The sequence below is a fragment of the Olivibacter sp. SDN3 genome, from assembly GCF_014334135.1.
GTDB lineage: Bacteria > Bacteroidota > Bacteroidia > Sphingobacteriales > Sphingobacteriaceae > Olivibacter.
In genome coordinates this window covers 5,822,538-5,880,208 of sequence record NZ_CP060497.1, presented here as the reverse complement: position 1 = coordinate 5,880,208, position 57,671 = coordinate 5,822,538, and the positions used below count along the sequence as shown (strand labels likewise).

The following is a 57,671-nucleotide window of genomic DNA, read 5'->3' as shown; positions in this document are numbered from 1 at the left end:
ATCAGCTTTTAATGAGTTGTCTGTTAAGTTATTAGCTTCTTTTATCGCGTCAACAGTTACACCAAACCGCTTAGAAATAGCGAAAAGTGTTTCTTTCGAGCCAACTTTATATTCGATATAATCCGAAGCTTGCGATGTCATTGTGGCGCCACCTCCAACTGGAGGTCTGTCATTATCACTTGGGATGTCGGCTTCATGTGATGGCGCGCCTGCAAAATCTAAATTTGTTGGTACTTTGATTACATCCCCCACTTTTAGCGCCTTGTTAGCATTAAAGGCAATCAGATCTTTTGCATTTAGGTTATACTTTCTGCTCAAAGAATAGTAAGTTTCCTTTGGCTCAAGTTTATGTAAGATGATTTTTTTCCCATCCTGGTTTTCTACACCTATCGAATCTCTTACTACTGGATAAGCAAAAGCTATCACGCTCGTCCCCATCATACAGGTGAGCGTGAGGCCTAATTTTTTCAATAATTTCTTATTCTTCATATGCACTGCAATTATACAAAATACGAAGCAATTTCCCGTTTATTATTCCGTATAAAAAACAATTGTTCGCCAACCATAAAGAACAGCTCTGGCAATAAATAAGACAGGTTATCGATCATGATCTCGTTGAACAAAATTTGGCCATGCACGATGACAGCAAATCTAACGCGATAACCCTTTTCTTTTTGTTCGTGGAACGCCCAGAACTCCCGAGTACCCTTTTCTAACAGGAAATATGGCCCAACTACTTTTGTGGTCGTTAGCGGCAATGAAGGCGTGCGGGGCGTTGGTAAAGCATAATGGATGTTTCTTGGCAGTGAGTTCAGCTGGTTGCGTTCAGCTTTTGCTGCAACGATTGCCCCAGAATGCTCGTCGACAACCGACATATGTTTGCCAACGCCTGCAAGCTGCTTAACAACAATGCCTGAAGCAGCGAGCTCCTGGAATTGATAATTAAAAACTTCCCATACGACATCCTTCTTATGAATGTCAATGGCTACCAAACCCTGGGTTACCGCTTGATCGGGGCTCGGGTAATGTTGCAGCAACAAGTGCTGAGCAGTTACGGCTGCCAATGTCCACCACCGGTTACCATACGTGACTTCATCAAACAACAAGCGACCACTTGGATAATGGATTACAGCGAAATGAGGTTGTCCGGAGCTGTCCCGCCATTCTATAGCCAATAATTCAGCTATTTCATGGATATCCATTTTCCAAATGGCACCTGCAAAAATATGATCGAATGCTTTTTCCATTATACCTGCAAATTGCGTACAGAATTATGTATTTTTCATCTATAGAAAGCTCTCAAAGGCAGATGAGAGATCGATAAACTCTTTTTTATGCCGTCTTGGTATATTGCATAAAAAGGTATTTTATCTAAGTTTTTAGTTATCTTTATAAAAAATGCCACAAATCTGCACGTAAAAAAAATGATGATTATCCTGCAAAGTAAGTGGATTAATATTAAAGAACAAATAAAACATATGACCTTAGCTAGCCGCACATATTATCGATATGCCTTATGCACATTGGTGTTGTTTATTGCTATGTTGACGATTGCATCTGCAAATCGACAGGCAAGTAAAGTTTACCAGTTTCATATCAGTGAAGATATTGGTCCTGCCGCTTGGCGGAAAACAGATCGGGCTTTTACTGAAGCGAAAAGTGCAGGTGTTGACTTGGTGCTGATAGAGCTTAACACTTATGGAGGTATGATGAATTATGCGGATTCTATTCGTACCAAAATCCTGAATTCTTCTATAAAAACAGTTGCTTTTGTTAATCATAACGCGGCTTCTGCAGGAGCGTTGATTGCGCTGGCATGCGACCGCATATATATGGTGAAAGGAGCAAGCATGGGCGCCGCTAGCGTGGTCAATCAACAGGGAGAAATTATGCCTGAAAAATACCAGTCGTATATGAGAGGGTTAATGCGCGCTACTGCCGAAGCAAAGGGACGTGATCCTAAGATTGCGGAGGCTTTTGTTGATCCAGATGTTGTACTTCCGGAATTGAAAGAACCAGGCAAGGTGTTAACCTTGACGACCAGTGAAGCTATAAAAGTAGGAATGGCTACAGCTGAAGTGTCTAGTACAGCGGAAATTCTTGCACAGGAAGATCTAAATGCTCCCGTAGTGCAACGTTATCAAACAACCTGGGTAGATAAGGTGATTGATTTCTTAATTAATCCTGCGGTAAGCGGTGTGCTGATACTGATGATCATTGGCGGAATATACTTTGAGATGCAAACTCCAGGCATTGGTTTTGCACTGGTTGTTGCCATTATTGCGGCATTGTTATTTTTCGCCCCGCTGTATATTCAGGGCTTGGCAGATCATTGGGAGATTGCCCTGTTCGTTGTTGGGGTGATTTTACTCTTATTAGAAGTTTTTGTAATCCCAGGCTTCGGAGTTGCCGGTATTTTAGGGATCATTGCGCTCGTCTGTGGTCTAGCGTTCAGTATGGTGCCTAACGAACGATTTAATTTCTCTCCCGTTGAGCCCAATCAAGTAATGGCCTCCTTCATCATTGTGCTGGCTTCTACCATCGGATCTATTGTGTTGTGTGTGATTTTTGGCAAAGGCATCTTGAAATCCCGGGCGTTTCAACGGCTTGTATTGGCCGACGAACAACAGTCGGGTATGGGGTACGTATCGTCTGTCAAAAATGTCGATTTGATCAATAAAGAAGGTGTTGCAAAAACAGCATTACGGCCATCGGGCAAAATTGAAATTGATGGAAAATGGTACGATGCCATAGCGTTAGATGGCTACATCGAAAAAGACGCAATAATCTATGTTGAAAAGCATGAGAATTATAATCTTTTTGTAAGAAAAAAGAAAGAAGAGAAAGTTTATTAAACAATAATTGTTCGGTAATGTTATGTTTGTGCACGGTAGTTCAGCTATGTGTGCCATATAGGCGATTACCGCATACTATAACATTTTAATTATTGATATATATGAATCCGAAATCAATTAGTTTGGAAGAAAAAAAATTACGGCCTGTAGTAGATCACTTAAATGATTTATTGGCCAATTACCATGTGCATTATCAGAAGTTAAGAGGATGCCATTGGAATGTGAGAGGGGCTCATTTCTTTACTTTACATGCTAAATTTGAAGAACTTTATAATAATGCAATTACGACAATAGATGAATTGGCTGAACGTATCTTAACGCTCGGAAAATCACCATTGAGTAGATATCAGGACTATTTAGAAACTGCTGAGATAAAAGAAATAGATACCATTGACATGTCGGATATTGACCTGGTAAAAGCTGTTGTTGATGATTTGGAGACCTTGATCGGTTTACAGCGCGATCTTTTGGAAATCACCGATGAAGCCAATGACGAAGGATCGAATGATATGATCAATGCGTTCATGCAATTTAATGAAAAGCAAAATTGGATGTTACGTGCATTTTTGAATAAAAAATAACTGTTTCTAACGTGTCAACTGACACTTACTATAAAGCCCATTCACAATTAGTGGATGGGCTCTTTTTTTGGATTACTCACAAAGGAATATGAGAAAGGCCTAGAGATCATCAGTTTTGCTTTCCGCTCAAAGAAAATCTTCTAGATATACTAAATCCCCATCTATATTGACCTTTACCCCAAGAGGTAGTCGTTTCGGCTATAAACTGTGATTCCTGAATGGCTGTTGCATTAGTGAAGTTCAGATGAAAAACATGTCCACCCGTTTCAATTTCCAGTCCGACACCGAGTGCATTATAAAATTTTTGTTGGTTGATGGTTTCTATATATTCTTTTTTTGGTCCATCGCGAAATGGCAGTATATAATCAGCAACGAAAGCCATTCGCTTACTGACTTTTAATCTTCCTCCAAAACCTAAAGCAAACAAGCTGTTTTGATCGCCGTAGCGTGTGAAATTACGATGTAAATAAGTGGGCATGAGGGCAAAGGAAAGATTAGCATCAAACTTCCTGGCTATAACAAGTTGGCTGACGTAGCTAAGTCGGTCGGTAAAACCACCATAGGCAGTTGATGCCGTTGGATCATCAGCGGCTTTTACTCCCGTAATGGTGCCGCTACCAAAAAATGCCATGCTCAGCGGGATGCTGTTATCTGTTGTTTGTTCCAGAAACCGGTATTTGAAATTTGCTTCATAAAGTTGTGTTGCTGCTGTAGCCCCTTTTGCCCTGGCAATTCCAATATTAAAATTATCTGTAATGCCATAGTCGAAGCCAATGCGGATATCGGTTGCCTGATCAAGCCCGAAGAAATTACCTATCCCGCCATTCCCTCCGGCAATGTCTCCAAAACGGTGATCCACCCGAAAATCTAAGTCATGCTTATGGATCGTTTCTGTAGACTGTATATTAATTAATCGTGTAGATTTAAATGTAGCAGGAACTTTTTCATTTTTTTCTGTACCTAAATTTATAAGCTGTTCCAGATCAGTCTGTGCCTGCACTGGAGAAGGAGCAATCGCGAATGAAAGGGCAACACCCAGGTATAATGTTTTCATAATACATTGAGTTATCAGATCGGTTTATTTTTATAGTTGGCTGAAATGTTTACTTTCATTACTTCGGCAATATTTTTTACGAGTATTGAAGGAATTTTAATCTTATGATCAGCGGTGCGCACATCAAATGAACAGGTGGCTGTTATCAATCCATTGTTTACGGTCATTTTGGCTCTTGTACGATAGTTTTTTGCAACACCATGAATAGTCAGTATTCCAGAAACATTTAAATAATGGACGCCATTTTCTGCTAACTTTTCCGCATCTTCAATTTTTCCTCTAAACTCAGAAAGGGGATATTTTTCACTCTCCATATAATTTTCATTGAAGTGTTCTTGCATGAGTTTTTTCTCAAATTGAAAGGATGTATTTTTTACCTTAAAAATGATATCCCCATTGCTTACATTTATGACTGAAGCACCTGTTTTGCTAGTTCCTTCTATATCTTCCAATGGAGTGCTGCTAAAAAAAGATAGGAGGACATCCTGACATGTTAACACCTGCTGTGCTCTGCAGTTCAAGCAGTAAGTTATCAGTATCATGATGAGTAAAGTGTTTTTTTTCATATTAAGGGCGCTTAATCTTCAGGAGTGTTTCGGTCAAACCATGCTTGTAAAAGCGACCTTTCATTTGTCGTGAGTGTTCCACCTATTGGCATTGTACGGGTAACTAGTACAACATTGTTAATCCGTGAAGCATTATCTCTCACAGATGTGTAGCCAGAGAATGTCCAGCGTCCACTGGCGCCTCCTCCAGAAGCGTGGCAAGAACCACACTTACTTTCAAAAAGCGCTCCTACAAAATTGTTATAGCTTACATTTTCTACAGTTACCTCGTTGCCTTCTGGAGGTTCAGGTTCTGGTGAAGCCGCTTGATCTTTTGAGCAACTATATAGAAGGCCCCATAATAGAAAGATATTGAAATAAACGAATAAATACTTGTTCATGATATTATTTAGTTTTTGTTAAGAATTCTAAAATCATATGCTTGGTATTGGAATCATACAGGCAATACGAATGGATTTTAGAAATGGTTGCTTTCGCTTGTCAAAAAAACTATTTCGTTAAGGTGGGTCCTGTATCCCCGGAAATTTTTTTTCTTTGAGGCAACCTTTTGCATATTACCACCGTAATGAATTTTGAAAGGAGGGCTTGGTGGCACCTAAGGAAGATCAGAATGAAATCATATCGAAACTGATACAGGGATGTATCCGGGGTGATAGAGGCTCTCAAAAAGAGCTCTATAGACGTTTCTATACGCTTGGTATGGGAATTTGCCTTCGCTATGCCAATAGCAAGCCGGATGCATCCAGTATCATGAATGAAGGTTTTCTAAAAGTGTTTATGCACATAAAGACGTACGACTTTAACAGGCCATTTACTGCTTGGATTAGCCGTATCATGACAAATACTGCTATCGACTACTACCGAACCAATCTTAGATTCAGCAACAATGAAGACCTTCACGATCATCAATACCTGCCGATCTCCATTGATGCCATTCACGATAAGCTGAATTATCAAGATCTGTTGTTGATGATACAATCGCTCAGTCCATCCTGCAGAACTGTTTTTAATTTATATGCTATAGAAGGGTATTCACATGAAGAGATTGCCGGGATGTTAAATATTTCAATTGGAACCTCTAAATCTAATCTTTATAAGGCCCGTGCGAAGTTGATGGAAAAGCTAAAGGCTGCGGAAGCTGAGGCGAAGCATGGTAATACGATTACAGGTTCTATTTCAAAAGATGTGGATTTTAATGATTAAGTGCGATGGAAAAGAAAACGATTGATGAACTTTTTAAAAACGGACTGACAAAAAACGAGCTGTCTTACCAGGAGGCAGATTGGGTAGCTATGGAGCAAAAACTGGCAGCCCATAAAGTAAAGAAACTGCAAAAAATCTGGTTGCTTTCTTTAGGTACAGCTGCTGCCATCCTATTGGGAATCTTCTTAACAGTTTGGCGGCCAGAAACAGAAGGAGAGCAACTTAAACCTATAAATAGTTGGAAAAGACCCGCTGATGCACCTTCGAGACAACCCCAGATTGATCTTGAAAGCATGAAAAAGGATGTGGAAAAAAATGTAATCACGCAGCAAGCACGAGTGGTACCCGATCAACGCGAAACCCAAACGATTCGCATTGACAAAGATGGCCTACTGGCTCAGGTAAAAACCGTAACCCCGTCAACGGACAGCAAGGAAACCTATTTAGTGCTTCCGCATGCTCCTGTCAATATCAAACAGACCCACCTGTCGTCTAATGTATCTGCTGTATTGCCTTCTGAAAGAAAAGATAAGCATGGTTACCTTTCCATTATGGCGGCGCCCGATCTGACGGGCATACGAGGAGCCGGTAGTAATGAATTAAGTCCGAATATCGGCGTTCTATATACCTTGCCCTTAAATAACAGGTGGAGTATTTCCGGCGGCTTGGCGTATGCCAAAAAGAATTACAATGCCCCATATCGTTTTTATCGGCCAAAAACTCAAGGGAACTGGACGGTTCCCCCTACTAATGTTGAAGCCGTATGTGACGTGTTAGACATTCCAATTGAATTGAATTATCAGGTTTATAGAAGGGGAGCGACCCAATTGAAGTTAAGTGCCGGTGCTTCCAGTTATTTTATGCTAAGGGAGCAATATCAGTTCTTTTATGATGAGAATAATGGAACTGGCTATAATAATAATTTGCCCAGCTCATATAAGCTTAGGGGGCAAAACAATCATCTTTTTGGTATAGCGAACATAGCGATATCTCTAGAGCACAATGTTAGTGATAATATGAGCCTGGCAATCAGACCTTTTGTCAAATTACCGCTTACAGGAGTTGGATACGGGCAAGCTAAATTAGAGTCGAAGGGATTGGCCGTGTTTTTTAACTTTAAACTTGGAGAAAAAAATAAATAAATGTTTTGGTGAGTAATTTTATTTATTTTAGCAGCCGTAAATGCGTACCTCGTTGAAAGTAAAATTTATGGTGTTGCTTTTAATAGTGGTTGTTGTTATGCAACCATTGGGTAGGCTATGGCTATTCGTTTCTTTCAAGATCAACCAGGGATACATAGCAAAAGAACTTTGTGAAAATCGGAACAGACCTGAACTCGAATGTAATGGTCAATGCGTGTTCATGAAAAAAATAAAGCAGCTGGACAAGCAGGAGCATGAACACGCTCCGGTACAAGTTAAGCAGTTGGTAGAAATTGTATACGTTGGCAATCAGTTCTATTGGGATCCTTCTATTTTTCTTCCGCTCTTAAAAACTGGTAAATACCTTATTACCAACAGTATTCATATCTCTTCTAAACAGTTGTTAGCCGTTTTTAAGCCACCACAGGCCGAATAGCACTTTTAAAAATCAACAAATCTTTAATTCTTAGGAAGCAGATACTATTGCACTAGCTAGTTTTTAGCTTCTCTTTTTGTGTTTAATATTTTATAATACCAATAAAAAATGAATATTAGGTATATAAGCACGGTTTTGCTATTAACGGCATTACCTGTTTGTTTGCTATTTGCCCAAACAATTGATACGAGTGCCACAACGAACTTAGATGAAGTAACCATCAATGCACTTCACAAAAAATATAATATTGACAGTGTAACAGACCTAACAAGAGCTGCTACTAAATTGCTGGAAACGCCGCAATCTATTCAGGTAATAAGTCAACAGGCTATACGCGATAGGCAGGCATTCACACTGAATGAAATAGCCCCTTTGATGACTGGGGTAAAGACGAACAATGGCATGGGGTCTTTCAGTATGCGAGGTTTTACTTCGTATTATCCATTTGATGCGAGCTTCCTTACATTTAACGGTATTAGAGGTAATCTATACCTTTGGAGTCAGCAGCCACTTTTGTATAATATAGAGCAGGTCGAAGTGTTACGAGGTCCTGCTTCTGCGCTATTCAGTGAGGGAGCGCCGGGAGGGATCATAAATTTTACCACAAAAAAGCCTAAGGCCGAAGAGCAATTTGAGTTTACTGCATCTTATGGGAGTTGGAATATGATGCGTCTTGCTGCCGATGCTACCGGATCGCTAACAGCGAATAAAAAGTTGCTGTATAGAACAATTATCGGTTATGATCGGAGTAATAGCTTTAGAGATTATCAGGAAGTAAGCAATTTACTGGTTGCTCCATCATTGGCTTATCATTTTGACAAGAGAAGTGCGTTGTTGTTGGAAGTGAATTATGCTTATGCAAAAACTGTACAGCAATACGACCGAGGTACGTATGTATATACCCGTCCCGATGGTACTTTTGATTTTAACTATTACCCCAATAACCTAACTGTCCAGAGCCCTTCCGATTATGGAAAAACACATAATACATCTGTCGCATTAAACTTCGATCACCAAATAAATGAAGATTTAAAATTGACTTTCGTGCAACGTTATGTACGTAGCCGATTTGACTATGCCGATCATATTACGAGTGGTTTGATAACTAATGATACTATCCAGCGAGGATACCAGGATTGGTTGTACGATCAGTATAACTGGCAGACCACCGCTTATCTTAACTATGCTATAAAAACAGGAAGTATACAACATCAGGTACTAACAGGTATCGATTATAATAACTATGGCTGGTTAAAGAACGACTATAGGTTTTCACAAGCACGTCCGATCCATATATTGTATCCTGATTATCGTCAAGATCCACCACCTGGCGATCCGTCCACCGACTACTATGACGATAATAAACAAGTGATCAATCTCATAGGAGCATATGCACAAGATCAGATAAGTTATAGACATATCAAATTACTTCTTTCCCTGCGTTATGACTCTTATAAGCTGCTGCGTACCCCTTTATCTGATCGGGATAGTGAACAAGGGAACGAATCGGATGCAAGCGCATGGATTCCCAGAATTGGTCTGGTATATACGTTGCAAAACAATATCGCCTTTTATGGGAGTTACACCAAATCGTTTAACCCGCAAACATCTAACTCGGTGCGTGACGGAGGCCCCTTCCCCCCACGAACGGCCACCCAATACGAAACAGGTGTCAAAGGGAGCTGGTTTAATGATCATTTATCGGCTATGGTGGCTGCTTATACAATCTACTATAACAATATCCTGGCGCCGTCGCCTACACCAGATAATCCCAACAAACAGGTTGCGATAGATGGTACGAGCAGTAAAGGTTTAGAAGCTACACTACAGGGGAGAATAAAGAATTTCAGTATGGTTTTAGGGTATGCGCTAAACAATCATGTATTGCGTACCGATAATAGCTTGGGTACAGCGGGCAGTCGGTTTAACAATGCTCCGAAACACATAGGCAATCTATGGTTTAAGTATGAACTAAACCAGGGAAAATTAACGGGATTAGGCTTTGGTATTGGTGGACGTTACATGAGCAATCAGGTAGGTTTTCTGGCGGCACAGGATTTTTTGATACCGGCATCTACAGTGTTAGATGCATCACTTAGTTATGCGCGTAAACGCTGGAATTTACAGTTCAATATGTATAATATGACGAATGCAAGGTACTTTAATGGAGGAAACTCACGTACGGTGACTGCATCATTGGGTGATCCATTACATGTAAGGGTAGGACTAGGTTATTTAATCCGGTAAATGATGATCAAAAAGAATAAATTTTTACGCCGCCTGTTTCAAGTACATAGTTTCACCGGATTGTTAACCGGTATATTTTTACTCTTGTTGGGCTTGAGTGGTTCTGCACTCGTATTTATGCAGGAAATTGATCATTATACCAATCGTGAATTATTTGCTGTTGAAGTTCGCGATACGCAAATAGGTGTTGATCGTATTTACAAGATCATAACGGAGAGATACCCTCGGTTAAGTGGAATTGGGTGGCTTAACCCCGAAGCTTCAGCAAACGAGGCACACGACTTTCGACTATATCTCAACGATGGTAATCTATATACCTACGATTTAGGTGTCATCACGATCGACCCATATACAGGGGAAATATTAAGAGAGGGGAGGTATGACCAATGGCAGGCAGGCATGATGCAATGGATTTTTCAGTTTCACTTTTCCTTTCATTTTGGTATGCCAGGTACGGCACTTACAGCGATTTTTGGAATCACCATGTTGATCTCCATGCTCACGGGTTTAGCGATCTATCGAAAACATATATGGAAAGTGTTAACCTTTCGTTCAGGTATAAAATGGAAGAATAAGCGGATGGCATTTTCCGGAGTACATCGGGTGCTTGGGGTTTGGTCGTTGATTTTCAACCTGATCATATTTTTTACAGGATTCTGGATGAATCTATTTGCTTTTGATAAGCAGGTATGGGAGAGCAAAAAGAGCGTAAATACCCTTAATATGCAGGTAGAGCAATCGTTCGATACCCTCTATGCGCGCGCCTTGGAAATTATGCCTAACTTAACGAAAAAATATGTGTATTTCCCTACACAGCCCGGGAGGAGTTTCAGTATTCGCGGAAGTTTACCGGGAAATTCATGCTTATATGGCAACAGTAATGCTGTGCATATCGATGTACAAAGTGGCAATACCGAGAAAGTGGTACTTGCAGAGCATATGTCTGCGAAAGATAAACTAAGGGCTATGGTTTTACCTTTACACGCCGGAACGTATGGAGGATTAGTCTTACGGTGGTTTTATGTAGTTTTAGGTCTTACTCCCGGTGTACTCTGTATAACAGGTTTTTTGCTATGGATCAGGAGAAAAAAGATCATGTGAAGCTGTATATGCTAGCTCACAACTGTTTATTTTGATATTATAAAGAAAACTATTTTTGTTTATGGCACTTATCAAGGATATTTATACACTTAATTTTTTTAAGGAATTGGCAGTGAACCTTCAGCAGGTATTACCGGCATTTGATAAAACTACTTTTATAGATAACATATATGCCAATGGCTTTGAGGAAAAGGAGTGGAAAGGACGTATGCAACATGTTACGGAAGTGCTACATCAATTCATGCCTGTCTCTTATGCAGAGGCTGTTATTCTTTTAGAAAAACTTATTTTACAATTGAAGACAGCTGGTTTTGGAGAAGATAAACTGGAGTTTATGTTCCTGCCGGATTATATTGCGACTTATGGTTTGGACGATTTTCCTGCCTCGGTTTATGCCCTTGAAAGAACTACCCAGTTTGTTAGCGCTGAATTTGCCGTAAGGCCATTCCTGATAAAATACGGTGTGCCTATGATGGACCAAATGCAGGAATGGTCTGTACACCCCAATCATAAAGTTCGGCGTTTTGCCAGCGAGGGCACAAGACCACGCCTCCCTTGGGCTACGGCAGTACCACTGTTAAAGCAGCAGCCGCAGTTAACGTTGCCGATATTGGAGAATTTAAAGCACGATCCTTCTTTGTGGGTGCGGAAAAGTGTGGCTAACCATTTAAATGATATCGCCAAAACTCATCCGGCTATTGTATTAGATATTGCACGGAAATGGAAAGGTATTAGCAAAGAGACAGATGCATTGGTTAAACATGGTTGTCGTACTTTACTTAAACAAGGGAATCCGGAGGTTTTACAACTACATGGGTTTGACAGTACACAGGTATTGTTGGATAATTTTGTTGTGAATACACCACATGTAAAAGGAGGGGAAAGCCTGTCGTTTACTTTTTCCATAAAAAATAATGCAGACAAAGCCCAGGTCATTCGTTTGGAGTATGCGGTATATTATAGGCGACTAAGAGGCGATTTTTCCAAGAAAGTCTTTAAAATAAGCGAAAAGGTATACGCGCCTAATGAGAAAGTATCCGTTCAACGTAAACAATCTTTTAAACCCATTACTACACGTAAATTTTATGTGGGTGAACATAAGGTGGCCGTTATTGTGAATGGAGAAGAAAAAGCTGCTGGAGTTTTTGAGCTGTTATTACCTAACCAATAAGTATTCTACAAAAGCGGCTAGGAGGTAATCCCAGCCTTCCGGGGAGTTCATCATTTGCTGGTAAGACTCCCCTTTTTCTCCATGATTTTCAAAAGCGCGGTGTTCCAGTAAGATGACGGTATAATTCTTTTCCTGTGTGAAAGATAGTTCAACTTGGCTGGCACGTTCAGGATTGGGTTCAGGAGTCCGTTCAGGACTGATCTGCCAATAGAAAACTACTTTGTTATCGCTGATTTCAGTAATGCGACCCCAGTCGCATTGAAAGCCGTATGGACCGATCTCTGTAAAGAAACCGTTCACCGTAGGGTTTACCCTTAAGGCAACCAATTCTTCCTTAGACCAGGTGTATTCCTTAGGCCACCAATTACCCAGCTCATGAAGGAAAACTTCAAAAGATTTTTCAGCTGTCGCGTCTACGATAATCTTTCTTCGGATACTTTTCATTTGCACTTACGCTTTTGGGTGTGTGTTGCGGTAACTTCTTGCTAAACAATTAATTTGTACAATGGTTTGCGATTGAGCTTTGCGCTCATATCGTTTAAAAAAGATTAAATGAATCAAAAGAAACTTTTTGCAACTTACTTAACCTTGACTCCGATTGTCTTCATGATAAAGAATATGGAATTGGTCGCTCCGTAAATAAACTTCGACTTCATGTTGACCAACATGAAGTCGGACCTAGTCAGCTATATCATTAAGTTAGTTGGGATTAAGGCTAAGGTTGTCAGCAATTTGTTAAAGCCAGTTAAGTCCGTCATAAAGAAGATTGGGATGAAGACTATGTTATAAAACTTGAAGTCGATGATAACTGGAAATGACGTCTTGTCCGTTGTCTTTACTCCAGACCTTATTGACTTGAAGTTGATTCCTGTTGGAATGATGACAAAGTTGATCGGAATAACCCTGAAGTCAATTGGCAATGTTGCTATCCCAACTTACTTTACACCAAAGTTATGTGGAAATACGTTCAAGAAGGTTGTCTTTATGTTGAATTTAACTGACTTAGATTTCAATATAGTTGACATGAACATCAAGTCAATTAACACTGCTTCAATGATAACTGACCTGATCGCTAAGCTATTTGTATCTGCCTTTAAGTAATAGAGCAAAATGGCGGTTTTATGCATAATTTCCACCTCCATCACCCGTAGTTCAAGGAAGATCGCGATAAAAAAACAGCGTTTGATCATGTTCTATCAAACGCTGTTTTATTGAAAATTTAATTGTTAATTTTAAAATTTAGCACCAATGGTTAAGAAAACATTGTTCCTTGAATTTCTTACATCGGCAATAGGAGCAGCTAGGTTTATTTCTTCTGTGAATGTATAAGGAGCAGCGCTATAGTCTTGTCTCCAATGTTGGTAAGTAGCATCTACATAGTAATTGCCAAAGCGGAAACCTAAACCTCCAGAAAATGATTGTGCTTTATAATCTGCATTTTGGTAAGGGTTTCCCTGACGATTGTAACCGGCCCTTAATAAAAACTCGGGGACAATCATAAGCTCTCCACCCACTTTATAGTTGAAAGCCCCTTGATAATTGGCGGCTACATTTTCGTTAAATTGCATTTCCAACAGATTGTCGGTGTTTGACAATCGGATACTTTTATGATCTACAAATTCAACGTCTGCAGTTATTAACCCTCTGTCGAATACGGCAGAAATACCGCCATTTAAACGATACGGTGTACGTAAATTATATTCCGAATATACATCAACTTGTGAATCTTCATATGAAGAAATTTCACCACCGTTGGCATTAAAGTTCGCAATACCGTAAAAATCGTCATAACTGTCAGACATGCGATACCAGGTAGGGGTAGTCGCAGACAACCCAATTCTGATGATATCTGATGCCCGGTAAATCGCTCCCAATTTCAGGTTTACTCCGGTTCCTCTCGTTCTTGACCATATTTGCTGATCATAACTGAAAGCCGAATTTAGTAACTCATTATAACCATCCTCTTCCAGGAAACGGGAAGGTTGTTCGCCCGGTCCGGGATCCTGAAGATTATCTTCTCCAGCGATAAATCCGTCTTCGTAGAAATGCGTATTGGCGTTATAACTAATGCTTGATAATCCCAGTGAAGCACCAAGGTAGAAGCGATTGCTGTAATTCGCTCCAACAGAGAAATTGACTTCCGATTGGGTGCCGGAGTAAGCGTTCATTACCCCTTGATCATTATCCAAACTGGTCATCGCATAATAAGGGTTGTTTTGTCCTACTTGATCGTACAAACCCATATCCCAACCGATGTCGCCGAGAAAAGATCCTTCATAAGCTTGATCTACAAAGAAATCCGCTATGCTGGTGTTTGGGTTTATACCGGCATAATTTAGTTTAGAATGAAAACTGTTAGTTTTAGTATAGCCGATACCGACATTGAAATTTAACCATCCACGATCTAGATCGCTGCTGCCTCTTGCGCGCATATTGGGCAGGTTAAACACAATTCCGAATTGGTTAATGCCTACGCGGTCGGCCGTGGAGGTCGTTGGGTTGCCAAAATAAGTAGCTTTGTTACGGTCGCCGAAATAATCGAGAGAAAGGCTGATATCAGAACTGTTAAAAAAACCTAAACCTGCGGGATTACCTGAAATATTGCTTAAGTCTCCCCCCAAAGAAGTCTGTGCATTCCCCATTGCCCGGAAGCGTGCAGTAGCACCTTGCTCATTTTGCGAAAATAAGAGCGATTCTTCCAGATTCTGCGCCTGGGACGTACAAAACCCTCCCAAAAGAAGACACAATATTGCAATTCTTTTGCTTTTCATATTAAATATAGCTTGCTTCGTTAATAATGATTTTATAATTAAATAAGCCGACTAATGCTATTAACTTGATCTTTCATTTTATAACAATAGTCGGCCTTTGAAAATGTACTGTATTGGTATTTGCCTTACTATAATTATCGGCCTCTACCGCCACCACCACGGGCTCCTCCGCCGACGGATCCACCGCCGCCGCCGCGGCTAACGCCACCGCCGCCAAAGCCTCCTGATGACCTACCTGGTGATACGGAGGTTGGTCTTGAAGAAGGTGGTGGTGCGCTCGGTCTTGCAGTCGGACGAGACTGACCACCTGAAGGTCTGACAGAACCTGAAGGCCTACTTTGAGGTCTCGCCGTACCGGATGAGGGTCTATTTGCACCTCCCGGACGTACTGAGGTCGGTCTGTTAGATCCCGAAGGCCTAGCAGTACCTCCTGGTCTGGCGGATGGTCTAGCTGTTCCTCCTGGCCTAGCTGTTGATGGCCTGGTACCTGTAGCTGGTCTCGCGGTTTCCCGAGTTCCGCTAGCAGATCTGGTTGCGCGCGGCGCATTACCGGTAGCTCTTGCGCCAACACCTCTGTTATTAACTGCTGGTCTACCTCCCGTATTGGCTGTACTTGATCTCCCTCCGGTCATCCTAGCACCAACACCTGTATTTCTCCTAATAATGGATCCCCTTGAATTAAATGCATTTGTGGCATATGGTCTGGGAGCATAATTTCTTCTGGAGACACCGCCTCCCCAGCCCCAACCAGGACCCCAGCCCCAGCCGCCGCCCCACATACCGCCGCCCCAGCCCCAGCCGCCGCCGAAGTAGGAATAAGGACCCCACCAGGGAGAACCCCAGCCGCCCCAGCCGCCGGCCCAGTATGGGTTACCCCACATGCCGCCCCAGCCAAAGCCCATGCCCATGCCGAAGCCCATGCCCCAGCCACCTCTCCAACCGAGGCCCATGCCCCAACCAGGTCCCATGCCCATGCCAAAGCCCATGCCCATCCATGGGTCAAAAAACGGGTCGTAATAGGTCATTCCCGGGGTAGCATATTGGAATCTGTTGATGCGGTTGGCATACTCATAATCATCATATTCATCAGCATATGCATCGCCATAGCTATCGGCATATTCGTCGTCATAATAGCTGGTATTCTGATCGTCGTAATATTCGTCTGCATAGGCGCTGCTATCCGAATCGGCATACTCATCGTAACCATATTCGTCATAATCCTCAGCAGGTTCAGCATATTCATCGTAATAATCCGGACTGCGGTAAGCTACTTCCTGTGCTTTGCTCTTTCCTCCATATACATCATCCTGAAAAGTATTCTGGGCATATTGACTGGTAGCACAAGCACCTAATGATAGTGCTCCTACCAACATCGCACCCTGTATTATTTTTGGCTTACTTTTCATAGCTCTTTCCTTTCACTATAATTTGTGGTTTTATATCCTATAGACATCTTTTAACTCCAATGGTTTAATAGGTAAACGGTCGTAAAAATGCAATTGCTACAAAAATAACTTTATAATCCTTACATTCGCAAAATCGACGTAACTTTGAGGTTATTTTAACATTTTTAACAATTTTTAACGTTTACTTAAACTATTAGCTTTAAGTATTAAAATACAAATATTATTCCAAACATACAATAATGAGTAAAGGTATTACCAGCAGAAAAGAAGATTATTCCCAATGGTACAATGAATTGGTCAATAAAGCTGATCTTGCCGAGCATTCGGCCGTACGTGGATGTATGGTTATTAAGCCTTATGGCTACGCTATATGGGAAAAAATGCAGGCAGCATTAGACCAGATGTTTAAAGATACAGGGCACAGCAATGCTTATTTTCCACTTTTCATACCAAAGTCATTTTTTTCTAAAGAGGCTTCTCACGTGGAAGGTTTCGCCACAGAGTGTGCGGTGGTTACACACTACCGACTTAAGAATGATGGTACCGGACAAATTGTGGTAGACGAAGAGGCTAAATTAGAAGAAGAACTCATCGTAAGACCTACTTCTGAAACCATTATTTGGAATACCTATAAAGGCTGGATACAATCCTATCGTGATCTGCCTATTCTGGTCAACCAATGGGCCAACGTTGTACGCTGGGAGATGCGCACGCGCTTATTTTTACGTACCGCAGAGTTTTTATGGCAGGAAGGGCATACCGCACACGCTACGGAAAAAGAGGCTGTAGAGGAAACGGAAAGGATGTTGGCGGTCTATGCTACTTTTGCTGAAGATTGGATGGCACTTCCAGTAATAAGAGGACGAAAAACGGAGAACGAACGCTTCGCAGGAGCACTAGATACCTATTGTATCGAAGCGCTGATGCAAGATGGCAAAGCATTGCAAGCAGGAACATCGCATTTCTTAGGGCAGAACTTCGCAAAAGCCTTTGACGTTAAGTTCACCTCCAAAGAAGGTAAATTGGATCATGTATGGGCTACTTCATGGGGTGTATCCACTCGCCTGATGGGAGCGCTGATTATGGCACATTCTGATGATGCTGGACTGGTATTGCCCCCCAAATTAGCACCTATACAAGTGGTGATTGTGCCTATTTATAAAACGGAAGAAGAAAGTAATAAAATTGAGGAATTGGCCGATCAGTTAATCGCAGCATTGAAGCCAAAAGGAATTTCCGTAAAATACGACGACCGCGATACCCAACGGCCGGGATTCAAGTTTGCGGAATGGGAATTAAAAGGCGTACCGGTACGGGTGGCTGTGGGCGCACGTGATTTACAAAATGGAACGGTGGAGATTGCCCGACGCGATAAGCAAACCAAGGAAACGGTATCACAGGAAGGTTTGTCTGATAAGATAGAAAAGCTTTTAGCAGACATCCAGCAAAATATCTATCAGAAAGCCCTTCAGTATAGGGACGAACATACCGTGGAAGTGAACTCCTACGACGAATTTAAGCGGGTGCTTGAAGAGGATGGAGGGTTTATCGCCGCACATTGGGATGGCACAGCCGAAACAGAAAAGCGGGTAAAAGAAGAGACTAAGGCAACCATACGTTGTATCCCGCTTAACAATAAACAGGAGGAAGGAACGTGTATATTTACAGGAAAACCCTCCAAGCAACGGGTGCTATTTGCAAAGGCATATTAAATAATTTAATAAAAAAGGCGGTATTCAGGTAACGCAATAACTGAAGCCCGTGGCGTGCCGTCTAATAATCTTATAAAAAAAATGAAGTTCGGAACAAAAGCGATACACGCAGGTCAACATCCTGATCCAACTACGGGAGCAATTATGACTCCCATTTACCAGACGTCAACTTATTGGCAAAAGACTCCGGGAGAACATAAAGGCTATGAGTATTCGAGGGGGACTAATCCAACACGGAAGGCCTTGGAAGATTGTATTGCTGCCTTGGAGAATGCGCAGTTTGGATTGGCCTTTTCAAGTGGTATGGCGGCTACAGATACTGTATTGCGACTGTTAAGGCCGGGTGATGAAGTGATTACAGGAAATGATCTTTACGGAGGCTCTTATCGGATTTTTACGAAGGTGTTTGCGGATTTTGGTATCAAATTTCACTTTGTCGACCTCACCGACCCGGCAAGTATTCAGCATCATTTATCTGATCGTACAAAACTGATATGGATTGAAACACCAACAAACCCGACTATGCAGATTATTGATATCGAAGCGGTCGGGAAAATTGCCAAAGAAGCCGGGGTACTATATGTGGTAGATAATACTTTTGCATCACCTTATTTACAAAATCCCATTGACCTCGGTGCCGATATCGTGATGCATTCGGTAACCAAATATATTGCCGGTCATAGTGATGTGGTTATGGGAGCGCTGGTTACCAATAGTGAAGAATTATACAAGCAGTTGTTTTTTTATTATAATGCTTGCGGAGGAACCCCGGGGCCTCAGGATAGCTTTCTTGCCCTACGGGGTATTAAGACTTTGCATTTGCGTATGAAAGCACACTGCGAAAATGGTCGTCAAATTGCGGCTTTTCTTAAAAATCATCCGCGGATAGAAAAAATTTACTGGCCGGGTTTCGAAGATCATCCCAATCATGAAGTGGCGAAAAAACAGATGCTCGACTTTGGTGGCATGATTTCTATCGTACTCAAAGATGCCACCTTGGAAGATACCTTTAAGCTAGCATCTTCATTCAACGTGTTTTCATTGGCCGAGTCTTTAGGTGGGGTTGAGTCCCTGATTAATCATCCCGCAACCATGACGCATGGTTCTATTCCTAAAGAAGTACGTGAAAAGGTGGGGGTAGTAGATAACCTGATTCGAATCAGTGTAGGTGTGGAAGATATTGACGATCTCTTGGAAGATTTGAAGCAAGCATTAGGGTAAGTTGAATGTATGGATTTAAAAGGCTTTCTCGACCGGAAGGTGACGCTATATAACCAGCCTGAATTTATAGCAAATGATCCCATTGGTATACCGCATTTGTTTACATCAAAGCAGGACATCGAAATCATGGGTTTCTTTGCCGCGATATTGGCTTGGGGACAGCGGAAAACCATCATTAATAAATGCAGGGAACTGATCGGCAGAATGGATGGGAGTCCCTATGATTTTATTTGCAATCATCGGGATCAAGACCTGAAACACTTGCTCGGTTTTAAGCACCGAACCTTTAATGACACAGATCTGTTGTATTTTGTTAGTTTTTTTAGGAACCATTATCAGAAATTTGAATCGCTGGAACAGGCTTTTGTTCCTGATGAACGTAACGTTGAGTTCAGAAGCGACTATTTTATAACTGCGTTTACTCCAAATGAGGGTATGGATTTAAGTAGCGAGGTTTGTTATCAACATAAACTGGCGTATAAGCCCGTACCTATTGAAGCAGCGCTTAACTACTTCAGAGCTTATTTTTTTGGATTGCCCGATTATCCACAGCGAACACGCAAACACATTAGCTCTCCTGCTCAAAAATCAACTTGTAAGCGACTGAATATGTTTTTGAGATGGATGGTGCGGAAGGATAGGCAAGGGGTAGATTTTGGGATATGGAAAAATATCGCCATGGCAGACCTTATCTGCCCTTGTGATGTACACGTCGATCGAGTGGCCCGGCAACTCGGTCTGATTACACGCAAGCAAACCGATTGGCAAACAGCAGTCGAACTTACGGAAAACCTTCGCCAGCTTGATCCTCACGATCCGGTGAAGTATGATTTTGCATTGTTTGGTTTGGGTGTGGAGGGGGAGCTATAACTTGTCTAAAGCTTTACTGCTCTGAGCATCTCCCGCTTTCCAGGGGCTCCGGGAGCCTTTTCAACAGCAAACCCCAAGGATTTCATTATACGTTTTAAATTGCCTGTAATGGCGTAGGTCACAAATACGCCACCAGGTTTTAAAAACTTGCAAATGTGACTTAAGGTCTCATAACTCCACATCTCTGGTTGGTGTATAGCCGCAAAGGCATCAAAATACAGCAGATCGTATAGCTGCGTAGTGTGAAAGCCCAAAACAGGTTGATGCGCAATCGCTAAATTTACTCGTGCAGATAGGGATTGCTTACCCAGTAACGCTTGTTGGTAGTGTGTTGAAAAGGACTTCCAAATGGCTGGTTCGACTGCCGATTGATAACCTGTTTTCTCAATGATGGCATGATCTAACGGGTAAGCCTCTATACCGGTATAGTGCAATGTGATATGGTTTGCCGTACAATAGTCTGCGGTAAGCAAAAAATTTAAACCGGTACCAAAACCAACCTCTAAAATAGTTACAGTTGCATCGATGGGAACTGTGCGTTTCTCTAAGTAATAGGCTAGTCCGGATTGTAAAAATACATGCCTGCTCTCTTGTACCGCCCCATGTTTGGAGTGGTAATGTTCTCCAACAGTGGGGTGAAATATTGTTTTTGATCCGTCTCCGGTAATTACGAAGTCCACGTTGCTGTTTGAAAATGTTTATTGTTCGTTGTTGGGTTTAAATTCACTTACGGCCGTGCTGAGATCGTATACTGGCACCTGTACCGAAGGCGCTACAATGCTCGACCCAATGGCAGATCGGTATCCTCCAGCACAATGGACAACAATGGGTTTATCTTCGGGTATCACGGGAAGAGACTCTCGAAGTCTCGGTAAGGGGATGTGGATAGCATGGCTGAACAGTTTACCTTCAGCAAGCTCCCCGTCATTTCGGATGTCGATGATGGTATACTGTTGAGGGTTTGATTTAAAAGCTTCTAAATCAAAATCAGTGGTTTTTTTATTACCGATTGGCGAAATAAAAAAGCCTTTGCATTGATTTTCATAGCCTATTTTGGCTAATTTTTTGATGAGCTCCGTGGCTCTTTCAGCTTGGTCTGTTAGCAGATAAAATGATTCGCCAGGTGATACGATACTGCCCACCCAAGTTTCGAATTTATCGCCATCGGGTATATTTATCGCCATCGGATGATGCGCGTTTTTAAATTGCTCTGCAGGTCGGCCGTCGATAATTAACACCTGAGGCTCAAGCGCATTGGTGTCTGTGATCGCTATTACCTGTTCTACACTTTCATCAAATGCTTCAGCACCCGCACGATTCAACGCTACATCATAAGGGAAATATTTGGGCACAAAGGGTTGATCGGCCGTAATTAAGGCTACAAAAGCTTCTTCTTCCATTTTCTGTAGGGCGTAATTTTCTGATCGCTCTCTACCTATCGTACTCTGGAGATCTGACCCCATGTTTTTACCGCAAAGTGAACCGGGGCCGTGAGCCGGATAAACCACCACGTCCGCTGGCAGGCGCATCAATTTATTGCGTAATGAATGGAACATCGCTCGGGCGAGCTCTGCGGCTTCAGCCTGCAGATTACCTACGTTTTCCCGAAGATCAGGTCGGCCCACGTCGCCTACAAATAACGTGTCGCCGGTAAATACAGCCGATTCTTTCCCTTGTTCGTCAAGCAACAGCACACAGATACTATCGGGGGAATGGCCGGGTGTATTAATAGCCTGCAGGGTAATATTTCCTACTGTAATCACATCGCCCTCATCGAAGGCCCTGTGCGGGTACTCGGCACCCGTTAATTCACTGGTATATATCGTTGCTCCAGTCTTTTGGTGTATTTCCAAGTGAGAGCTAACAAAGTCGGCATGGGGATGGGTCTCTATCACCCCTACAATTTTGGCATGATTTTCTCTAGCAAAGGCAAAGTATGGTTCTGGGTCCCTTGCCGGATCAACTAATACAACGTCGTTATTGCTTAAAATAGCGTAAGACGAATGGGCAAGTCCGGTATCATAAAATTGTTCAATATGCATAAGTCGAAAAATATGCGCAAAGGTACAAAATAAACGGGGAAGACAATGAGCAGCGTTTTGATGAACAGTATAATTGTTAAATGAGGTTACTTATTAATATTATTGGTCTTACTTTTTTAATCACCGTTTTTACCTCCAGATTACAAGAACGTATTTTCGGAAATGCAATCAGCAAAGGTAAGATAAGCCACTCAGCAATAGATGAAGCATCGGGTATTGCTTGTGGGATAACTAACCAAGGCTATTTCTGGGTGCATAATGATAGCGGAGATGATGCACGTGTCTTTCTGTTGGACAGAACAGCTCATCATCGGGCTACTTATTATTTAGCGGGAGTGGAAGCGCGCGACTGGGAAGATATGACTACGATGCAAAGTGAAGGCAAAAATTATCTTTTGGTAGGTGATATCGGTGATAACTTGGGTAGGCACGCCACCATAAAGGTGCATCGTTTTGAAGAACCAACATATCGGCCCGGACAAGTTGTGGATACCATTCCGCAAAAAAAGATAACAACTTACACCTTAACCTATGAGGATGGCCCCCGTGATGCCGAGTCGATGTTTTTTGACCCCATAGACGAGAAGCTGTATATCATCAGTAAAAGGGATTTGCAGGCTGGAGTTTATGAAACCGAGCTTCCAGCGGAAAACACAGCAGACACTTTGTTGCTAAAAAGGAAGGCATCTATCCCCTATACGTTTATTACAAGTGCCGATATCGCGGCAGATGGGAGTGAAGTGCTGGTGAAAAATCTGCTGAATGTATACTATTGGAAACGCCAACCGGGAGAGTCTATCGTGGGTATGTTCAAACGGGAGGGATTGATGCAACCCTATACTGCCGAACCACAGGGTGAGGCCATCACTTTTGCAAGGGATGGTAAGGGTTATTATACCACTAGCGAGCGCCCTTTCGGCCTGCCTGCCCATATTTACTTTTATCCTCGATTAACAAAACCTAAGAGAAGTTAATTATTTGTTAATCTAAATTTTACTTACTCTTCTTATAAAGGAAACATAAACTTAATGGTGTTTTCGTCTTTTGGTAAAAAATTGATAATGAGTATTTTATAGTATTTTTTTTGGACTGTGTTGCCTTTGTGTTAACGGTCTGTTTACTGCCGTTTCCTTTTTGTAACGTGCTTATTTTTTGGAGGCATTACATAATACTCAACTTCGTGGCGATAAATTATTATCCCGTATTTAACAACTTAAACAAAAGATGAAGACATTATTTACTTCCGTATTCTTATTTCTAATGACCGTCATCTGTCATGCACAAAGTAGCGGCGTAATTTCTGGCAAGATCCTAGAAAAAGGGAGCAAAGCATCCCTCCCGGGAGCAACCGTTCGATTGAACATGGGCAATCGATATACTATTTCCGACCAGACAGGCAATTATGAGTTTCTCAACGTTCCCGCTGGTAACTATGAGATAGAAGTGATTTACATGGGCTACCAACCGGAAACGCAACAGGTTACCGTGCGCGCAGGGGAAAATACCGCAATGGATTTTACTTTGGACGACGCTTCCGTAACGATGGACGAAGTGGTGATCATGGGTGATCGGCTAAGGGGGCAGGCGAGGGCACTTAACCAACAGAAAAACAAGGCTAATATTACCAATATTATATCTTCTGATCAAGTAGGCCGTTTTCCTGATGCGAACATAGGTGATGCGCTGCGGCGCGTACCGGGTATCACCATGCAGAACGACCAGGGAGAAGCGCGTAACATTATTGTAAGAGGCCTGTCGCCCGAGTTGAATTCCGTTACCTTGAATGGCGATCGTATCCCTTCGGCAGAAGGCGATAACAGACGCGTGCAGATGGATTTGATCCCTTCGGATATGATTTCTAGCATTGAAGTCAATAAAACCTTAACGCCCGATATGGATGCCGATGCTATTGGTGGTTCGGTTAATCTGATTACACGTGCATCACCTAATGGACAACGTATTTCCGCAACCTTGGGTGGAGGGTATAATCCTTTGCATCAAACGCCCATATATACTGGTGCCTTTGTTTATGGAAACCGCTTCGCGAACAATAAGTTTGGAATGGTGATCAGTGGTTCTTATAATAATAACCAATTAGGATCTGAAGGTTTGGAAGGCGAATGGTCGAAAGACGATCAGGGCAATGCGTGGCTTTCAAGAGAGGATGTTAGGCGATATAACGTGCAAAGGGTACGAAGAAGTATCGCTGGCGCTTTCGATTACAAAATTGACGACAACCATAGCTTATACGCTAATGCGATGTACAATTGGCGGGATGATTGGGAAAACAGGTTCCGGGTACGTACAGATGTTGAATTAGCCGACGAAGATGCGGGTGTGGCCGGAGGTTTTGTGCTGGATAAAATTTCGAGAGAAACCAAGGGAGGACTTGGGAATGGCCGGGTGAAAAATGCGCGATTGGAAGATCAACGGGTGCAGAACTACTCCGTAGGTGGTGATCATTTGCTCGGTACTTCATTGGATATGGACTGGGGCTTGAGCTATTCCAAAGCGAGTGAATCGCGTCCGAATGAGCGTTATATAGCTTACGAAGGTGAAGGAGAGGTTTCTGTAGAGCAAGTGCCTACTACTAATGACCGGCCGATAGATTTGGTTTTTTCCAGACCGGATGTAGGCCTAAGCACGTTGGATGCAATTAGTGAAAATAACGATTATACCGATGAAAGTGAATTCGGTGCGAAGTTAAATTTCCGTATCCCTTTGTCGGTCATTGACGGACAAAAAGGTCGCCTACGCTTTGGTGGGCGTTTACGCCTGAAAGATAAGAAACGGAATAATGAATTTTACGAATACACACCATTGAATGCTTCATTGGAAACGTTAGGAGAAGTACCTACGATGAATTGGATCGGAAGGTTCGAACCCGGGAATCAATATGCTCCCGGGCTGTTTGCTAGTAGATACCTGCTTGGAGGGCTTCAACTGCAAGACGCTTCGCAGTTTGAAAAAGAACTCGATCCATCCGAGTTTCTGGCTATTAACTACCGCGCCAAAGAGCGCATTACCGCAGGGTATCTGCGATGGGATCAAGACTTCAACAACGAATGGTCAATGATCGTAGGAGGGCGTTTAGAGCATACTAAGGTAGACTACACCGGAAATGTGGTGGAAGATGAAGAGGAGCTTGCCGGTACACGTTCATTGGAAAATGATTACACGAATATTTTACCAAGTCTGGCATTTAAATATGTACCACGGGAAGATCTTGTTTTTCGGGCAGCAATAACCACATCGTTGGCTCGTCCAAATTATTACTCCCTGGCACCTTATGTGCAGTCTGTTGCCGATGGTGACGACAGCGAGGTAATGGCAGGAAACCCCAATCTGAAAGCTACTTATGCTTGGAATTTTGATTTAATGGCGGAAAAATATTTCAAATCGGTAGGTATTCTTTCGGGAGGTGTATACTATAAAAATCTGTCAAATTTTATTTATACCTATAGTAATAGGAATTATACAGCAGAAAATTTTGCGCAGGACTTTCCCGGTGCAATCAATTTAATTCCGGAAGGCGAAACCTGGCGTTTTATCCAGGATCGTAACGGAGAACAGGTTAATGTGTATGGTTTCGAAGTGGCCATCCAACGGCAGCTGGATTTTCTCCCGGGCAAGTTTTTAAAAAGTTTTGGGATTTATGCCAATTATACCTTCACCAAATCAGTTGCCGAAGGTATATCAGATGATGAAGGGAATCCACGAAATGACATTACTTTACCTCAAACAGCACCTCATATGTTTAATGGCTCTCTATCGTGGGAAAATCAGCGTTTTTCTGCAAGGATTTCAGCTAACTATACAGCGGCTTATATTGATGAGATAGGTTCGGAAGCTTTCTTCGATTTTTACTACGACAAGCAATTTTTCTTAGACGCGAATGCTTCATACAGATTTGGCAAATATACCCGTGTATTTATCGAAGCAAATAACCTAACCAATCAGTCGCTCAGGTATTATCAGGGCGTGAGTAGCCGACCAATGCAGAATGAATTTTATCGACCACGTTATAACTTGGGGGTTAAATTTGATTTATAGCATGGTGATAAGGTGTTATGAAAAAGCGCTGTGTTAATTAACAATAACTTAACCTTTGCTTGTTATTTTTGCTTATATGATTAAGGTTGTATTAAGCTGTTGTACCCTGATGCTTTGGATAGTTGGAAACCTTCGGGCCCAACATTTTAATGCGGCAGACGATATTAGGGACCGGTTGGAACGATATACGTTCCAACCGTCTGACTCGTTATTTTTGGAAGAAAATGAACGGTACAAGCGCGCTATCCTTCATGAAGATCCGCTAAATCAGGGTATGGCATTACAACGGATGGGACAGATCTGTTATCAGTTGGGGTTATTTGCGCAGTCGCTTAATTATCACCTGCAGGCCAACGACGTCTTTCAATCAGAAAATAACGAACGCCTTAAGGCCGACAACTTAAACGATCTGGGCTTGGGCCTGCTCATAAATAATCAGGAGGAGACTGCTAAGCAGGCCTATCTGGAGGCTTTGGATAGCTATCGAAAGCAGAAAGATCAGAAAGGAATAGCCAATACCTACGCCAATTTCGGGCATCTCTATGAGAAAGTATTTGACTACGATAGTGCTTATTATTATCAGCAGGAAGCAATGAAGGTTTTTGAAGCGATTGGTGATTTAGATGGTGTTGCTTTTGTTCACGAAAACCTGGGGAGTATTTACGAAGATAAAGAAGAATATGATCAGGCGTATGTTCACTTTTCCAAGGCATTATCCAGATTTCAGCACAACGGCAACACAGCAATGCTGATAGATGCATATAATAACATAGGTGATATTCATAGAAAAAGCGGAAGATATCAGGAAGCGCTTCTTTATACACGCAAAGCAGCAAAACTATCCAGGGAAATCAGCGCATACAGTAGGTTGAGCAGCGCTTATCGGGATTTGGGGAAAACCTTTTATTTTTTGAAGCATTCGGATAGTACCTTTCATTACCTGGAACAAAGCAGAGCTCTTTTCTTAAATATTTACACCGAGGATAGCAAAAATCAAGCAGCACTATTAAAGGTGTTGTACGATCTCGATCGAAAAGATGCCCGGATAGCTGAAATGGGAAGAGAGAAAAGGATAGCTACCATCTTGTATATAGCATCGGGTGTGGTGGCTTTATTATTGGTTGCTCTTGCTTTCGTCGTTATCAGAAACCAGCGCCAGCGTATACGTAGTGAGCGTAAAATCAGGGAAAAAGAAAAGACCTTATCGAAAACAAAGCAGCAGTTGATGGAGACAGACCTGATGAATAAAAAATTGAAAGAGGAGCAGATGAAGAAGACACTTGAAAGCAAAGCTCGGGAAATTACGTCACATACACTTCAAGCCATTGAGAAAAATCAGTTATTAGAGGAGGTAAAATGGTCCATCACAGCAATGATTAAGAGTGATGGAAGAAGCTATAAGAAGGAGCTGCGTAGGCTACTCAATAAGATTCATCAGAATTTCAATAAGGATGTTCACTGGGAGGACTTCAGAAGGGTATTTGAAGAGATCAATCAAGATTTTTTTCAGCAATTGCAAAAGATAAATCCAGATCTGTCCTCCACTGAGATTCGATTGGTATCACTCATAAAGCTAAATATGAGTACCCCAGATATCGCTGCGCTTTTAGGAATCTCTACAGATAGCCTGCGGGTTTCACGGTATCGATTAAGGAAGAAACTACGTCTAGAACAGGGAAAAAGCTTAACGGCATTCCTTCAAGGAATATCATGATGCCGTGTTCGGTAAACAGTGCCAAAATGTTGCCTTTTCTATCGGAGATGTTAACGAATTGTAACGTTAATAATTTGCTTTGCGAGGGCTTAGCTATCAATTTTGTAAAAAATTATAACAGTTAAATAAATGAATTTTATTAATAGTACATTTCTGGTGCTTAGTAGTATTGGGTTGTTAGCATGTAATATGGGCAGTCAAAATAGCACTGCTGATAGGGGGGCTATTGAGGGTAGGGTAGATACCCTGCTACCGACGGTGGTTACCGAGCCGGTCAACCACGACAGTGACGATCCGGCAATTTGGATTGACCCTGAGGATGCAGCTCAAAGTTTGGTTTTAGGGACTGATAAGGATAGTGATGGGGCGTTATATGCCTTTGATCTCAAAGGCAAGATCATTAGAAAGGTAGAAGGATTGAAACGTCCGAATAATGTAGATGTTGCTTATGGCTTTATGCTAAATGGAGCGCGTATTGATATTGCCGTACTTACCGAGCGGGAGACAAATCGCTTGCGGATATTTCGCCTGCCCGATCTGGTAGCGGTTGATGACGGTGGAATAGAAACGTTTTCTGGGGAAGAGGAGCGGGCACCCATGGGAATAGCCTTATATACAAGACCGTCAGATCATGCTATATTTGCAATTGTCGGCAGAAAGTCTGGCCCCGGGACGGAATATTTATGGCAGTATAAGCTGCATGACAATGAAAGCGGAGCCGTTGAAGGTAAGCTGGTTCGTAAGTTTGGTAATTATAGTGGAAAAAAGGAGATTGAGGCTATTGCCGTGGATAATGAGTTGGGTTTTGTTTATTATTCGGACGAGCAGACAGGGGTGAGAAAATATATAGCAGATCCTGATGCAGATAATGATGAAGAATTATCCATCTTTGCCGCGACTGGTTTCGCTGACGATCATGAAGGAATTGCAATCTATAAAACTGGGGCAAAAACAGGTTATATATTGGTGTCTAACCAAGGGGCTCAAACGTTTATGGTATATCCACGAGATGGAGGGGAACAAGGAAGCTATCCGCTGTTGGCTGAAATTGCTGTAAAAGCGATGGAAACCGATGGCGCCGATGCCGTCTCTACTCCGTTAGGACCACAGTTTCCAAAAGGGATTTTTGTAGCAATGAGTACTGACAAGACCTTTCATTTTTACGACTGGCGTATGATCGCTGCGCATTTGGAAGATATCGGTAGATAGGAGAATACGGTTAAAAATAAAAAAGAGATTGTATCAAAAGTAAAAAGATACAATCTCTTTTTTCGATTATAGCACGATCTTACCAAACTCTTATTCGTTCGTTTTCAGGTTTGTAAAGTTTATCGCCAGGTTTTATATCAAAGGCGTTATACCAGGCGTCCATGTTTACCAAAGGGCCAATGGTGCGTGCTTCGGCTGGAGCATGTGGGTCAACAGTAATGAGTTGAGCAGCTGTTTCTGGAGTTACATTCATCCGCCAAACCTGTGCCCATGATAAAAAGAAACGCTGATCAGGCGTTAAGCCGTCTATTTTTTCATCTGACTGTCCCTGAGGTGTTTTTTTGAAGGCAGCATATGCCATCGCTAATCCTCCTAAATCCGCTAAATTCTCGCCAAGTGTCAATCGGCCCTTTACATGCAACGTATCTAATACGGTGTATGCATTGTATTGTTCAACCACCTGGTCTGCACGTTCCTTGAAATTATCTGCATCTTCCTTAGTCCACCAGTCTCTTAAATTCCCATCGGCCGCGTATTGCCTTCCCTGATCGTCAAACCCGTGTGTTACCTCATGACCGATTACCGCACCGATTCCGCCATAATTGACGGCATCATCGGCTGAAAAATCAAAGAAAGGGAACTGTAATATCCCTGCTGGAAATGCGATTTCATTGTTAACCGGATTATAGTAAGCATTAACGGTTGGAGGTGTCATGCCCCAGCGCGTTTTATCAACTGGTTTACCAAGTTGATTGACCATATCATTGTAATTCCATTGCTTAGCTCTCCGGATATTACCAAAAAGATCGTCTGCTTTAATTTCCAATTCATCGTAGGTTTTCCATTTCTCGGTATAGCCTATTTTTGCGGTAAAGGCATGCAATTTTTCCAACGCACGTTCTTTAGTTTCATCACTCATCCAATCAAGCGTCTGAATACGTTCTTCAAAAGTTTCAGAAAGATTTTTTACGAGTTCTTCCATGCGCTCTTTAGCTTCTGGCTTGAAATATTTAGCTACATATAATTGTCCCAATAAATCTCCAATATTACGGTCAATAATCTCGTAGTTGCGTTGCCAGCGAGGTGTCATCTCTTTTTGACCACTAAGTGCTTGATTGAAAGTAAAGTTGGCGTCGACAAAGGGTGTGCTGAGTACAGATGATGCATTTTTTAATATGTTCCATTGAAGATAAGTCTTCCACTCGCTAACTTCTTTTTGAGCCAGTAATTGGGAAGCATCTTTAAAAAAATCAGGATTGTTGACCAGAACACTGTCTTCACCGGTTATTTTCAATGCGCTGAATGTCTCCTTCCAATTAAATTGAGGCGCTTCTTTTTCCAGCGCAGTTAAGGTTAATTTGTTATATGTTTTGTGCGGATCGCGCATTTCTTCCCGACTCCACTGCGCTTTGGCCAAAGATTCCTCGATACCCCATATTTGCTCGAATTTAGCCACGGCTTCCGTATCTGAAAAGCCTGCTAATGTAAACAACGTTTGAGCGTAGCTTTCATAAGCTTGTTTGATGTCACGGTTACGGGTATTATTTACCAAATAGTAGTCGCGATCAGGCAATGTCAATCCACCCTGCGCAAATTGTGCGATATTGGCGGAAGTGTTTTTGTCATCCTGATATACGTAGAACCCATATAAGGGGTTACCAATACCTTCTGTACGTTGAAAGGCGATTTCTTTAACTATCCCGGCAATATCTTCTATACTGCTCACGCGGGTGAGGTCGTCTTTGATCGGTTCGCTACCAAGCTCGTCAATATGTGTACTATCCATTGCGCTGCGAAAGAAATCACCTACACGTTGATCTGCGCTACCAACTTCAGCGTTCTCTTTCGCCGATGCTTCCTCCAGTATGCTTTTTACAGCTTTTGCATTAAAATCGCGTAACTGATTAAAACTCCCCCAGCGGGTCTCTTTTGCAGGAACCGGATTGTTTTTGAGCCACACGCCATTTGCATAGTGGAAAAAATCGTCGCCAGGCTTATAAGAGGTATCCATATTTGCCGGATCGATCAATTTCTCAGGCGTATTGCTCAATGTGGTGTCTTGTTGCGATTGCGAACAGCCTTGAAATATTACAAATGCTAGCCCGCAATACAATAATGGAGAATAATACTTCATATGATTTTTGTTAGTGTTATACAATCGAATGATATTTTGGTTGATGCGCCTAAAATCAATGTTTTTCCTGATAAATGCAAAAAAAATCGACCCCTCAAAAGACAAGGTATAATTTGCATTTTATAAACCTATAATCAGTGCGAAGGTAAAACATTTAAGAGTTATTTTGGACGTATTGCTGTAACAATGTTTACACACTGCTGAAGTGTTTTTGTGAAAATAAATAAATAAATGTTTGTAAATATTAACAGTGTTAAGTATGTTTGCTGTGTAAATATATTGTATAATAGTAATGGGAATAAAAGAACGTAAAGAACGGCATAAGGAAGACTTAAAGCAGCGGATTTTAGATGCGGCAAAAGTGTTGTTCTTGAAGCATGGTTATGAAGCGACTTCTATAAGAAAGATAGCATCGGAGATCGAGTTCAGTCCAACCACTATTTACCTCTATTATAAAGATAAAAAAGACATTATGTATGCGTTGCAAAAGGAGGGGTTTAAACTGTTGAGAACACGATTTACGGCGCTATCGAATGTAGATGATCCTTTTGAACGTTTAAAGGCCATGGGGCGTACCTATATGCAGTTTGCTTTGGAAAACAACGAGTTTTATGAGCTGATGTTCGTTATGAAGGAGCCATTAACATATTTTGATGACGTTTGCGGAGCAGATGAAGAATGGGATGACGGAATCGACGCATTTAACGTATTGGTACGAACTATTGAAGGTTGCAAAGAACGGGGCTTTTTTAAGCAGCAGCAGGTAAATGTTTTTTCCATGTTGGTTTGGTCAACCATGCATGGCCTCTGCACCTTAAGTTTGCATGGTCATATGGATCATGTGATAAGACATCATTTGGTTGACATAGTTGATGTCGAGCAAGTGACGGAGAAAACTTTTGAAGGTTTTGTTCATCTTTTAGAGCAGTTAAAGTAATTTTTTTGATAAACAAATAACACTGTTAATAATGAAAACACTGTTTATTTTAATGTGGTTTGTGCTGCTGGGAATACCGGGTAATACAGTAGCGCAAACCAATGTCTTAGATGTTTATATAGCAGAAGGCATGAAAAACAATCTGGTGTTAAAACAGAAGAATATTTCGTTGGATAAAGCGTTATTGGCATTGCAAGCGGCTAAAAGCATGTATCAGCCAAGTGTTGCTTTTCAAGCGAACTATAGTACGGCAACAGGTGGACGTAATATCGCGCTGCCTTTGGGTGATCTTCTTAATCCGGTGTATGCCACGCTCAATCAGTTGACAGGTTCGTCGCAGTTCCCTATGCTGGAAAACCAGTCGATAAACTTCCTGCCTACAAATTATTATGACGCACGGATTCGTACCACCGTCCCCATCATTAACACGGATATTATTTACAATAAGCGGATCAATGAGCAACAGGTGACTTTGCAGGAATTTGAGGTGCAGACCTATGAACGGGAATTGGTAAAGGATATCAAGTCTGCTTATTTTAATTATTTGAATGCCCAGCAAGCGGTATCGATCTATCAATCGGCACTATCCTTGGCAAAAGAGTCGAGAAGGGTGAATGAGCGACTATTGGCAAATGGGCAAGGCCTACACGCTTATGTTTTACGATCGGAAAGTGAAATCGAACAGGTGGAGGCACAGGTTACCCAGGCTGAGCAGCAAAGGGAGAATGCCCGGTTATATTTTAACGCATTATTGAACCGTGATGGAGAATCATCGATTGATACGTTGAAAGATGTAGCGCATTCTTTATTGATGGCTTCGAGTATGCTCAGGGAGGGGGGCGGCATTACGGGTAGAGAAGAGTTGAAATCATTGCAGGAAGTAATCGATATCAATGAAAACATGGTGAAAATGAACCGGAAATTTACCATCCCGAAAATGAATGGCTTTTTGGATGTGGGTTCGCAAGCAGAAGAGCTTCGGTTCAATAATCAGTCGCGATATCTCATGCTGGGCCTACAGTTTGATTTGCCTATATATAGCGGTAACCGCAACCGTACGAAGGTAAAGCAATCTATGCTTGAGCTGGAAGAAGCGGTGTTGAATAAAGCACATATAACACGGCAGCTCACCGTGAGTTCGGGTGTGGCCAGAAATAACCTGGAAGCGGCATGGAGTACTTACCGCTCCTCTTTAAAACAATTGGAAGCTGCGGCGTCTTATCAAAGGCTGATCGACAAAGGTTACCAAGCTGGCACGAATACCTATATCGAAACTATTGATGCGCGCAATCAACTCACAAGTGCCCGTTTATCTACTGAAGTTAACAAGTACAATGTGCTGCTTGCTGCCGCTGAATTGGAGCGGGAATATGCGACATATCCTCTTAAAGAAACAGAAAATGAATAAGTTAAGTTACCTAGCTTTGCTATTGCTATCGATGATATGGTCATGTGGTAGCTCAGAAAAAAGATCGAGTAATACGGTCGGGGAAGATACTATTCCTGTACAATTGCTTTCGCTTGCCCAGGGAGTATCTGGTCAGAATATAAAAACTTCCGGCGTATTTACCACCGACAAAGAAACGGTTTTATCCTTTAAAAATGGCGGCGTTATCCGGAGCGTGTATGTAAAGGAAGGAGACGCTATAAAAAGTGGTCAGTTGTTGGCGTCGCTGGATCCAACAGAGATTGCTGCTGGTTTAGCGCAGGCGAAGTTGTCAGAAGAAAAAGCGTTACGGGATTACCAACGGGCAACACGGCTTTACCGTGATAGTGTGGCCACACTTGAACAATTGCAAAATGCCGAAACCGCACTTCAGATTGCAAAAGAACAGATGCGATCGGCAAACTTCAACCAGAATCAGACGGAAATCAGGGCCGCGGCTTCTGGTTTTGTGTTAAATCGTTTGGCTAATGATGGTCAGGTTGTTGGACCAGGAACGCCTGTATTGCAGGTTAATACAACGAACGGCAACGATTGGCAGCTAAAAGTTGGACTCAGCGACCAGCAGTGGTCGCTCGTGAAGCTGGGCGATTCTGCTTTGATCGCTTCCGAGATTTTGGGAGAAGAGATCCCTGCCTACATTCATAAGAAGTCGGAAGGTATTGACCCTGCCTCAGGTACCTTTACAGTCATGCTAAAGCTTGCTGGCGATAAGGCACATAAGATAGGATCAGGAATGTTTGCCCACGCCACGATCAAACCTAGAAATGAACGGAAGGTATGGCATATTCCTTACGATGCTGTATTGGATGGTGATGCCGGGGCTGCCTATGTTTTCATAACTGAAGATGGGAAAACTGCTAAAAAAGTACAAGTGAAAGTGGATGAAGTGCAGCAAGAGATGGTGTTGGTATCCGCAGGATTGGAGCAAGCTGAAGCAGTTATCGTTTCAGGGAGTGCATATTTAACAGATGGATCGCCAATTCGCGTGGTAGAATAAATTCACTGAAGTTACAGCATAAGTAAACAGTTAAAGAGGTTAATGATATGAATATCTCATCATACGCAATAAAGAATTATCAATTCACCTTGATTATGGTGGTTATGGTAATCGTTGTTGGTGTCAGTACCATGCTCAGCATGCCAAGAGCAGAAGACCCGGAAATGCGTACCCCGATGTTCCCGGTGGTAGTGGTGTATCCGGGAACTAGTCCTAAGGATATGGAAGAGCTGGTGGTTAAGCCGCTGGAAACAACAATATATGGTCTGGATAACATCAAGCGTATCAAGACTAATATCTTGAATGGTTTAGCCGTGTTAACTGTTGAATATCAGTTTGAGAGTGATTACGACGATAAATATCAAGAACTTGTGCGTGAAATCAGCGCGCTAAGGCCACAGTTACCACAGGATATTTATTCAATTGATATACAGAAAGTAGAACCTAGCGGTGTCAACGTATTACAGCTGGCTCTTATCTCACAAAACGCGTCCCGTAAGGCACTAAAAAAGGCAGCAGAAAATTTACAGGATGAACTGGAAAAGATTCCTTCGTTGAAAGAGGTCAAGATAAGCGGTTTGCCCGAGCAGTTGGTTCGCGTGGACGTGAAGCAAGACCGTTTGTCGCAAATGCATATTCCCATGAGTACGGTCATGGACGCGATACAGAGTGAGGCCAGTAATATTCCTGGGGGAAGTGTGCTAGCCGGAGGAAAGTCATTCAGTGTTAAAACTAGTGGAAATTACCAAAGCATCGAGCAGATAAAAAATACGATTGTTTTTAGTAGTGCCGGTAAAAATGTACTCTTGCGGGACGTGGCGGATGTGTATACTGATTTTGCTCCCGACGATCATATCACCCGCCTGAACGGATATCGTAGTCTGCTGATTAATGCCGCACAAAAAACAGGCGAGAATATCAGTAAAACGCAAGAAGCATATCTGCCTGCCATCGATAAATTTAAGCAAGGCTTACCGAAAAATATTGATTTGATATTACATTTTGACCAGGCAGAAAATGTTAATCACCGGTTAAGTGGTTTAGGTATTGATTTTCTGATTGCCGTATCGCTGGTGTTGATTACCTTGCTCCCGTTAGGCAATCGAGCTTCTATTGTGGTTATGATCGCTATTCCTTTATCGCTTTCCATTGGGTTGATTTTATTAAATGCCTTTGGCTATAGTTTAAACCAGTTGAGTATAGTGGGTTTCGTTGTAGCCCTTGGACTCCTCGTTGATGATAGCATAGTGGTAGTAGAAAATATCGAACGGTGGTTAAGGGAAGGGCACACCAGGTTAGAAGCAGCCATTAAAGGTACGCAGCAAATAGCTATGGCTGTTGTGGGGTGTACAGCAACCTTATGTATCGCGTTTATGCCTTTGATGTTCATGCCGGAAGCTTCGGGCGATTTTATTCGGAGCTTACCCGTGGCCGTTATCAGTACAGTGGTGGCATCTATGCTGATAGCATTAACGGTGGTTCCGTTTCTATCCAGCAGGATATTAAAGGCTCATGAGCACCCGGAAGGGAATGTGGTATTGCGTACTTTTCAACGTGTAATTCATAGTACATATGCCGTGTTACTCGATAAAGCGCTAAAGAAACCTTGGTTAACCATACTGATTGCCGTAATTATTTTCGGAGGATCATTGGGCTTACTGCCGGTAATAGGGTTTAGTTTATTTCCTGCATCAGAGAAACCTCAATTCCTAATTGATATATCGGCGCCCCAGCAGGCAAATATTTTTTACACCGATAGTGTAACCCGAAACATTGAAGCCGAGCTATCGGCGATCCCGGAAGTGAAGTATTATACCACCAATGTCGGCAAAGGTAATCCTCGGATTTATTATAACGTTCCGCAGCAGAATCAACGCAGTGATTTCGCGGAAATTTTTGTGCAGTTGCACCCTGATATTAGATCCGATCGGAAATCGGAAATTATAGAAGATCTGCGTAGGCGTTGGACGCCTTATCTCGGAGCTAAAGTGGAAGTGAAAGATTTTGAGCAAGGCGTACCCATTATCTCTCCTGTAGAAATACGTTTGTTTGGTGAAAACCTAGATACTTTACGTTCTTTGGCCGCAACAGCAGAGACACTGTTGAAAGAAACTGCAGGTACCATTTATGTAAATAACCCGGTGAAGAATTACAAGACAGATATCCGCTTAACTATCGATAAAGAAAAAGCGTTGAGTTTAGGGGTGCCGAGTGTAGCGATTGACCGTACAGTGCGGATGGCTATTGCCGGTGTTGATCTTGCAACGTATACCAACCCCGAGTTGGATGATGACGATTATCGAATCCGTTTAAGTGTTCCGAGGAAAGCACATGCTGATTTAGCTGTTTTCGATAATCTATATGTAAATAATGTGGAAGGAATGGCTGTTCCTCTTAAGCAATTGGCTGCGCTCGACTTTGAATCATCTCCAGTGAGTATTAACCATATCAATAAAATCCGGACCGTTTCGGTGAATGCATTTGTGCAAAAAGGGTATTTAAATGATCGGGTGATTAACGATGTGATCACAAAAATGGATGCCAACGAATTACCCGAAGGATATCATTATGAGATGGGAGGGGAAGTAGAAAGCAGACAGGAGTCTTTTGGTGGTTTCGCAACAGTGATTATCATTACTGTATTCCTGTTTATTGCCGTGCTGGTACTGGAGTTTAAAACGTTTAAAAGTACCTTGATTGTTCTTTCAGTTATCCCTTTAGGTATTGTTGGTGCGGTATTGGCTTTGCTGGTAACGGGTAATTCCCTTTCTTTTGTAGCAACTATTGGCATCATAGCTCTAGCAGGAATAGAAGTGAAAAATACGATATTGCTGGTTGATTTTACAAACCAATTACGCCGAGAAGGAATGGAGCTGAACGAAGCGATTGAGAAAGCAGGAGAGATTCGATTTTTACCTATCATTTTAACAACACTCACGGCGATAGGTGGACTAACTCCGATTGCATGGTCAAGCAATCCGCTCATTTCACCTTTGGCTATCGTAATGATAGGAGGCCTGATCAGCTCGACATTATTATCACGTATCGTTACACCCGTGGTCTATAAATTGATGCCTCCAAAAATTGAATCTGAGGTAGCCCAAGCGGATGCCTAATTTAAGCAGGAGCGTGCAGTTGTATGGGTATTGGTTATTCTGTATCTTGCCGGAATAACCATTTCCTGAAGTTTATGACGCATGAAGTTTCTTTCTGGCAAAGTATAATAGCACTGCTCACCGGCATTTTGTTGATTATATTGCTTACTGTCCGTTATCGAATGCATGCTTTTTTTGCGCTGTTAGCGGCATGTTTATGGGTGGGCACCATTATTCAGTTGCCGTTAACGGAGAGTCTTCGGGTTGCTAAGGAGGGTTTCGGACATATTATTGGATCGTTGGCATTAATTATCGTATTAGGTACCACTTTGGGGGTATTATTGGAATATACCCGCAGTACGACGGTCATTGCCAATTTTATTCTTTCGAAGGTGGGCGCTGATAGATCTGCGTTAGCAATGAATATCAGTGGCTATATAGTGGGCATGCCCATATTTTGCGATTCAGGTTTTATCGTGTTAAACGGATTGAATAAAGAACTGGCTGCCCGTTCCGGCACGTCTTTATTGATAATGGCTTCCTCATTGGCTACAGGACTTTATGCGGTACACTGTTTGATGCCCCCACATCCTGGTATGGCAGCGGCTACCGAGACATTGGAGGCAGATTTTGGTGCAGTAATACTGTATGGACTGTTGGTGGCGGTCCCTGCTTCATACTGCGGCTACTTATGGTCAAAATATGCCGGCCGGAAAATAGCGCTGCACAAAAATAACCTTAGCTCAACTGATGAACGTTCTATGCCACATCACCCCTCGTTAGTCGCAGCAATAATGCCTATACTGGTACCCATCGCCTTAATTGCCTTACGATCATTTTTTATGGGTTCCTTTGTTGTTGGAAGCATCGCCGAACAAGTGCTTCTCACGATAGGAATGCCGGAAGTTGCTTTAATCATCGGTATCATACTGGTATTTATGGGTAACCATCGAATGGCTGGACAAACAGTTACAAAGTTATTACACGACGGAGTGGAGAAAGCGGCCGGAATATTGGTTATAATAGGTGCAGGTGGTGCTTTTGGGGCTATCTTGGCTGAAGCCGACCTAGGCCGGCACTTTGCTGAAAATATCCCGATAGCTAGCCTAGGCTTATTCTTTCCGTTTCTGATAGCAACTGTGCTAAAAACGGCTCAAGGCTCATCTACAGTAGCCGTTATTACCGCTGCATCTATTGTTACACCTTTACTAACAGGTTTAGGCCTGGAAAGTGAATCGGGAAGGGTTATCTGTGTACTTGCGCTGGGCGCTGGTTCCATGATGATTTCGCATGCCAACGATGCATATTTCTGGGTAATTGCCAAATTTTCTGGTTTACCTATGCAGGCGATGTTGAAGGTATATAGTGTTGCGACCTGTTTTATGGGCGTAGTTGCGATCATTTGTATTTATCTGTTAGCAATCGTTCTTTTATAAGCATAATAAGCCAATACCTGTACTGATATTTACTCGATGACGAAATGATATACATATGAATACGGAAACTAAATCGATATTATTGGCTCCCAATGCTTTTAAGCACAGTTTGGACGCGTTAGCGGCAGCAAAGGCTATTGGTGAGGGCTTGCGGGCAGGTGGATACAGGGGAGAGCTTGTATATTTTCCAATAGGTGATGGAGGTGATGGTACCATTGATTTACTGTTGCATCAATTGACTGGAAAACGGGTATTAAAAACGGTTGCGGGACCCTTGGGAGAACCGGTTGAAGCGAGCTACGGCTTAATTCGCCAGAAGGAGGTAGCTCTTATCGAGATGGCAAATGCTTCGGGAATAAAACTACTAAAAGATGAAGAACGTGATCCTTTGCGAGCGTCTTCTTACGGAACCGGCGAATTAATCATCGACGCTTTGGATCAGGGAGTCAAGGAGCTGATTATTGGGATGGGTGGGTCTGCTACGGTAGACGGTGGTTGCGGAATATTGGCTGCCTTGGGTGCGCGTTTCTATGATGAACAAGGAGCCGCTTTAGACGTATATCCGGCAAATCTGCAATCGCTCGCAAGAGTTGATTTAAGCGACCTGGATAAACGCTTGCAAAAGGTGAAAATTACCATTCTTTGCGATGTGGAGAATAGGTTGTTGGGAGCTAAAGGTGCTGCAGCCGTATTTGGTCCGCAGAAAGGAGCAAACAAGCAGGAGGTAAGAGCTTTGGAAGGCTTTTTAAGCCGTCTAAGTGTACACGTTGAAAAAGCAACCGGCAGAAATATGGCTGCTGTAGATGCTGGAGGGGTAGCAGGAGGAGCGGCAGGAGGCCTGTACGGCGCACTGGGCGCTCAGCTGGTAAACGGTATAACGCATTTTATGCAACTGACAGGTTTGGAAGAAGCATTGACGAAGGCTGATCTGCTGATAACCGGGGAAGGAAGTTTAGATAGCCAGACATTGGGAGGCAAAGGGCCATTTGGTGTAGCAATGAAAGCTAAAGAAAAGGGAAAGCCTGTAATTGCTCTAGCGGGGAAGGTGCCTGTACGCTATAACGTTGATATGCAGGCTGCTTTCGATGTGCTATTGCCTATAGGTCATGAACCTATGCTTTTAGCAGATGCTTTAAAGCTTACCCGGCAGAATTTAATAAGGACGGGAACAGTTATTGCTAAATTATTAAGTATCAAAGTATAAAGATGATAAAATAGCGTTGTGTTCCTGCCAATATAATCTATAATTCCAAGGTGAAGATAAAAAATTGTTGAAGATTAAAAAAATATCGTATATTTGCACTCCATTTACCGAGAATTGGTTTCTGTAAATGGGAAAGATACCATGATCGGGGTGTAGCGTAGCCCGGTATCGCGCCACATTTGGGATGTGGAGGTCGTAGGTTCGAATCCTGCCACCCCGACAGCATAGGCAACAAAAGCCTACAAAAAGCCTCTAAATATCACATTTAGGGGCTTTTTTCATTTTTGTCATATCAAGATAATACAAGGCATATCAAGGTTTTTGTGCCCTATTCCGTGCCCTGTTCTTTTCTCGTATTATTGTGCTTGAAATAGATGTAATCAATTGTAATTCAGTTGTTTAAATTTATTTTAATGCCTTTTGATATGTTTTGTTATGCCCTAACTTTTTAAGGGCGGCAAAACATATCAGAATGGCATAGAAAGGGGCAAATGATATGACAAGCCATCACACATTCAATTTTCAGTTCTTTCTTAAGAAAGACAAAGCCAGCAAAGGTACTGCACCGCTCTACGCACGTATATGGGTGGACGGAGTACCTGCTGACCTTTCCCTTAAATATAGGGTCAATATTTCATCATGGAACCATGATAAACAGAAAATTGAAAGCAAGACAAACGAAGATGAACGTGCCAGTGGTAAGCTAAGGTCCTATAGGAAAGATATTGACAATGCGTACGATGAACTTGTCAGGGACAAACAGCCAGTTTCTTCGGAATCGATCAAAGCAAAGGTCTTAGGTGTCAATGTTGAGATCAGTACATTGAAAGCGCTGCTCAAATACCACAACACGGTAATTGGTAAGGTGCTCACAGAAGGAACAATGAAGAACTACCGGACTACCGAGCGCTTCATCCATGAATTTATCTCGCTAAAGAAAAGAGTGGACATCCACCTTTCCCAGATCGGAAACCAGTTCATCACTGATTTTAAAATTTTCCTACTAACACGTAAGCCCGATAAAGGGCAACGCCCCTGCTCCAATAATACTGCCATGAAGCACATGGAAAGGCTTAAAAAGATGGTAGGCATTGCCCTGAAAAACAAGTGGATCAAGAACGATCCCTTTGAGCATTTTGAGCGAAAGATGGTGAGAAAAGACAGGGAACCGCTTGATAGTAATGAACTGGAAAGATTCAGAAAGGTCAAGCTCTTCAAATTCGGCCAAATCGTAGTTCAGGATATGTTCCTTTTCAGTTGTTACACCGGATTGGGATACAGTGAAATATGTAATTTCAGTCACGGGCATATCATTCGGGATGAAAACGGTGACCAATGGCTGGAAATGACAAGAAAGAAAACCTTTAACACCACCGAGCAGAAATTTTTTGTACTGCTTTTACCCGAAGCGTTGGAATTGATTGAAAAGTACAGAAATCATCCCGCATCACTTGGAAAAGGAACAATATTTCCCTACTACACAAACCAAACAACCAACAGGTATTTAAAGGTAATTGCTGCCCTTGCCGGTATCAGCAAAAAGGTCACTTTCCATGTGGCGCGTCATACCTTTGCCACCACTGTTACTTTGGAGAACGGGGTAAGTATTGAAAGCGTTTCGGCTATGCTTGGACATGCCAGTATTCGCACGACGCAGATATATGCAAAGGTGAAGAAAAAGAAAGTTGCAAATGATATGAAGTCTCTTATGGCGAAAAGGAACGAATCATTATTACACGCCATTTGATTGGTTATGAATTATTTTTTAGGTAGTACCCAAAAGGTTGTCAGTTTCTCAGTAAATTGATAGTGAACTTTGTCATGAAGATAAAAACAAAAGACATGGCAACTATTGAATTTATTACAAAAGAGGACTTAGAGAAGTTCAAGAAAGAGCTTTTTGCAGAGTTAAAAAGACCAGCTTTCGGAATACATAAAAAGCAGGAACAAAAGGAATGGCTTAAAAGTTATGAAGTGCGTAATCTTTTGGGTATATCTGCTGGTACATTACAGACACTAAGAAGAAATGGTACTCTGAGATACTCCAAAATTGGGGGATTGATGTATTATAAGTATGAGGATATACTCGATTTGATGAATACACAATAACACAGAAAAGATATCTAATTAGCAAAACACCCCTATATATTTTGATTCTTGGTTCAAGCTCCACAAGGAGCACCTTACTGGGCAAAATGTTTTTTACAGCATTTTGCCCTTTTTTATTTCCTTGCAATTCCTTGTTAATCAGATAAATACAATTGAACACTGGACTTACAATAGCGGTTCGAGCTTTTAAATTTTCAAACGTAAACTTTTCTGGAAACATCGAACCAATTATCTTTCGCTTTCCGTAACTATCTGATTTAAAGAAAATTGAATCTACTTTCGTTAGAATGAAGATTGCTTTGTCAATTACGGACTCTAGCTCCTTTTTGCTGTACTTATTTCTTGAGAGTTTCTCCAATTCTGATTCATACAGCATTATATTGCTTTCACAATCATCCTTTATTTCTTTATAATCCTTTCCATCAATATCACCGTTAAGAAGGAGTTCCCTAGCCTTGTTTAGTCTTTCTTTAAAACTGGCAATGCTCTTGAGAAATTCGCTCTTATTCGCCTGATATTCCACTGTATCATTGGAATAGGTATCAATTATTACATATTTGAACAGTTCTGCCATATTCTCATTTAGCGTATATTCTGACAGAACCTGTAGAAACTCGTTGTTTACCTCAACTGCTTTGTATCTGCATCCACATGTTGAAGAACAATGATAATAGTAATAATAGGCATTCCTTCCTTTAGAAGCACTACCACAAAGCGTTCTAGTGCACTTGGAGCAATTTAAATAGCCCCTCAATGGCAATTGACTAGGCGAAAGTATTTTGGTGTTTGTCACCCTATGTTTTCCATTTAATATGGCCTGAACTTTATAAAACAAATGTGGCGAGATCAAAGGCTCGTGTTGTCCATTAACCAACTGTTCTTCTTCATCTTTAAATTTAGGTACTGGTATTTTGCCGCAATAAACCGGATTTCTTATCAATAGAAGGAAATTATTCTTTCCACATTTTAGCCCCATTTTGTGAGCTTTCTTGAACACCTGTTCAGTTGAATATTTCGCCTTGGCAATTTCTTCAAACGCCCATCGCATGATAGAAGCCTGTTGTTCTTCAATTGCTATAAATTTTTTGCCACTTTCCGAAATCCTATTGACATAACCAACTGGTGCCTTCGCTGGCCATCTCCCCTCTTTCCTTGCTCTTCTCATCCCGTAAAACACATTCAGTCCCCTTCTGTCGTTTTCTATTTCAGGAGCTGTAAGATAGATCGCTAACATCATCTTGTTTTCGGGAACAGACATATCCAAGGGTTGTTCGATTGCCTGTGGTTCAACTCCCAGCCCTTTTAATATATTGATCATTTGATATGCGTCGGGTGCACTTCTGCTGAACCTGTCCCATTTGGTAAACAGCACAAAATCTGATTTACGTTTATTCTTTTTCAGGAAAACTAATAGTTTTTCCCATTCAGGTCTATTAAAAGTTTTGGCCGAATGATCCTCATGAACTATCTTTCTTACTGTTATGTCGTTAGCTTGACAATATTTTTGTAGCCTTTCTTCTTGGTCACGTTGGGAGTAACCTTTATCGGCCTGTTCGTCTGTGCTAACACGAATATAAAGATCGGCAGTTTTCATTTTTTAAAGTTCTGATTCACAATTAATTTAGCCAAAAAATACATAACATCCAAAATTTCTTCCACTTTTTTTTCATTCAGATGCACCCCGTTTTTAGCTAAAATTGCTGCCGCCTTTTTTGGGTTGATTGAACGATTTGTCTCTTGCTGTCTCTCCATTGTATTATCATTTTAAACGCAATGATGTTTAAAAGAGAATACTTATATTGACAACACACAAGGTAGTACCCAAAAAAATTTAAACTTATTGAGAATGCATGCTCAACCAAAAAGAAGAAAAGCCCTTACTTTCGCAAGAGCTTGTTTTTGTAAAGTCGGAGTGGCAGTACGACTACACACTTCCTCTAAAGAACTTTATATCAACCATTTACAAAACCATTAATATTATAAGGGCATGAAATGGGGCACGGTTCAAATTATATCAAATAAGATGATTTTGTCACAGAACTCAAAAATATCCTCAAATATTTTGATGTAATTACCTTTTATTCAACTAAAACAAATATAGTACTTTAGATGCTTTTATACAAGAGACTATATCTTTGACCAATTGAATATGATAATAATTTTATTAGGAAATACCTCGAAAACTGCAGAGTGTCATTTTCCTATACTGCTATGACCAGCTGGATCTTTTGACGGATATGCGTAACGTGTATAAATTATCAAATACGATTGGCATGAACATGTTCATCATATTGTGATAGGAATTGATCGATTTCTTCTTTTTTATTTTTGGCATCGTCGCGATTGCCTAATGTGACTCCCGACTGCTAATTTACACAATCCCCACAGAAATGCGGGACGGTAACTTCAATTCCAGTTGATGGTATAATAGCCTTCACGTTTTAGTTTGTACGCAAATACTACATTTTCCTGTACTCCGTAGGCGTCATCGTCGTCACCAATATTGGCATGTATGCCAGTGGAAATCTGGTTACAAGTTTATGACTGAATGAATTCACCAACTTATTAAGTATATCAAAAATGGTTTCTTGACCCCGCATATTGACCGTTATATGTATTTTTCAAATATTATCATACAACCCAAAATATAGTTTTGTAAAATTGTAAGCGCAAAGATTCGCACATTTGAAAAAAGCTTGTTCCACACGTTTTTTTAAAATCTCACGAAATAGAAATCGCATTTGTAAATATTTATCATATATGAAAGCATACGAAAGCCTACAAGAGACGTTGTCTTTCTATGGTGTGAAATACAATAAACCGTATTATATTTCTTCCGGAAATCCCATCTTCGAATTTCCGAAAGAGGCTTTTAGAATGGATTTTTATGCATTTTGCATTTGTTTATCCGGCAAGATAGACCTCGAAATAGACAACCGCCATTATTGTATAGGTCTGAATAATTTCTTGGTCTCGGCGCCAGCTACCATTATAAGGTTTGTGCATATAAGTAAGGATTTCAGAATGAAACTCCTCTTCTTCGAAAAAAACTTCCTGCTCAAGAACATCTCTAATCCTTTTTTTATCGAAAAGCTGTCGTTATTCAGAAACCGGGCTTTCAGCATAGTCGCTCCGGAAGCAGAGTCTTCCCTGAGATTGCTCACATTGCTCGACTATCTCCATAAGCAGGCCGGGAGGCAAGGCAAGTTCATCGAAGACATCGTCAGAACCATTATTATAAATATCCTACTCGAAATAGCGACTCTTGTTAACACTCAGCGAGCGGAAAAAACAGATGATACCGAGGAAACAAACAACCTTTTTTTTAAATTCACGAAATTGGTGCAAGAAAATGCTACGTTCCGTAAAGACGTTCAATTTTATGCCGATAAATTGTTTATCACCAACAAATACTTGATTACGGTAGTCAAGAAGGCCACCGGCAAAACACCCCACGAAATCATAGACGAGAACCTGCTCAAAGAAGCCTGCGTATTGCTCGGGAATCCGGAAAAGACCATTTTTCAAATAGCACTCGATACCGGATTCAGTTCGACATCTTCGTTCGGTCGTTTTTTTAAGAAATACGCAGCCATCTCCCCTCAGGAATATCGAAAACAGCAATCGTTGTAAAAAAAAGAATTTCCGTACATTATTGGCGAATTTAGGGATACCATTGAGTTTAAGTATATCCTGACCTTTGTAATGTTAATCAAACGATATCCGTTTATGAAAAACATCACATCAAAATTTGACAAGGTTCTTCAAGCTTCCGACATTTATGGCAGGGTTGACCACCAGCCGGACAGCAGCAAAGAAACACTGCGGAACACACCTGAAAAATCCTATCCTTTCGCAGATCAGATTGGGAATTACCAACGCAATAAAGGCATTCCCACAAAGTCTTACAAAGACAGCAAGGTGTATATCATCGGAAGCGGTATCGCAGGACTTTCAGCTGCGTACTACTTTATCCGCGATGGCCATTTTATTCCCGAAAATATCACTTTCATAGAGCAGTTGCATATCGAAGGTGGCTCTCTTGATGGTGCCGGCAATGCTACGGAAGGATATATTATCCGCGGCGGACGTGAAATGGACTGCACGTATGAAAACCTCTGGGATCTTTTTCAGGATATCCCAGCGCTGGAACTGCCCGCCCCTTACAGCGTGCTTGATGAATACCGTCTTGTTAACGATAATGACTCCAACTATTCTATCGCCCGTTTGATCCATAAACAAGGCGCTATAAAGGATTTCAGTAAATTTGGTCTGAGCAAAAAAGACCAGCTTGCGATTATCAAATTACTTCTTAAAAAGAAGGAAGATCTGGACGATGTTACCATAGAGAACTACTTTGGCGAAAGCTTCCTGTCTAGCAATTTCTGGACGTTATGGCGCACGATGTTTGCTTTCGAGAATTGGCATAGTCTGCTGGAGTTCAAACTATACATGCACAAGTTCCTGCATGCTATCGACGGGCTCAATGATCTTTCCTCGTTGATTTTTCCGAAATACAATCAATACGATTCCTTTGTTACACCATTGGGCAGATGGCTAAAGGAAAAGGGAGTAAAGCTTCAGGTCAACAGCTTGGTTAAAGACCTAGACATCCTCATCAATGCAGATGGTAAAACTGTGAAGGGCATCATCACCGAACAGGAAGGCGTTGAGGTGATCATACCGGTCACAGAAGACGATTATGTGGTGGTGACTACCGGTTCAATGACCGAAGACACCTCGTACGGAACCAATGCGACAGCTCCTATACCGGTGGTGGACAACGGTACCAGTGGTCAGAGTGCGGGATGGAAGCTGTGGAAGAACCTTGCTGCCAAATCTCCGATCTTCGGCAGGCCGGAAAAATTCTGCTCCGACATTGAAAAATCTTCCTGGGAGTCCGTGACCTTAACCTGTAGGCCGTCAGCGCTAATAGAAAAACTGAAGGAATATTCGGTGAACGACCCGTACTCCGGAAAAACCGTAACGGGAGGGATTATCACCATTGCCGATTCCAACTGGCTGATGAGCTTCACCTGCAACCGCCAGCCACACTTTCCTACACAGCCTGACGATGTTCTGGTACTATGGGTATACGCCCTTTTCATGGACAAGGAGGGCAATTATATCAAAAAGACAATGCCCACCGCTACTGGGAATGAGATTCTAACCGAACTGTGCTACCATCTGGGAATAGAGAAACAGATAGATAACGTGATCGAAAACACGATCGTACGTACTGCCTATATGCCTTACATAACTTCAATGTTTATGCCTAGAGCCAAAGGAGACCGTCCACAGATTATTCCGGAAGGCTGTAAAAACCTGGGGTTGGTTGGCCAGTTTGTGGAGACCAACAACGATGTGGTATTTACCATGGAAAGTTCTGTAAGAACCGCGCGCGTTGCGGTCTATGAATTATTGAACCTCAACAAGCAGGTGCCGGATATCAACCCTTTGCAGTACGACATCCGCCACTTATTAAAAGCAACCAAAACGCTCAATGATGACCGGCATTTTCTGGGCGAAGGCCTCCTAAGGAAAGTACTAAAAGGAACTTACTTCGAACACATCTTGCCTGTTGGATCAGATGTGCACCAGGAAGACGAAAAGGAATCTTTTTTGGCGGAACAGTTCGGCAAATTTAAAGAGTGGGTCGCGGGATTTAAAAGCTGAAGAACTTTTTGGAGAGACAGTCAAAAATTTATAAAACAAAAAATTTAAAATATGAAAAAGATAATCTCATTACTGTCTATCGTTTTATTTGCGTCTACCGTGTTTGCACAACAGGCCGGTAGCATCAAAGGTGTATGGTTTAACGAGGAGAAAGACGGCAAGATTGAGGTATATGAAAAAGATGGCAAATACTACGGAAAGCTTATCTGGATGAAGAATAGCGTGGAGTCTGATGGCAAGACACCACTCAAAGATGCCAAGAACAAGGACAGCAAGCTACGCAGCCGTCCCTTGCTCAATGCGGTTATACTCGAAAACTTCACTTACAAAGACGGTAAATGGACGAGTGGAAAGGTATATGATCCCAAGTCTGGAAAGACCTATAGCAGCGAAATGAAAATGAACGGAGAGAAACTGGAAGTACGTGGCTATGTAGGAAGCCCGGCGTTCGGACGTACTTCTGTATTTACCCGCAACTGAGTGTAAAAACAAATCATGAAATCTATAGAATCAATAAACATCATCATCCACAGATAGCTAAAACCAGACACCGTATCGCAGATTACAAGTTCCATCTACACTCTTGGTTCGCTTAGGCTATCAGTATAAAGTCAATTACATTTTTACTTTTAACAACTCGGTGGGTAAGTACAGCTATCTTACCCATCATTTTTAAAAACTATATCAGTATGAGTTTCAAAAATATAACTGTTGCCGGCAGCGGCGTACTAGGCTATCAGATAGCCTTCCAAACCGCTTTCCACGGATTTAACGTTACGGTATATGATATCAATGATGAAGTTTTGGACAAGGCCAAAACAAAATTTGATGTTCTTGCGGCGGCCTTTAAAAGAGATTTAGCGGCGACGGACGGACAATTAGCAGACACCAAAACACGCCTCGCTTATAAATCAGACTTAGTAGAAGCTGTAAAAGATGCGGACCTTCTTATTGAAGCCGTTCCCGAAAGTCCAGAAATCAAAATTGGCTTTTATGAAAAACTGGCGAAAGTTGCACCGGAGAAAACCATTTTTGCGACAAATTCATCTACACTTTTACCGAGCCAGTTTGCACAAAGTACCGGTAGGCCGGAAAAATTTCTGGCATTGCATTTCGCGAATAACATTTGGATCAACAATACGGCAGAGATCATGGGCCACCCCGGCACAGACAAGGAGATTTTCGACGACTTGGTTGAATTTGCGAAGGCGATTGGCATGATCGCACTGCCCTTGCACAAGGAACAGCCCGGCTATATCCTCAATTCGCTTTTGGTCCCGTTCCTGGGTGCGGCGATCAATCTGTTGGTCACTGATGTAGCTGATGTACAGACGATAGACAAGACCTGGATGGTGGCGACCGGGGCACCGGTTGGCCCTTTTGCCGCACTGGATGTCGTGGGCATTACCACGGCCTATAACATCAATAAACTGGCAGCAGAAAAAACGCAGGACCCCTTGCGGCTTAAGGCACTGGAATACCTGAAAGAGCACTTCATCGATAAAGGCAAACTTGGTGTATCTACCGGTGAAGGTTTCTATCAATACCCGAACCCCGCGTACAAAGAAAAGGATTTCTTGAAATAGAAACAGAATTGATAACCTCTCTGCTTTTTACATAGGTCAGGCACAGATGATGCTGCCTGACCTCTTTGCTTTTATTGCCCGGCAAGACCCCATGTTTGAAGAATGAACGGCATTATTCGCTCTTTTTCTGTCAGATATGATCAGGAAAATTTTCAGTGCGCAAATATTCAGGAAAATAATCCAAACAATGGTCCTAATCGTGCGCTTGGAAAAGGTATTTATGTAACATACCATAAATAATAAAATGAAGCTTCCACATCAGGTATCGTATGATTGTCTGAATAATCCTGATACTATGACACTTAATGTTTGTAATAACTTATAAAGTTATTATTTTAGTGATATTTTAATTTATTTCTCAATCAAATATAGAACTCGCGAAAACAACAATATATGGCATACAAGTGCCTTTTTATAGCCTAAAGCAGATTCGGGATGAAATCGTCAAGTTGCTAAATGATATCCTGATCAAGTCTCAGCACCGTCCAATCAAGATAGTCGTGCAAATGCTGAACAGAATACGGGCCTACGACGGGAAAGATAAAGCATTGGTCCGATACCTATATAGAATCTGAAAGAGGAATTATATGAAACCGGCATTACCAGTAAAGGTTTGAAATCGAAAAATTTAAGTAAATGAAACTGAAAATTTTATTTTTTGTAGCAGCTGTCGCGGTTGCGACGTCCAGCCATGCACAGATAGAGGTAACACCCCCTTTGCAGGAGGCGGTCAGGAAAGCGATTGAAAAGAATGCCTCCATACGCAACAAAAACCTGGAAGTAGAAAAAATCAATACCGAAAAACAAAGTGTTTGGAACAAGTACGTTCCGAAAGTCGAAGGATCCGCAAGTTATCTATATTTTGACACCAAAGTAACATTGGATTTACCGACAGAGAGAATTCCCATTATTGACCAGCCGATTTATGATGGAAAAACTTCAATGGATAACAATGGCAATATCCTGGCCGGAAGCCTGATGGCAAAAACAGTTCTGTTTAGTGGCTTCCAGATCGAGAACGGAGCAAAGGCCTTAGAGCAAAAACGCATTGGTACAGCCTACCTTTCGGAAGCGGAAAAAGAAAGTCTGGTAAAAGACGTGATCGCTTCATTTGACCAGATCCATCTGCTGGACGAACTGGAAAAGCTCGTAGATGATAGCGAAAAACGCCTCGCCATGGAAACCAAACGGATAGAACGCGCTATCGCAGAAGGTTTGGCCATACCGTATGACAGGGATAAAATCAAACTGGCGAACCTCGAACTGCAGGCAAAAAAAATCGAGCTACGGGGAAAGCGCAAAGTCCTCTATCAAAAGATAAATTACCTTACCGGCTACTCCGAGAATCAAATCGGAGATGTACGATATTTACTAAAGCCTTACATCATTCAAGATGACCTCTCCGTTGAGAACAAGCAGGAACTCAGAGCACTGGAATCGTTCAAAAAAGCGTCCGACTATATGATAAAAAAAGAAAAAGGAAGCTATTTACCTGTATTAGGCGCCTTTGGGGGCCTTGCTTATACGAGCCTGTTCAATGCTAATATGTCCACACCTGCGATTCCTATCCTTGGTTCCGGTCTTCATGGGAGGGTAAATGAATTTACCCTAAGTCCCAACTGGATGGTAGGGCTGTCGATGAAATGGGAAATATTCAGCGGTTTTGAACGGAAACATAAAATACACGAAGCCAAATTAAGTTCCCAACAAGTACAGAACCAACTGGATGATACCAAAGAGAAATTTTCCTTGCTTCTAGCGAATAATCTATCGGACTACAGACTCCAAAACCAGAAATACCAAAATGGATTGGAACAGGAAAAAGTAGCCTTTCATAACCTGGATAAGGCGACTAAACAATACCAGGAAGGACTGATCAGCATCTCGGAACGATTGGAAGCAGAGAATGACCTGTTAAAGGCATCAACAAATAAAATCCAAACGTTGATCGACCAGCGACTCTCTGCACTGGAGGCACTTTCCGTAACAGGGGAACTAAATAAAACCGTTTTAAGATAAATCATCAAACAACATGAAAAAGCTATATTTTTTATTGTCAATCACCGTGATGTTGAGTGCCGCGTGCAACAAACCGGAAAGCAATACCATTCAGGGAAAAATCGAAAGGGAGCAAATCGGGATCGTGTCAAAGGTTCCCGGAAAGATCGTTGAGCTTCGCGTAAAAGAAGGGGATTTTATCCGGAAGGGAGATACACTCGCTATCCTGGATATTCCGGAGGTCGACGCAAAGAAAAGCCAGGCAGAAGGAGCCGTTCAATCCGCAAAGGCACAATATGATATGGCGCTGAAGGGGGCAACAGACAATCAACTGAAACAACTGGAAGCCAAACAACAGGCCCTGAAGGAACAGTATGAATTTGCGCAGAAATCAATCAACAGGCTTTCTAATATGTTGAAAGATTCCTTGGTCTCCCAACAGGCTTATGATGAAGCTTTTGCAAAATATCAGGGAGCGCAAGCTCAATTTCTAGCCGTTCAGGCAGAGATCTCGGACGTGAAATACGGTGTGCGAATCGAACAGCAAAAAATGGCTTTGGGCCAACAGGAAAGAGCCTTGGGAGCCTTGCAGGAAGTTTCGGTTGCAGAATCTGAGCGGTACATCATCGCGCCTCAAGACCTCGTTTTGGAATCCATTACGCTTAAACCCGGCGAACTGGCTTTGCCCGGCTACACACTCTTTAGCGGAACGGTCTCGGAATCAACTTATTTCCGCTTCACGATTCCTGAAAACCGGCTCGCAAATATTCAGAAAGGACAGGAAGTTACGGTCAATGTGGTTTATAAGGATACTCAGATAAAGGGAAAAGTGACTTCTGTAAAAGCTTTGGGAGCTTATGCGAACATCGCCACAGCTTATCCCGATTATGAAATGCAAGAGAGTTTGTTCGAAATAAAGATCGATCCAATTGATGTCAATCAGGCTAAAGATCTGTTCACGAAAACTACGGTTACTTTGGGTTTGTAAGCCTGGTATAAACGTTGTAATTGGATAAAGATTAATAATGAAAATCTCGCACGGCTTACAGCTGATAAATGAGGATAAAATATGAGAAACTTTTTTTCGCTTATAAAAGGGGAGTTCAAGCTGTTCTGGAGCAACAGTGTTCTTCGGATATTATTTATCGGAGCACCCATCATGTACGGAATCCTTTTGGGATTCGTCTACAAAAAAGGAAAAGTGACGGATTTGCCCATTGTGGTGGTGGATGAAGACCAAAGTCTTATGAGCCGAAAAGCCGTCGAAATGATGGGAGATAATGAGGTACTGAATGTCGCATTTATCCGCTACGATCAAAACGATTTGGCAAAAATAGTAGCAGAAAACGAAAACGTTCCGGCAGTTGTGATCATTCCCAAAAACTTCGAGAAGCAGGTTATGACCAAAAAATATCCGGAAGTTCTTACGATTGTAAACACCTCGAATATTTTAACGGCTAACTATGCTTCTACAGCCATTCAGGTTTGCTTAGGCACGCTCAAAGCAGGTGTTCAGATAGAAGCCCTCAAAAAACAGGGTATGCCGGAGCCAGTAGCGATGACTCAATATGAGCCTTTCAAAACCACATTCATCAAAAAATACAATCGGAGCACCAACTATATGTATTTTCTATGGCCCGGAATTCTAGCTACGGTACTGCAGCAGGTGCTGCTTTTGGGACTGGCTTTGTCTTTTGCTTCGGAATATGAAAGCGGCACTTTCGGAAAATTAGTTTCGGAGAACAAATCGTTGCTCAAGATAATGGCCGTCAAGATCATCCCATACCTGCTCATGAGTTTTGGAATCTGGATCTTGTATTACCTGTTTACGATTTGGTTCAGGATTCCGTTTTATGAAAATTTGGGAGCGCTTACTTTTGTCGCAGGAGTTTTTGTGCTATCGGTTTGTTTTATCGGCATTTTAGTCAGCATACTAATTCCGAGCCAGCTCAAAGCCACCGAGGTTTTGATGGTTGTAGCCACACCAAGCTTTATCCTGAGTGGCTTTACCTGGCCACTTTCCCAAATGCCTGGCTGGGTCGTCGCTATAGCAAACGGAATACCCCTTACCCATTTCTTGAAGGCATATAGAATTTTGCTTATCGAAGAAGGAACGTTGGCCCAATGTCATGATGCGCTTTGGGCGATGATCTGGATCGGGCTTATCTGTGCGGTATTATCCTACATAACCCTATCTTTAAAGAAAAGAAAGATTCTTAAAACTATGTAAGAACATTCAAATAAGCCATGCGTTATAAGGGATATGAGAATAAGTACCTGTTGAGGCATTTGAGGCGGAATTATACGGCATTTTGGCTCGACCTATAAATGGTAAAATATGAATTTCCTCTCGAATTTTTAGAAAAAAGATTAATATAGCCAAAAGTATATAATAATGAGTATTTTACAAGAGTGTAAAATTATATCGGTAACGGTTTGGTAATGGTGTTTACTATACATACTTTCATTCGATTAAAGAATGTAGCACTTTCTTATAACCTGGATCGAAGAATTACAGACATTATAAAGCATCACAAATGAACATCTATTCTCAGTCAAAAAACCATTTTTACTATACCAAACCCTTAAACCAAACAATCAACAGAAATTAGATTAGACCGCTTGCATAGCAATGGGTCGCATCTTTTCCCGAAGAACTTCCATTTCGTCTTTAACCTTTTTCTTCTTTACCTTGGCGTATATCTGTGTAGTACGTATGCTTGCATGCCCCAACATGGCAGATACACTTTCGATACTTACCCCGTTCTCCATAGTGACCGTAGTAGCAAACGTATGCCTTGCCACATGATAAGTGACCTTTTTACTGATACCCGCAAGGACGGCAATTACCTTAAGACACCTATTGGTTGTCTGGTTTGTGTAGCGGGGAAATATTGTTCCTTTTGCAAGGGATGCGGGGTGATTTCTGTACTTTTCAATCAATTCCACCGCCTCCGGTAAAAGCAGTACAAAAAATTTCTGCTCGGTGGTGTTATAGGTTTTCTTTCTTACCATTTCCAACCATTGGTCACCATTTTCGTCCCGAATGATATGTTGATGACTGAAACTACATATTTCACTGTATCCCAATCCGGTGTAACAACTGAAAAGGAACATATCCTGGACTATGATCTGGCCGAATTTGAAGAGCTTGACCTTTCTGAATCTTTCCAGTTCATTGCTATCAAGCGGTTCCCTGTCTTTTCTCACCATCTTCCGCTCAAAATGCTCAAAGGGATCGCTCTTGATCCACTTGTTTTTCAGGGCAATGCCTACCATCTTTTTAAGCCTTTCCATGTGCTTCATGGCGGTATTATTGGAGCAGGGCCGTTGTCCTTTATCGGGCTTACGTGTTAGCAGGAAAATTTTAAAATCAGTGATGAACTGGTTTCCGATCTGGGAAAGGTGGATGTCCGCTCTTTTTTTCAGCGAGATAAATTCATGGATGAAGCGCTCGGTAGTCCGGTAGTTCTTCATTGTTCCTTCTGTGAGCACCTTTCCGATTACCGTGTTGTGGTATTTGATCAGCGCTTTCAATGTACCGATCTCAACATTGACGCCTAAGACCTTCGCTTTGATCGCTTCCGAAGAAACTGGCTGTCTGTCCCTGACAAGTTCATCATAGGCATTGTCAATATCTTTCCTATAAGAGCGTAGCTTACCGCTGGCACGTTCATCTTCGTTTGTCTTACTTTCAATCTTTTGTTTATCATGGTTCCATGATGAAATACTGACCCTACATTTCAGGGAAAGGTCAGCGGGTACTCCGTCCACCCATATGCGTGCGTAGAGTGGCGCTGTACCTTTGCTGGCTTTGTCTTTCTTAAGAAAGAACTGAAAATTGAATGTGTGATGGCTTGTCATATCATTTGCCCCTTTCTATGCCATTCTGATATGTTTTACCGCCCTTAAAAAGTCAGGGCATAGCAAAACATGTCAAAAGGCATTAAAATAAATTTAAACAACTGAACTACAATTGATTACATCTATTTCCAGCGCAATAATACGAGAAAAGGACAGGGCACGGAATAGGGCACAAAAACCTTGATATGCTTTGTATTATCTTGATATGACAAAAATGAAAAAAGCCCCTAAATATGATATTTAGAGGCTTTTTGTAGGCTTTTGTTGCCAATGTTGTCGGGGTGATCAAAACTTATTAGAACACTTACGAGGAATTTTGAAAGTAATCGGGGATTTTATTGAGAAAAATGGAAAGGATAACCTATAATGATGCTATTTTGGCATTAACGACGACATCCTATCCTTTATCAGTCGAAGTGAATCATATTGTCAGAGTGCTCCAACAAGAAAGGGGAGTAGATAGTCTGAAATTTGCTCATCCATTACCATCTCTTCAACATCTGTAAGGGGTTGGCCAAAGGCTACTCGCATCACTTCTCTTTTTTCTTGTTTCTGGACAGCTAAATATCCTACAACCTGACTTCCAGTGACCTCCGCTGAAAATTCGACTATAATCCTTGAATCGTTTGAAATTGAGATTAATCTAAAATGACCTCTTCTTTTTTGTGACGTTGGATAATATACCCACTCCGAACGTTCTGTACGGAACCCCGGGGCGTTTGATTTCGCAAATTGGTGTAACTTATGACGAAGAGGCAAGTAAATATTCTCCAACGCACTTTTCAAACTGGCCAATTTTGCTTTATCAATGGAATTACCGTGTTCAGCAAGAATTTTTTTATACTCTTCCTGTTGATTATTCTCTTTTTTCATTTTATCAAGTATACTAAGAATCTCGTCTGCTGTACCCCATCGTCTACTCATGTCCAATTGGAATCCTTTGTCAAAAATCAGGTTCCAAAATATGGCGTAGTCCAGTTTCTTAATGGCCGCCGCAGCCTTTTCGGTTTGATGTGGGAATTGATCTTGAGCATCAACGAGATTTCTTGGAGTTTCACCACTAATCATATAGCTCGCAATGCCACAAGCCATTGTTAGGTCGCTGATGGAACTTCTTTTGTTAAGGCTATTGGCACTGAAATCAGCAAGCCGTAAAAATCTGTTTCCCAACTCATCACCCTTTTCCGTGAGGTGCTCATCATCTTCATCCCAAAACGCTATTCCGAAATCAACGAGGTGTACCCCCCCGTCTTCTGAAATAATGATGTTCTGTGGTTTAATATCACGGTGCACAATATCTTGGTTATGCAAGGCCCTCAAAATAAGCAACAAGTCTTTAAACAGGCTTATGATATGGGATTCATCCATCTTACGCCTTTGTATATATCGGTCAAGCTGTAAACCGGAAATGTGTTTGGCGACGTAATATAATGAGGTTTGTTCATCTTTGTACAATTCCGTATTGTGTTCAATAATTTTAGGGATGTTGTCCACTTTTACAGTCTCATAGATGACCGTTTCCCGTCGAAACCTTTCACGGATCTTACGGCTGCCATTGGACAAAACTTTCATGAAGAACAATTCACCGCCATCTTTACGTTTTGCTGTAAAAGAGTCGCATCCACTATATCCAGTAGTGATTTTCTCTACAAGTTCCCAATCTTCAAACATCATCTAAAATAATTACGGCAGGTTTAATATCCAGTGAATTGCAGTTTTATTATTGGGAGATAAATATAGCAAAAAATGCAGTCAGTAATTCATTGTATCCGCCTTATGAGCCACGTCTATGAACAATATTATGATGTCTGTAGCTTTGCTGGATGAGCAAAGA

The 57,671-nt window shown here is 41.8% G+C and carries 46 protein-coding genes, 1 tRNA gene and 1 pseudogene (2 of these 48 cut by a window edge); 33 read left to right on the top strand and 15 right to left on the bottom strand.

Annotated features, from left to right (window positions below; genetic code table 11):
- Both H8S90_RS24830 and H8S90_RS24825 read right to left on the bottom strand, forming a co-directional pair.
- On the bottom strand, positions 1 to 489 hold the 5' portion of the coding sequence (locus H8S90_RS24830; RefSeq protein ID WP_187340435.1) for a LysM peptidoglycan-binding domain-containing protein. The gene continues 456 nt to the left of window position 1, outside the view; only the first 489 of its 945 coding nucleotides appear in the window; the start codon lies at positions 487 to 489; the stop codon falls past the left edge of the window.
- Between the two features lie 11 nt (positions 490 to 500).
- Positions 501 to 1,247, bottom strand: coding sequence for a DUF4905 domain-containing protein (locus H8S90_RS24825; RefSeq protein WP_187340434.1), 747 nt, complete (start codon positions 1,245 to 1,247; stop codon positions 501 to 503).
- A gap of 177 nt (positions 1,248 to 1,424) precedes the next feature.
- On the opposite strand from H8S90_RS24825, the gene H8S90_RS24820 reads away from it, so the two are divergent.
- Both H8S90_RS24820 and H8S90_RS24815 read left to right on the top strand, forming a co-directional pair.
- Positions 1,425 to 2,855, top strand: coding sequence for a nodulation protein NfeD (locus H8S90_RS24820; protein WP_370525672.1), 1,431 nt, complete (start codon positions 1,425 to 1,427; stop codon positions 2,853 to 2,855).
- A 101-nt stretch (positions 2,856 to 2,956) separates the two neighbouring features.
- Positions 2,957 to 3,436, top strand: a complete 480-nt coding sequence (locus tag H8S90_RS24815; RefSeq protein ID WP_187340433.1) for a Dps family protein — start codon at positions 2,957 to 2,959, stop codon at positions 3,434 to 3,436.
- A gap of 109 nt (positions 3,437 to 3,545) precedes the next feature.
- Here the strand turns inward: H8S90_RS24815 and H8S90_RS24810 are convergent, their stop codons facing one another.
- The 3 genes from H8S90_RS24810 to H8S90_RS24800 are packed head-to-tail and all read right to left on the bottom strand — an operon-like array spanning position 3,546 to position 5,436.
- Complete coding sequence (locus H8S90_RS24810; RefSeq protein ID WP_187340432.1) at positions 3,546 to 4,490, bottom strand: DUF5777 family beta-barrel protein; 945 nt, start codon at positions 4,488 to 4,490, stop codon at positions 3,546 to 3,548.
- Between the two features lie 14 nt (positions 4,491 to 4,504).
- Complete coding sequence (locus tag H8S90_RS24805; RefSeq protein ID WP_187340431.1) at positions 4,505 to 5,056, bottom strand: YceI family protein; 552 nt, start codon at positions 5,054 to 5,056, stop codon at positions 4,505 to 4,507.
- A gap of 11 nt (positions 5,057 to 5,067) precedes the next feature.
- Positions 5,068 to 5,436, bottom strand: coding sequence for a hypothetical protein (locus tag H8S90_RS24800; RefSeq protein ID WP_187340430.1), 369 nt, complete (start codon positions 5,434 to 5,436; stop codon positions 5,068 to 5,070).
- A 208-nt stretch (positions 5,437 to 5,644) separates the two neighbouring features.
- On the opposite strand from H8S90_RS24800, the gene H8S90_RS24795 reads away from it, so the two are divergent.
- The 6 genes from H8S90_RS24795 (at position 5,645) to H8S90_RS24770 (ending at position 12,356) form a co-directional block, all read left to right on the top strand.
- The gene (locus tag H8S90_RS24795) at positions 5,645 to 6,259 is read left to right on the top strand and encodes an RNA polymerase sigma factor (RefSeq protein WP_222852188.1); all 615 of its coding nucleotides are present in this window, start codon (positions 5,645 to 5,647) and stop codon (positions 6,257 to 6,259) included.
- Positions 6,260 to 6,264: 5 nt separating this feature from the next.
- Positions 6,265 to 7,401 (top strand): outer membrane beta-barrel protein, encoded by a 1,137-nt coding sequence (locus H8S90_RS24790; protein ID WP_187340429.1) that lies wholly within the window; start codon positions 6,265 to 6,267, stop codon positions 7,399 to 7,401.
- A 40-nt stretch (positions 7,402 to 7,441) separates the two neighbouring features.
- Positions 7,442 to 7,837, top strand: a complete 396-nt coding sequence (locus tag H8S90_RS24785) for a hypothetical protein (RefSeq protein ID WP_222852187.1) — start codon at positions 7,442 to 7,444, stop codon at positions 7,835 to 7,837.
- Between the two features lie 108 nt (positions 7,838 to 7,945).
- A complete protein-coding gene (locus H8S90_RS24780) occupies positions 7,946 to 10,084 on the top strand; it encodes a TonB-dependent siderophore receptor (RefSeq protein ID WP_187340427.1) in 2,139 nt (712 codons plus the stop codon).
- Positions 10,085 to 11,185 carry a PepSY domain-containing protein gene (locus H8S90_RS24775; protein ID WP_255501734.1) on the top strand — a complete coding sequence of 367 codons (1,101 nt, stop codon included), beginning with the start codon at positions 10,085 to 10,087 and terminating at the stop codon, positions 11,183 to 11,185.
- 61 nt (positions 11,186 to 11,246) lie between these two features.
- Entirely contained in the window at positions 11,247 to 12,356 is a 1,110-nt protein-coding gene (locus H8S90_RS24770) for a DNA alkylation repair protein (RefSeq protein WP_187340426.1), read from the top strand.
- On the opposite strand, the gene H8S90_RS24765 is transcribed toward H8S90_RS24770, so the two are convergent.
- Complete coding sequence (locus tag H8S90_RS24765; protein WP_187340425.1) at positions 12,342 to 12,800, bottom strand: SRPBCC domain-containing protein; 459 nt, start codon at positions 12,798 to 12,800, stop codon at positions 12,342 to 12,344. The two genes, H8S90_RS24770 and H8S90_RS24765, sit on opposite strands and share 15 nt — an antisense overlap.
- A gap of 357 nt (positions 12,801 to 13,157) precedes the next feature.
- Here H8S90_RS24765 and H8S90_RS24760 point away from each other — a divergent pair, with 357 nt between their 5' ends.
- Positions 13,158 to 13,457: a hypothetical protein gene (locus tag H8S90_RS24760; protein ID WP_187340424.1), complete on the top strand. Its 300-nt coding sequence runs from the start codon at positions 13,158 to 13,160 to the stop codon at positions 13,455 to 13,457.
- Positions 13,458 to 13,588: 131 nt separating this feature from the next.
- On the opposite strand, the gene H8S90_RS24755 is transcribed toward H8S90_RS24760, so the two are convergent.
- Entirely contained in the window at positions 13,589 to 15,127 is a 1,539-nt protein-coding gene (locus H8S90_RS24755) for an OmpP1/FadL family transporter (protein WP_187340423.1), read from the bottom strand.
- 134 nt (positions 15,128 to 15,261) lie between these two features.
- On the bottom strand, positions 15,262 to 16,533 hold the full coding sequence (locus tag H8S90_RS24750; protein ID WP_187340422.1) for a hypothetical protein: 1,272 nt from the start codon (positions 16,531 to 16,533) through the stop codon (positions 15,262 to 15,264).
- A gap of 239 nt (positions 16,534 to 16,772) precedes the next feature.
- Between H8S90_RS24750 and proS the strand changes: the two genes are divergently transcribed.
- From proS to H8S90_RS24735, 3 genes are all read left to right on the top strand, one after another.
- Positions 16,773 to 18,245 carry a proline--tRNA ligase gene (proS, locus tag H8S90_RS24745; protein WP_187340421.1) on the top strand — a complete coding sequence of 491 codons (1,473 nt, stop codon included), beginning with the start codon at positions 16,773 to 16,775 and terminating at the stop codon, positions 18,243 to 18,245.
- 81 nt (positions 18,246 to 18,326) lie between these two features.
- Positions 18,327 to 19,466, top strand: coding sequence for a cystathionine gamma-synthase (locus H8S90_RS24740; RefSeq protein ID WP_187340420.1), 1,140 nt, complete (start codon positions 18,327 to 18,329; stop codon positions 19,464 to 19,466).
- 9 nt (positions 19,467 to 19,475) lie between these two features.
- A complete protein-coding gene (locus H8S90_RS24735; RefSeq protein WP_187340419.1) occupies positions 19,476 to 20,336 on the top strand; it encodes a TIGR02757 family protein in 861 nt (286 codons plus the stop codon).
- A 5-nt stretch (positions 20,337 to 20,341) separates the two neighbouring features.
- Here the strand turns inward: H8S90_RS24735 and mnmD are convergent, their stop codons facing one another.
- Positions 20,342 to 21,016, bottom strand: coding sequence for a tRNA (5-methylaminomethyl-2-thiouridine)(34)-methyltransferase MnmD (mnmD, locus tag H8S90_RS24730; RefSeq protein ID WP_187340418.1), 675 nt, complete (start codon positions 21,014 to 21,016; stop codon positions 20,342 to 20,344).
- Between the two features lie 18 nt (positions 21,017 to 21,034).
- The gene (locus H8S90_RS24725) at positions 21,035 to 22,378 is read right to left on the bottom strand and encodes an MBL fold metallo-hydrolase (RefSeq protein ID WP_187340417.1); all 1,344 of its coding nucleotides are present in this window, start codon (positions 22,376 to 22,378) and stop codon (positions 21,035 to 21,037) included.
- Positions 22,379 to 22,458: 80 nt separating this feature from the next.
- On the opposite strand from H8S90_RS24725, the gene H8S90_RS24720 reads away from it, so the two are divergent.
- The 4 genes from H8S90_RS24720 to H8S90_RS24705 all read left to right on the top strand — a co-directional run bounded on the left by H8S90_RS24720 (position 22,459) and on the right by H8S90_RS24705 (position 29,354).
- Positions 22,459 to 23,352, top strand: a complete 894-nt coding sequence (locus H8S90_RS24720; protein WP_187340416.1) for a hypothetical protein — start codon at positions 22,459 to 22,461, stop codon at positions 23,350 to 23,352.
- Between the two features lie 250 nt (positions 23,353 to 23,602).
- Positions 23,603 to 26,431, top strand: coding sequence for a TonB-dependent receptor (locus H8S90_RS24715; RefSeq protein ID WP_187340415.1), 2,829 nt, complete (start codon positions 23,603 to 23,605; stop codon positions 26,429 to 26,431).
- A 109-nt stretch (positions 26,432 to 26,540) separates the two neighbouring features.
- Positions 26,541 to 28,145: a tetratricopeptide repeat protein gene (locus H8S90_RS24710; RefSeq protein WP_187340414.1), complete on the top strand. Its 1,605-nt coding sequence runs from the start codon at positions 26,541 to 26,543 to the stop codon at positions 28,143 to 28,145.
- Between the two features lie 129 nt (positions 28,146 to 28,274).
- Positions 28,275 to 29,354, top strand: a complete 1,080-nt coding sequence (locus H8S90_RS24705) for a phytase (RefSeq protein ID WP_255501733.1) — start codon at positions 28,275 to 28,277, stop codon at positions 29,352 to 29,354.
- Between the two features lie 79 nt (positions 29,355 to 29,433).
- On the opposite strand, the gene H8S90_RS24700 is transcribed toward H8S90_RS24705, so the two are convergent.
- Entirely contained in the window at positions 29,434 to 31,488 is a 2,055-nt protein-coding gene (locus H8S90_RS24700; protein WP_187340413.1) for a M13 family metallopeptidase, read from the bottom strand.
- Positions 31,489 to 31,780: 292 nt separating this feature from the next.
- On the opposite strand from H8S90_RS24700, the gene H8S90_RS24695 reads away from it, so the two are divergent.
- The 9 genes and pseudogenes from H8S90_RS24695 to H8S90_RS24655 all read left to right on the top strand — a co-directional run.
- The gene (locus H8S90_RS24695; protein WP_187340412.1) at positions 31,781 to 32,425 is read left to right on the top strand and encodes a TetR/AcrR family transcriptional regulator; all 645 of its coding nucleotides are present in this window, start codon (positions 31,781 to 31,783) and stop codon (positions 32,423 to 32,425) included.
- A 31-nt stretch (positions 32,426 to 32,456) separates the two neighbouring features.
- Entirely contained in the window at positions 32,457 to 33,833 is a 1,377-nt protein-coding gene (locus tag H8S90_RS24690; protein WP_187340411.1) for a TolC family protein, read from the top strand.
- The gene (locus tag H8S90_RS24685; RefSeq protein WP_187340410.1) at positions 33,826 to 34,869 is read left to right on the top strand and encodes an efflux RND transporter periplasmic adaptor subunit; all 1,044 of its coding nucleotides are present in this window, start codon (positions 33,826 to 33,828) and stop codon (positions 34,867 to 34,869) included. The genes H8S90_RS24690 and H8S90_RS24685 overlap by 8 nt, the downstream gene beginning before the upstream one ends.
- Before the next feature lie 47 nt (positions 34,870 to 34,916).
- Positions 34,917 to 37,985 carry an efflux RND transporter permease subunit gene (locus H8S90_RS24680; protein ID WP_187340409.1) on the top strand — a complete coding sequence of 1,023 codons (3,069 nt, stop codon included), beginning with the start codon at positions 34,917 to 34,919 and terminating at the stop codon, positions 37,983 to 37,985.
- A gap of 74 nt (positions 37,986 to 38,059) precedes the next feature.
- A complete protein-coding gene (locus H8S90_RS24675; RefSeq protein ID WP_187340408.1) occupies positions 38,060 to 39,400 on the top strand; it encodes a GntP family permease in 1,341 nt (446 codons plus the stop codon).
- 55 nt (positions 39,401 to 39,455) lie between these two features.
- Positions 39,456 to 40,604, top strand: a complete 1,149-nt coding sequence (locus H8S90_RS24670; protein WP_187340407.1) for a glycerate kinase — start codon at positions 39,456 to 39,458, stop codon at positions 40,602 to 40,604.
- A gap of 146 nt (positions 40,605 to 40,750) precedes the next feature.
- A tRNA-Pro gene (locus H8S90_RS24665) sits at positions 40,751 to 40,824 on the top strand.
- Positions 40,825 to 41,100: 276 nt separating this feature from the next.
- Complete coding sequence (locus H8S90_RS24660) at positions 41,101 to 42,351, top strand: site-specific integrase (RefSeq protein WP_187340406.1); 1,251 nt, start codon at positions 41,101 to 41,103, stop codon at positions 42,349 to 42,351.
- A 74-nt stretch (positions 42,352 to 42,425) separates the two neighbouring features.
- Positions 42,426 to 42,647, top strand: a pseudogene (locus H8S90_RS24655) (DNA-binding protein); the annotation flags it as partial.
- Here the strand turns inward: H8S90_RS24655 and H8S90_RS26540 are convergent.
- Entirely contained in the window at positions 42,565 to 44,307 is a 1,743-nt protein-coding gene (locus H8S90_RS26540) for a recombinase family protein (protein ID WP_370525671.1), read from the bottom strand. The pseudogene H8S90_RS24655 and the gene H8S90_RS26540 sit on opposite strands and share 83 nt — an antisense overlap.
- A complete protein-coding gene (locus H8S90_RS24645) occupies positions 44,304 to 44,465 on the bottom strand; it encodes a hypothetical protein (protein ID WP_187340405.1) in 162 nt (53 codons plus the stop codon). Before H8S90_RS24645 ends, H8S90_RS26540 begins: the two co-directional genes overlap by 4 nt.
- A gap of 1,008 nt (positions 44,466 to 45,473) precedes the next feature.
- Between H8S90_RS24645 and H8S90_RS24640 the strand changes: the two genes are divergently transcribed.
- The 7 genes from H8S90_RS24640 (at position 45,474) to H8S90_RS24610 (ending at position 54,203) form a co-directional block, all read left to right on the top strand.
- Positions 45,474 to 46,346: an AraC family transcriptional regulator gene (locus H8S90_RS24640; RefSeq protein ID WP_187340404.1), complete on the top strand. Its 873-nt coding sequence runs from the start codon at positions 45,474 to 45,476 to the stop codon at positions 46,344 to 46,346.
- Positions 46,347 to 46,442: 96 nt separating this feature from the next.
- Positions 46,443 to 48,389, top strand: coding sequence for an oleate hydratase (locus H8S90_RS24635; RefSeq protein ID WP_187340403.1), 1,947 nt, complete (start codon positions 46,443 to 46,445; stop codon positions 48,387 to 48,389).
- Between the two features lie 51 nt (positions 48,390 to 48,440).
- A complete protein-coding gene (locus tag H8S90_RS24630) occupies positions 48,441 to 48,869 on the top strand; it encodes a DUF2147 domain-containing protein (RefSeq protein WP_187340402.1) in 429 nt (142 codons plus the stop codon).
- Positions 48,870 to 49,078: 209 nt separating this feature from the next.
- Positions 49,079 to 49,975 (top strand): 3-hydroxyacyl-CoA dehydrogenase, encoded by an 897-nt coding sequence (locus tag H8S90_RS24625; protein ID WP_187340401.1) that lies wholly within the window; start codon positions 49,079 to 49,081, stop codon positions 49,973 to 49,975.
- 636 nt (positions 49,976 to 50,611) lie between these two features.
- Positions 50,612 to 51,994 carry a TolC family protein gene (locus H8S90_RS24620; protein ID WP_187340400.1) on the top strand — a complete coding sequence of 461 codons (1,383 nt, stop codon included), beginning with the start codon at positions 50,612 to 50,614 and terminating at the stop codon, positions 51,992 to 51,994.
- 13 nt (positions 51,995 to 52,007) lie between these two features.
- Positions 52,008 to 52,961 carry an HlyD family secretion protein gene (locus H8S90_RS24615; protein ID WP_187340399.1) on the top strand — a complete coding sequence of 318 codons (954 nt, stop codon included), beginning with the start codon at positions 52,008 to 52,010 and terminating at the stop codon, positions 52,959 to 52,961.
- 81 nt (positions 52,962 to 53,042) lie between these two features.
- Positions 53,043 to 54,203: an ABC transporter permease gene (locus H8S90_RS24610; RefSeq protein WP_187340398.1), complete on the top strand. Its 1,161-nt coding sequence runs from the start codon at positions 53,043 to 53,045 to the stop codon at positions 54,201 to 54,203.
- A gap of 383 nt (positions 54,204 to 54,586) precedes the next feature.
- Here H8S90_RS24610 and H8S90_RS24605 read toward each other — a convergent pair whose 3' ends face one another.
- Both H8S90_RS24605 and H8S90_RS24600 read right to left on the bottom strand, forming a co-directional pair.
- Positions 54,587 to 55,837 (bottom strand): site-specific integrase, encoded by a 1,251-nt coding sequence (locus H8S90_RS24605; protein ID WP_187340397.1) that lies wholly within the window; start codon positions 55,835 to 55,837, stop codon positions 54,587 to 54,589.
- Positions 55,838 to 56,266: 429 nt separating this feature from the next.
- Positions 56,267 to 57,511 (bottom strand): serine/threonine-protein kinase, encoded by a 1,245-nt coding sequence (locus H8S90_RS24600; protein WP_187340396.1) that lies wholly within the window; start codon positions 57,509 to 57,511, stop codon positions 56,267 to 56,269.
- Between the two features lie 115 nt (positions 57,512 to 57,626).
- On the opposite strand from H8S90_RS24600, the gene H8S90_RS26535 reads away from it, so the two are divergent.
- A protein-coding gene (locus tag H8S90_RS26535) for a hypothetical protein (RefSeq protein WP_370525670.1) crosses the window boundary here: on the top strand, positions 57,627 to 57,671 show its beginning. It continues 93 nt past the right edge of the window; 45 of the gene's 138 nt are visible here — the first part of the coding sequence; the start codon lies at positions 57,627 to 57,629; the stop codon falls past the right edge of the window.

Coding starts and splice junctions, on each gene's coding strand:
- H8S90_RS24660 (WP_187340406.1), top strand. CDS start 41,101: ATGACAAGCCATCACACATTCAATTTTCAGTTCTTTCTTAAGAAAGAC.
- H8S90_RS24765 (WP_187340425.1), bottom strand. CDS start 12,800: ATGAAAAGTATCCGAAGAAAGATTATCGTAGACGCGACAGCTGAAAAA.
- proS (WP_187340421.1), top strand. CDS start 16,773: ATGAGTAAAGGTATTACCAGCAGAAAAGAAGATTATTCCCAATGGTAC.
- H8S90_RS24735 (WP_187340419.1), top strand. CDS start 19,476: ATGGATTTAAAAGGCTTTCTCGACCGGAAGGTGACGCTATATAACCAG.
- H8S90_RS24680 (WP_187340409.1), top strand. CDS start 34,917: ATGAATATCTCATCATACGCAATAAAGAATTATCAATTCACCTTGATT.
- H8S90_RS24645 (WP_187340405.1), bottom strand. CDS start 44,465: ATGGAGAGACAGCAAGAGACAAATCGTTCAATCAACCCAAAAAAGGCG.
- H8S90_RS24715 (WP_187340415.1), top strand. CDS start 23,603: ATGAAGACATTATTTACTTCCGTATTCTTATTTCTAATGACCGTCATC.
- H8S90_RS24625 (WP_187340401.1), top strand. CDS start 49,079: ATGAGTTTCAAAAATATAACTGTTGCCGGCAGCGGCGTACTAGGCTAT.
- H8S90_RS24710 (WP_187340414.1), top strand. CDS start 26,541: ATGCTTTGGATAGTTGGAAACCTTCGGGCCCAACATTTTAATGCGGCA.
- H8S90_RS24770 (WP_187340426.1), top strand. CDS start 11,247: ATGGCACTTATCAAGGATATTTATACACTTAATTTTTTTAAGGAATTG.
- H8S90_RS24810 (WP_187340432.1), bottom strand. CDS start 4,490: ATGAAAACATTATACCTGGGTGTTGCCCTTTCATTCGCGATTGCTCCT.
- H8S90_RS24620 (WP_187340400.1), top strand. CDS start 50,612: ATGAAACTGAAAATTTTATTTTTTGTAGCAGCTGTCGCGGTTGCGACG.
- H8S90_RS24825 (WP_187340434.1), bottom strand. CDS start 1,247: ATGGAAAAAGCATTCGATCATATTTTTGCAGGTGCCATTTGGAAAATG.
- H8S90_RS24695 (WP_187340412.1), top strand. CDS start 31,781: ATGGGAATAAAAGAACGTAAAGAACGGCATAAGGAAGACTTAAAGCAG.
- H8S90_RS24780 (WP_187340427.1), top strand. CDS start 7,946: ATGAATATTAGGTATATAAGCACGGTTTTGCTATTAACGGCATTACCT.
- H8S90_RS24820 (WP_370525672.1), top strand. CDS start 1,425: ATGATGATTATCCTGCAAAGTAAGTGGATTAATATTAAAGAACAAATA.
- H8S90_RS24760 (WP_187340424.1), top strand. CDS start 13,158: ATGATAACTGGAAATGACGTCTTGTCCGTTGTCTTTACTCCAGACCTT.
- H8S90_RS24720 (WP_187340416.1), top strand. CDS start 22,459: ATGAGGTTACTTATTAATATTATTGGTCTTACTTTTTTAATCACCGTT.
- H8S90_RS24755 (WP_187340423.1), bottom strand. CDS start 15,127: ATGAAAAGCAAAAGAATTGCAATATTGTGTCTTCTTTTGGGAGGGTTT.
- H8S90_RS24785 (WP_222852187.1), top strand. CDS start 7,442: ATGCGTACCTCGTTGAAAGTAAAATTTATGGTGTTGCTTTTAATAGTG.
- H8S90_RS24800 (WP_187340430.1), bottom strand. CDS start 5,436: ATGAACAAGTATTTATTCGTTTATTTCAATATCTTTCTATTATGGGGC.
- H8S90_RS24775 (WP_255501734.1), top strand. CDS start 10,085: ATGATGATCAAAAAGAATAAATTTTTACGCCGCCTGTTTCAAGTACAT.
- H8S90_RS24610 (WP_187340398.1), top strand. CDS start 53,043: ATGAGAAACTTTTTTTCGCTTATAAAAGGGGAGTTCAAGCTGTTCTGG.
- H8S90_RS24690 (WP_187340411.1), top strand. CDS start 32,457: ATGAAAACACTGTTTATTTTAATGTGGTTTGTGCTGCTGGGAATACCG.
- H8S90_RS24725 (WP_187340417.1), bottom strand. CDS start 22,378: ATGCATATTGAACAATTTTATGATACCGGACTTGCCCATTCGTCTTAC.
- H8S90_RS24815 (WP_187340433.1), top strand. CDS start 2,957: ATGAATCCGAAATCAATTAGTTTGGAAGAAAAAAAATTACGGCCTGTA.
- H8S90_RS24600 (WP_187340396.1), bottom strand. CDS start 57,511: ATGATGTTTGAAGATTGGGAACTTGTAGAGAAAATCACTACTGGATAT.
- H8S90_RS26540 (WP_370525671.1), bottom strand. CDS start 44,307: ATGAAAACTGCCGATCTTTATATTCGTGTTAGCACAGACGAACAGGCC.
- H8S90_RS24670 (WP_187340407.1), top strand. CDS start 39,456: ATGAATACGGAAACTAAATCGATATTATTGGCTCCCAATGCTTTTAAG.
- H8S90_RS24740 (WP_187340420.1), top strand. CDS start 18,327: ATGAAGTTCGGAACAAAAGCGATACACGCAGGTCAACATCCTGATCCA.
- H8S90_RS24640 (WP_187340404.1), top strand. CDS start 45,474: ATGAAAGCATACGAAAGCCTACAAGAGACGTTGTCTTTCTATGGTGTG.
- H8S90_RS24675 (WP_187340408.1), top strand. CDS start 38,060: ATGACGCATGAAGTTTCTTTCTGGCAAAGTATAATAGCACTGCTCACC.
- H8S90_RS24700 (WP_187340413.1), bottom strand. CDS start 31,488: ATGAAGTATTATTCTCCATTATTGTATTGCGGGCTAGCATTTGTAATA.
- H8S90_RS24705 (WP_255501733.1), top strand. CDS start 28,275: ATGAATTTTATTAATAGTACATTTCTGGTGCTTAGTAGTATTGGGTTG.
- H8S90_RS24805 (WP_187340431.1), bottom strand. CDS start 5,056: ATGAAAAAAAACACTTTACTCATCATGATACTGATAACTTACTGCTTG.
- H8S90_RS24685 (WP_187340410.1), top strand. CDS start 33,826: ATGAATAAGTTAAGTTACCTAGCTTTGCTATTGCTATCGATGATATGG.
- H8S90_RS24635 (WP_187340403.1), top strand. CDS start 46,443: ATGAAAAACATCACATCAAAATTTGACAAGGTTCTTCAAGCTTCCGAC.
- H8S90_RS24630 (WP_187340402.1), top strand. CDS start 48,441: ATGAAAAAGATAATCTCATTACTGTCTATCGTTTTATTTGCGTCTACC.
- H8S90_RS24615 (WP_187340399.1), top strand. CDS start 52,008: ATGAAAAAGCTATATTTTTTATTGTCAATCACCGTGATGTTGAGTGCC.
- H8S90_RS24750 (WP_187340422.1), bottom strand. CDS start 16,533: ATGAAAAGTAAGCCAAAAATAATACAGGGTGCGATGTTGGTAGGAGCA.
- H8S90_RS24605 (WP_187340397.1), bottom strand. CDS start 55,837: ATGACAAGCCATCACACATTCAATTTTCAGTTCTTTCTTAAGAAAGAC.
- H8S90_RS24790 (WP_187340429.1), top strand. CDS start 6,265: ATGGAAAAGAAAACGATTGATGAACTTTTTAAAAACGGACTGACAAAA.